The 56,384-nt window shown below is 75.2% G+C and carries 58 protein-coding genes (1 of these 58 running past the window's edge); 22 read left to right on the forward strand and 36 right to left on the reverse strand.

The window, feature by feature from the left end:
* Positions 1-97: 97 nt before the first annotated feature.
* From CS2_RS05580 to CS2_RS05590, 3 genes are all read right to left on the reverse strand, one after another.
* The gene (locus CS2_RS05580; protein WP_046527912.1) at positions 98-703 is read right to left on the reverse strand and encodes a PadR family transcriptional regulator; all 606 of its coding nucleotides are present in this window, start codon (positions 701-703) and stop codon (positions 98-100) included.
* Positions 703-1,578 (reverse strand): DUF4097 family beta strand repeat-containing protein, encoded by an 876-nt coding sequence (locus CS2_RS05585; RefSeq protein ID WP_070319229.1) that lies wholly within the window; start codon positions 1,576-1,578, stop codon positions 703-705. The genes CS2_RS05580 and CS2_RS05585 overlap by 1 nt, the downstream gene beginning before the upstream one ends.
* A gap of 88 nt (positions 1,579-1,666) precedes the next feature.
* Entirely contained in the window at positions 1,667-2,755 is a 1,089-nt protein-coding gene (locus CS2_RS05590; RefSeq protein WP_070319230.1) for a type IV pilus twitching motility protein PilT, read from the reverse strand.
* A 129-nt stretch (positions 2,756-2,884) separates the two neighbouring features.
* On the opposite strand from CS2_RS05590, the gene CS2_RS19740 reads away from it, so the two are divergent.
* Positions 2,885-2,959, forward strand: coding sequence for a 50S ribosomal protein bL37 (locus tag CS2_RS19740; protein ID WP_099052597.1), 75 nt, complete (start codon positions 2,885-2,887; stop codon positions 2,957-2,959).
* A 102-nt stretch (positions 2,960-3,061) separates the two neighbouring features.
* Here the strand turns inward: CS2_RS19740 and rsrA are convergent, their stop codons facing one another.
* Together rsrA and CS2_RS05600 are read right to left on the reverse strand one after the other, a co-directional pair.
* Positions 3,062-3,391 (reverse strand): mycothiol system anti-sigma-R factor, encoded by a 330-nt coding sequence (gene rsrA, locus CS2_RS05595; RefSeq protein ID WP_070319231.1) that lies wholly within the window; start codon positions 3,389-3,391, stop codon positions 3,062-3,064.
* Entirely contained in the window at positions 3,388-4,167 is a 780-nt protein-coding gene (locus CS2_RS05600; RefSeq protein ID WP_070319232.1) for a sigma-70 family RNA polymerase sigma factor, read from the reverse strand. The genes rsrA and CS2_RS05600 overlap by 4 nt, the downstream gene beginning before the upstream one ends.
* 152 nt (positions 4,168-4,319) lie before the next feature.
* Between CS2_RS05600 and CS2_RS05605 the strand changes: the two genes are divergently transcribed.
* The 5 genes from CS2_RS05605 (at position 4,320) to CS2_RS05625 (ending at position 9,014) form a co-directional block, all read left to right on the forward strand.
* Positions 4,320-4,871, forward strand: coding sequence for a DoxX family membrane protein (locus tag CS2_RS05605; protein ID WP_070319233.1), 552 nt, complete (start codon positions 4,320-4,322; stop codon positions 4,869-4,871).
* Positions 4,872-4,920: 49 nt separating this feature from the next.
* Entirely contained in the window at positions 4,921-6,237 is a 1,317-nt protein-coding gene (aroA, locus tag CS2_RS05610) for a 3-phosphoshikimate 1-carboxyvinyltransferase (RefSeq protein WP_070319234.1), read from the forward strand.
* The gene (rsgA, locus tag CS2_RS05615; protein ID WP_070319270.1) at positions 6,237-7,310 is read left to right on the forward strand and encodes a ribosome small subunit-dependent GTPase A; all 1,074 of its coding nucleotides are present in this window, start codon (positions 6,237-6,239) and stop codon (positions 7,308-7,310) included. Before aroA ends, rsgA begins: the two co-directional genes overlap by 1 nt.
* A gap of 115 nt (positions 7,311-7,425) precedes the next feature.
* The gene (gene hisN / locus CS2_RS05620; RefSeq protein ID WP_070319271.1) at positions 7,426-8,205 is read left to right on the forward strand and encodes a histidinol-phosphatase; all 780 of its coding nucleotides are present in this window, start codon (positions 7,426-7,428) and stop codon (positions 8,203-8,205) included.
* A 56-nt stretch (positions 8,206-8,261) separates the two neighbouring features.
* Positions 8,262-9,014: a class I SAM-dependent methyltransferase gene (locus tag CS2_RS05625; RefSeq protein ID WP_070319235.1), complete on the forward strand. Its 753-nt coding sequence runs from the start codon at positions 8,262-8,264 to the stop codon at positions 9,012-9,014.
* Positions 9,015-9,360: 346 nt separating this feature from the next.
* On the opposite strand, the gene CS2_RS05630 is transcribed toward CS2_RS05625, so the two are convergent.
* Both CS2_RS05630 and gltX read right to left on the reverse strand, forming a co-directional pair.
* A complete protein-coding gene (locus CS2_RS05630; protein WP_070319236.1) occupies positions 9,361-10,116 on the reverse strand; it encodes an HAD family hydrolase in 756 nt (251 codons plus the stop codon).
* Positions 10,113-11,624, reverse strand: a complete 1,512-nt coding sequence (gene gltX, locus CS2_RS05635) for a glutamate--tRNA ligase (RefSeq protein ID WP_156442012.1) — start codon at positions 11,622-11,624, stop codon at positions 10,113-10,115. The genes CS2_RS05630 and gltX overlap by 4 nt, the downstream gene beginning before the upstream one ends.
* Positions 11,625-11,710: 86 nt before the next feature.
* Between gltX and CS2_RS05640 the strand changes: the two genes are divergently transcribed.
* Positions 11,711-12,493: a GTP pyrophosphokinase gene (locus tag CS2_RS05640; protein WP_082739912.1), complete on the forward strand. Its 783-nt coding sequence runs from the start codon at positions 11,711-11,713 to the stop codon at positions 12,491-12,493.
* Positions 12,494-12,521: 28 nt separating this feature from the next.
* Here CS2_RS05640 and CS2_RS05645 read toward each other — a convergent pair whose 3' ends face one another.
* Together CS2_RS05645 and CS2_RS05650 are read right to left on the reverse strand one after the other, a co-directional pair.
* Complete coding sequence (locus tag CS2_RS05645) at positions 12,522-13,310, reverse strand: fumarylacetoacetate hydrolase family protein (protein WP_046527903.1); 789 nt, start codon at positions 13,308-13,310, stop codon at positions 12,522-12,524.
* A gap of 14 nt (positions 13,311-13,324) precedes the next feature.
* Positions 13,325-14,143 carry a methyltransferase domain-containing protein gene (locus tag CS2_RS05650; RefSeq protein ID WP_046527902.1) on the reverse strand — a complete coding sequence of 273 codons (819 nt, stop codon included), beginning with the start codon at positions 14,141-14,143 and terminating at the stop codon, positions 13,325-13,327.
* 144 nt (positions 14,144-14,287) lie between these two features.
* Here CS2_RS05650 and CS2_RS05655 point away from each other — a divergent pair, with 144 nt between their 5' ends.
* Positions 14,288-15,355 (forward strand): heparan-alpha-glucosaminide N-acetyltransferase domain-containing protein, encoded by a 1,068-nt coding sequence (locus CS2_RS05655; protein ID WP_070319237.1) that lies wholly within the window; start codon positions 14,288-14,290, stop codon positions 15,353-15,355.
* Positions 15,356-15,358: 3 nt separating this feature from the next.
* On the opposite strand, the gene CS2_RS05660 is transcribed toward CS2_RS05655, so the two are convergent.
* The 4 genes from CS2_RS05660 to CS2_RS05675 form a co-directional block, all read right to left on the reverse strand.
* Positions 15,359-16,168, reverse strand: a complete 810-nt coding sequence (locus CS2_RS05660) for an amino acid ABC transporter ATP-binding protein (protein ID WP_082739907.1) — start codon at positions 16,166-16,168, stop codon at positions 15,359-15,361.
* Complete coding sequence (locus CS2_RS05665; protein ID WP_046527900.1) at positions 16,165-16,833, reverse strand: amino acid ABC transporter permease; 669 nt, start codon at positions 16,831-16,833, stop codon at positions 16,165-16,167. Before CS2_RS05665 ends, CS2_RS05660 begins: the two co-directional genes overlap by 4 nt.
* Before the next feature lie 43 nt (positions 16,834-16,876).
* Positions 16,877-17,665, reverse strand: coding sequence for an amino acid ABC transporter substrate-binding protein (locus tag CS2_RS05670; protein WP_070319238.1), 789 nt, complete (start codon positions 17,663-17,665; stop codon positions 16,877-16,879).
* A 285-nt stretch (positions 17,666-17,950) separates the two neighbouring features.
* Positions 17,951-18,604, reverse strand: coding sequence for a pyridoxine/pyridoxamine 5'-phosphate oxidase (locus CS2_RS05675; RefSeq protein ID WP_070319239.1), 654 nt, complete (start codon positions 18,602-18,604; stop codon positions 17,951-17,953).
* Positions 18,605-18,655: 51 nt separating this feature from the next.
* Between CS2_RS05675 and CS2_RS05680 the strand changes: the two genes are divergently transcribed.
* Positions 18,656-19,585 carry a 3-methyladenine DNA glycosylase gene (locus tag CS2_RS05680; RefSeq protein WP_070319240.1) on the forward strand — a complete coding sequence of 310 codons (930 nt, stop codon included), beginning with the start codon at positions 18,656-18,658 and terminating at the stop codon, positions 19,583-19,585.
* Between the two features lie 299 nt (positions 19,586-19,884).
* On the opposite strand, the gene CS2_RS05685 is transcribed toward CS2_RS05680, so the two are convergent.
* The 3 genes from CS2_RS05685 to CS2_RS05695 all read right to left on the reverse strand — a co-directional run bounded on the left by CS2_RS05685 (position 19,885) and on the right by CS2_RS05695 (position 24,463).
* Entirely contained in the window at positions 19,885-22,182 is a 2,298-nt protein-coding gene (locus tag CS2_RS05685) for a beta-L-arabinofuranosidase domain-containing protein (protein WP_082739908.1), read from the reverse strand.
* A 73-nt stretch (positions 22,183-22,255) separates the two neighbouring features.
* Positions 22,256-22,687, reverse strand: a complete 432-nt coding sequence (gene rnhA, locus CS2_RS05690; RefSeq protein WP_046530382.1) for a ribonuclease HI — start codon at positions 22,685-22,687, stop codon at positions 22,256-22,258.
* Between the two features lie 69 nt (positions 22,688-22,756).
* Positions 22,757-24,463, reverse strand: coding sequence for an AMP-binding protein (locus CS2_RS05695; protein ID WP_046527896.1), 1,707 nt, complete (start codon positions 24,461-24,463; stop codon positions 22,757-22,759).
* Between the two features lie 171 nt (positions 24,464-24,634).
* Here CS2_RS05695 and mgtE point away from each other — a divergent pair, with 171 nt between their 5' ends.
* The 5 genes from mgtE to ybaK all read left to right on the forward strand — a co-directional run bounded on the left by mgtE (position 24,635) and on the right by ybaK (position 30,694).
* Positions 24,635-25,972, forward strand: coding sequence for a magnesium transporter (mgtE, locus tag CS2_RS05700; RefSeq protein WP_070319241.1), 1,338 nt, complete (start codon positions 24,635-24,637; stop codon positions 25,970-25,972).
* 20 nt (positions 25,973-25,992) lie between these two features.
* The gene (locus CS2_RS05705; protein ID WP_070319242.1) at positions 25,993-26,811 is read left to right on the forward strand and encodes an aminoglycoside 3'-phosphotransferase; all 819 of its coding nucleotides are present in this window, start codon (positions 25,993-25,995) and stop codon (positions 26,809-26,811) included.
* A 28-nt stretch (positions 26,812-26,839) separates the two neighbouring features.
* A complete protein-coding gene (locus CS2_RS05710) occupies positions 26,840-29,428 on the forward strand; it encodes a DEAD/DEAH box helicase (RefSeq protein ID WP_070319243.1) in 2,589 nt (862 codons plus the stop codon).
* A gap of 117 nt (positions 29,429-29,545) precedes the next feature.
* Positions 29,546-30,166, forward strand: a complete 621-nt coding sequence (locus CS2_RS05715) for a VIT1/CCC1 transporter family protein (RefSeq protein WP_070319244.1) — start codon at positions 29,546-29,548, stop codon at positions 30,164-30,166.
* Between the two features lie 27 nt (positions 30,167-30,193).
* Positions 30,194-30,694: a Cys-tRNA(Pro) deacylase gene (gene ybaK, locus CS2_RS05720; RefSeq protein WP_070319245.1), complete on the forward strand. Its 501-nt coding sequence runs from the start codon at positions 30,194-30,196 to the stop codon at positions 30,692-30,694.
* 26 nt (positions 30,695-30,720) lie between these two features.
* Here ybaK and CS2_RS05725 read toward each other — a convergent pair whose 3' ends face one another.
* From CS2_RS05725 to CS2_RS05760, 8 genes are all read right to left on the reverse strand, one after another.
* Positions 30,721-31,764 (reverse strand): hypothetical protein, encoded by a 1,044-nt coding sequence (locus tag CS2_RS05725; protein WP_070319246.1) that lies wholly within the window; start codon positions 31,762-31,764, stop codon positions 30,721-30,723.
* A gap of 65 nt (positions 31,765-31,829) precedes the next feature.
* On the reverse strand, positions 31,830-32,492 hold the full coding sequence (locus CS2_RS05730; protein WP_070319247.1) for an ABC transporter ATP-binding protein: 663 nt from the start codon (positions 32,490-32,492) through the stop codon (positions 31,830-31,832).
* Positions 32,483-33,523: a peptidoglycan-binding domain-containing protein gene (locus tag CS2_RS19510; protein WP_156442014.1), complete on the reverse strand. Its 1,041-nt coding sequence runs from the start codon at positions 33,521-33,523 to the stop codon at positions 32,483-32,485. Before CS2_RS19510 ends, CS2_RS05730 begins: the two co-directional genes overlap by 10 nt.
* The gene (locus CS2_RS05740; RefSeq protein WP_070319249.1) at positions 33,520-34,074 is read right to left on the reverse strand and encodes a hypothetical protein; all 555 of its coding nucleotides are present in this window, start codon (positions 34,072-34,074) and stop codon (positions 33,520-33,522) included. Before CS2_RS05740 ends, CS2_RS19510 begins: the two co-directional genes overlap by 4 nt.
* Positions 34,075-34,076: 2 nt before the next feature.
* A complete protein-coding gene (locus CS2_RS05745; protein WP_156442016.1) occupies positions 34,077-34,682 on the reverse strand; it encodes a hypothetical protein in 606 nt (201 codons plus the stop codon).
* Positions 34,683-34,743: 61 nt separating this feature from the next.
* Positions 34,744-35,019 (reverse strand): hypothetical protein, encoded by a 276-nt coding sequence (locus tag CS2_RS05750; protein WP_070319251.1) that lies wholly within the window; start codon positions 35,017-35,019, stop codon positions 34,744-34,746.
* Positions 35,020-35,220: 201 nt separating this feature from the next.
* Complete coding sequence (locus tag CS2_RS05755) at positions 35,221-35,619, reverse strand: YccF domain-containing protein (protein ID WP_070319252.1); 399 nt, start codon at positions 35,617-35,619, stop codon at positions 35,221-35,223.
* A 65-nt stretch (positions 35,620-35,684) separates the two neighbouring features.
* Positions 35,685-36,236: a YqgE/AlgH family protein gene (locus CS2_RS05760; RefSeq protein ID WP_070319253.1), complete on the reverse strand. Its 552-nt coding sequence runs from the start codon at positions 36,234-36,236 to the stop codon at positions 35,685-35,687.
* 131 nt (positions 36,237-36,367) lie between these two features.
* On the opposite strand from CS2_RS05760, the gene CS2_RS05765 reads away from it, so the two are divergent.
* The 3 genes from CS2_RS05765 to CS2_RS05775 are packed head-to-tail and all read left to right on the forward strand — an operon-like array spanning position 36,368 to position 37,877.
* Positions 36,368-37,111 (forward strand): YggS family pyridoxal phosphate-dependent enzyme, encoded by a 744-nt coding sequence (locus CS2_RS05765; RefSeq protein WP_070319254.1) that lies wholly within the window; start codon positions 36,368-36,370, stop codon positions 37,109-37,111.
* A 35-nt stretch (positions 37,112-37,146) separates the two neighbouring features.
* A complete protein-coding gene (locus CS2_RS05770; RefSeq protein WP_062102537.1) occupies positions 37,147-37,527 on the forward strand; it encodes a YidH family protein in 381 nt (126 codons plus the stop codon).
* A complete protein-coding gene (locus tag CS2_RS05775) occupies positions 37,524-37,877 on the forward strand; it encodes a DUF202 domain-containing protein (RefSeq protein WP_070319255.1) in 354 nt (117 codons plus the stop codon). The genes CS2_RS05770 and CS2_RS05775 overlap by 4 nt, the downstream gene beginning before the upstream one ends.
* A gap of 66 nt (positions 37,878-37,943) precedes the next feature.
* Here CS2_RS05775 and lplB read toward each other — a convergent pair whose 3' ends face one another.
* The 9 genes from lplB to CS2_RS05820 all read right to left on the reverse strand — a co-directional run bounded on the left by lplB (position 37,944) and on the right by CS2_RS05820 (position 48,536).
* Positions 37,944-39,023: a lipoate-protein ligase small subunit gene (gene lplB / locus CS2_RS05780; RefSeq protein WP_070319256.1), complete on the reverse strand. Its 1,080-nt coding sequence runs from the start codon at positions 39,021-39,023 to the stop codon at positions 37,944-37,946.
* Between the two features lie 30 nt (positions 39,024-39,053).
* Positions 39,054-39,965: a sensor domain-containing protein gene (locus CS2_RS05785; protein ID WP_070319257.1), complete on the reverse strand. Its 912-nt coding sequence runs from the start codon at positions 39,963-39,965 to the stop codon at positions 39,054-39,056.
* A 104-nt stretch (positions 39,966-40,069) separates the two neighbouring features.
* Positions 40,070-41,692 carry a citramalate synthase gene (gene cimA, locus CS2_RS05790; RefSeq protein WP_070319258.1) on the reverse strand — a complete coding sequence of 541 codons (1,623 nt, stop codon included), beginning with the start codon at positions 41,690-41,692 and terminating at the stop codon, positions 40,070-40,072.
* Between the two features lie 315 nt (positions 41,693-42,007).
* Positions 42,008-43,114: a branched-chain amino acid aminotransferase gene (locus CS2_RS05795; protein ID WP_046527875.1), complete on the reverse strand. Its 1,107-nt coding sequence runs from the start codon at positions 43,112-43,114 to the stop codon at positions 42,008-42,010.
* A 133-nt stretch (positions 43,115-43,247) separates the two neighbouring features.
* Entirely contained in the window at positions 43,248-44,306 is a 1,059-nt protein-coding gene (locus CS2_RS05800) for a 3-isopropylmalate dehydrogenase (RefSeq protein ID WP_070319259.1), read from the reverse strand.
* Between the two features lie 61 nt (positions 44,307-44,367).
* Entirely contained in the window at positions 44,368-44,913 is a 546-nt protein-coding gene (locus CS2_RS05805; protein ID WP_070319260.1) for an ASCH domain-containing protein, read from the reverse strand.
* Positions 44,914-45,054: 141 nt separating this feature from the next.
* The gene (gene ilvC / locus CS2_RS05810; protein WP_070319261.1) at positions 45,055-46,083 is read right to left on the reverse strand and encodes a ketol-acid reductoisomerase; all 1,029 of its coding nucleotides are present in this window, start codon (positions 46,081-46,083) and stop codon (positions 45,055-45,057) included.
* Positions 46,084-46,132: 49 nt separating this feature from the next.
* Complete coding sequence (gene ilvN / locus CS2_RS05815) at positions 46,133-46,657, reverse strand: acetolactate synthase small subunit (protein WP_046527871.1); 525 nt, start codon at positions 46,655-46,657, stop codon at positions 46,133-46,135.
* Positions 46,658-46,670: 13 nt separating this feature from the next.
* Positions 46,671-48,536, reverse strand: coding sequence for an acetolactate synthase large subunit (locus CS2_RS05820; RefSeq protein ID WP_070319262.1), 1,866 nt, complete (start codon positions 48,534-48,536; stop codon positions 46,671-46,673).
* Between the two features lie 363 nt (positions 48,537-48,899).
* Here CS2_RS05820 and CS2_RS18770 point away from each other — a divergent pair, with 363 nt between their 5' ends.
* Positions 48,900-49,565: an AMIN-like domain-containing (lipo)protein gene (locus CS2_RS18770; protein WP_070319263.1), complete on the forward strand. Its 666-nt coding sequence runs from the start codon at positions 48,900-48,902 to the stop codon at positions 49,563-49,565.
* A gap of 6 nt (positions 49,566-49,571) precedes the next feature.
* Here the strand turns inward: CS2_RS18770 and CS2_RS05830 are convergent, their stop codons facing one another.
* Complete coding sequence (locus CS2_RS05830) at positions 49,572-50,477, reverse strand: UbiA family prenyltransferase (RefSeq protein ID WP_233421082.1); 906 nt, start codon at positions 50,475-50,477, stop codon at positions 49,572-49,574.
* A 97-nt stretch (positions 50,478-50,574) separates the two neighbouring features.
* Between CS2_RS05830 and CS2_RS05835 the strand changes: the two genes are divergently transcribed.
* The 3 genes from CS2_RS05835 to CS2_RS05845 are packed head-to-tail and all read left to right on the forward strand — an operon-like array spanning position 50,575 to position 53,274.
* Positions 50,575-51,660, forward strand: coding sequence for a type III polyketide synthase (locus CS2_RS05835; RefSeq protein WP_070319265.1), 1,086 nt, complete (start codon positions 50,575-50,577; stop codon positions 51,658-51,660).
* Positions 51,654-52,178: an isoprenylcysteine carboxyl methyltransferase family protein gene (locus CS2_RS05840; RefSeq protein ID WP_062102548.1), complete on the forward strand. Its 525-nt coding sequence runs from the start codon at positions 51,654-51,656 to the stop codon at positions 52,176-52,178. The genes CS2_RS05835 and CS2_RS05840 overlap by 7 nt, the downstream gene beginning before the upstream one ends.
* Positions 52,179-52,224: 46 nt before the next feature.
* Positions 52,225-53,274, forward strand: a complete 1,050-nt coding sequence (locus tag CS2_RS05845) for an NAD(P)/FAD-dependent oxidoreductase (RefSeq protein ID WP_070319266.1) — start codon at positions 52,225-52,227, stop codon at positions 53,272-53,274.
* Between the two features lie 16 nt (positions 53,275-53,290).
* Here the strand turns inward: CS2_RS05845 and CS2_RS05850 are convergent, their stop codons facing one another.
* Both CS2_RS05850 and CS2_RS05855 read right to left on the reverse strand, forming a co-directional pair.
* Positions 53,291-53,872, reverse strand: a complete 582-nt coding sequence (locus tag CS2_RS05850; protein ID WP_070319267.1) for a pyridoxamine 5'-phosphate oxidase family protein — start codon at positions 53,870-53,872, stop codon at positions 53,291-53,293.
* Positions 53,873-53,937: 65 nt separating this feature from the next.
* On the reverse strand, positions 53,938-55,665 hold the full coding sequence (locus CS2_RS05855; protein ID WP_070319275.1) for a glycoside hydrolase family 13 protein: 1,728 nt from the start codon (positions 55,663-55,665) through the stop codon (positions 53,938-53,940).
* Positions 55,666-55,844: 179 nt separating this feature from the next.
* Here CS2_RS05855 and CS2_RS05860 point away from each other — a divergent pair, with 179 nt between their 5' ends.
* Positions 55,845-56,384: the 5' portion of a TetR/AcrR family transcriptional regulator gene (locus CS2_RS05860; protein WP_070319268.1), read on the forward strand. The gene runs 87 nt beyond the window's last position; the window shows 540 of its 627 coding nt (coding positions 1-540); its start codon is at positions 55,845-55,847; its stop codon lies off the right edge, out of view.

Genomic DNA, 56,384 nt, shown 5'->3' on the forward strand with positions numbered 1-56,384 from the left:
GCCCGCGCCTGGGCCGGCCGAGCGCACCGGCGGCGACGTCGCGCGTCGCCGCCGGTGCCGCCGCTGCCGTCGCCCTGACGGCGCGGTCCGGCGGGCCTCAGCGCAGCGTCGCGCGCATCGTGCGCAGCGCCGTGTCGAGCACGGTGCGCAACGTCTCGACGGTGAGCGCGTCCACCCCGCCCGCGGCGTCCGCGCGGCGCAGGTCCGCACGGACCTCGTCGCCGAACCGGCGGACCATCGCCTCCGCCTCGACGCGCCGTCCGTGCGACGCGGCGCGCTCACGGTCGGGCGCGCCGGGCTGCGGCACCGCCGCGTCCCGGGCGCGCTGGGCCGCCGACGCGAGGTCGGCGCGCAGCCCGCGCATGGCCGCACGGACGTCGTCGCGCACCTGCGTGGCGTGCTCCCGCACGGTCTCGGCGATCTCCGCCTCGAGGTGCGCGAGCTCGCCGCGCCGCTCGTCGAGCTCCGCGCGACCCGCGGCCGTCAGCGTGTACGTCGCCTTGCGCCCCTCGTCGGACCGCTCGACGAGCCCCTCCTCCTCGAGCCGCGCGAGCCGCGGGTAGACCGTGCCGGCGCTCGGGCGGTACGTGCCGCCGAACCGGTCCGTGAGGGCCGTGATGAGCTCGTAGCCGTGCCGCGGCCCGTCCTCGAGCAGCGCGAGCAGGTACAGGCGGAGCTGGCCGTGCGCGAAGACCTTCACCATCAGACGGCCTCGTCCTGCACCGGCGCGTCCTGGACCGGTGCGTCCTGGACCGGCGCGTCCTGCACCGGCCCGGCGCGCAGCACCGTGACGTGACCGGTGACGGTCGTGGCCGACAGGAACGTCCCGCCGTCGCCCGCGTCGACCTCGACCGTGCGCTGGCCGGGCGACGACCCCTTGTGCTCCTGCCCGTCCACGACGAGCCGGCCCGAGACCGACTGCGCGCGCGCCCGCAGCCCGGCGCCGGCCGGGATGCGCACCGTGAGGTCGCCCGAGACGGTCGTGACGGTGAGCGAGGACGTGCCGCTGCCGACGTCGAGCGAGACGGCGCCGGAGACCGAGTTGCCCTGCACGAGCGTGAGCTGACCCGACGCGGACAGCTCGCCCGAGACCGTGTTGAAGCGCAGGTCGCCGTCGAGGCCGCGCGCCACGACCTCACCCGAGACGCTGTGGGTCGAGAGCCGCCCGTGCAGGTCGTCGACGACGATCGAGCCCGAGACGGTCGACACCGAGGCGTCCTGCCGCAGCCCCGCGACGAGCCCGTCGGCGCTCACGGTGCCGACCTTGGCGAGCACGTCGCGCGGCACGGCGACGTGCACGTCCGCGCGGTCCTTGTCCTGGAAGTTGCGGAACTTCTCGACGAAGCCCTCCCAGCCGCCGAGCGTGAAGCTGTACCCGATGCGCAGCTCGCCGTCGGACAGCGTGACCTCGAGCGGCCGGCCGTCCACGCGGTGCACCTCGAGGCGCGCACCGCGCGCGTCGGGGTCGTCGTGCGCGACCACGTCGACGCGCCCGCCGACCAGCCCCACGCGCAGCGCGCGCAGGTCCTCGACCTCGATCACCTGCGGGCCGGCGACGACCCAGGACTCCGTCGACATGGTTCCTCCAACGCGATATGTCGTGTGCAAGCGACACGCTATATCGCGTTCTGGGTGCCGGCAACCCCCTGCCGCGGCACGCGTCCCGTCAGGCGACGACGCCGGCGGCGCGCAGCTCGACCGTCAGGTCGTGCGGGTTCGACGCCACCGACAGCGCCTCCTCGTACGTCACGACCACGTCGCGCACGAGCGCGAACAGGTGCTGGTCGAACGTCTGCATCTTGTAGAAGTCGCCGTCCTTGATGAGGTCGGTCAGCGGCGGGTTCTCCTGCGGCTCGACGATCGCCTCGGCCGTGCGGCCCGTGTTCACCATGACCTCGATGACCGCGCAGCGGCCCGCGCCGTCGGCGCGCCGCACGAGGCGCTGCGACACGATCCCGCGCAGCGTCTGCGCGAGCGCGATCCGCACCTGCTTCTGCTCGTGCGGCGGGAAGAAGTCGACGATGCGGTTCACGGACTCGGCCGCGTCGATCGTGTGCAGCGTCGAGAGCACGAGGTGCCCGGTCTCGGCCGCGGACAGCACCGCGCGCACGGTCTCGACGTCGCGCATCTCCCCCACGAGGATCACGTCCGGGTCCTGCCGCATCGCGGCGCGCAGCGCGACCGTGAAGTCGGCCGTGTCCTGCCGCACCTCGCGCTGCGACACGATCGCCTTCTTGTCGGAGTGCAGCACCTCGATCGGGTCCTCGATCGTGACGATGTTGACCTCGCGGTACGAGTTCACGAGGTCGACCATCGCCGCGAGCGTCGTCGTCTTGCCCGCACCCGTCGGCCCCGTCACGAGCACCAGCCCCCGGGGCTCCAGCGCGAGCTCCCCGACCACCTCCGGCAGGCCCAGCTCGCCCAGCGCCTGCGCACCGATCGCGACCCGCCGGAACACCAGCCCGAACGTGCCGCGCGCCTGGTAGGCGTTGACGCGGAAGCGCCCCACGCCCGACAGCGAGTACGCGAAATCCGCCTCCTTGGTGCGCCGGAACTCCTCCACGAGGTCGTCCGGCAGCACCTCCTCGAGCATGCGCTCGGTGTCGACCGGGCGCAGCTCCGCGGCCTGCAGCTTGCGCAGCCGGCCGTCCACCCGCACGCGCGGCGCCGAGCCGACCTTGCAGTGCAGGTCGGAGCCCCCGGTCGAGGCGAGGGCGTGCAGGAAGGGGACGACGGACTGGGGCTGCTGGCTCACCCGGGGGATATCGGGAGCGCGGCTCCCGCACTTGAGCGGCGCGCGGCGCGCGCGGTGTGTGGGACCATGGTGCGACATCCCCGGCGCGTGCCCCCGTAGGCGCGCGCCGCGACCCGAGGAGAAGCAGCGATGAGCAAGCGTGGCCGCAAGCGTCGCTCCCGCAAGGGGAACGCCGCCAACCACGGCAAGCGTCCCAACGCCTGAGCGTTCGACGCCGTGACGTCACGAGGGCCCCGGAGCATCGGCTCCGGGGCCCTCGTGCGTCCCGCCCGGCGGCCGCGGGCCGCCACGGTCACGGGTCGGTGGTCAGGAGTCCTGACCGGTCGCGGCGCGCAGCCGCAGCACCGTGATCTGCTCGCGGATGCGCACGCGCAGCTCCGCGGGCGCCTCCTCCTGGCAGCAGCGCCTCACGAGCTGCTTCATGACGAGCTCGACCTGCTCCTCCTCGAAGCAGTCGGAGCACTCGTGCAGGTGCGCCTCGACGCGGTCGCGGTCGAGCACGCCGAGCTCGGAGTCGACGTACTCCCACAGCCGGTCCACGGCCTCGTCGCACCCGCACGGCGAGCCGGGCGCCGCGCGGCGTAGGTCCGCACCCGGCCGGACGCCGTCCTCCGGGCCGTCGCCGACCGCGCTCATCGCGCACCGCCCGCGGTGAGCCCACGTCCGCGTGCGTAGTCCGACAGCAGGTCGCGCAGCTGCGCGCGGCCACGGTGCAGCCGGGACATCACCGTCCCGATCGGCGTCCCCATGATCTCGGCGATCTCCTTGTACGCGAAGCCCTCCACGTCCGCGAGGTACACCGCGATGCGGAAGTCCTCGGGGATCTGCTGCAGCGCGTCCTTGACGTCGGAGTCGGGCAGGTGGTCGAGCGCCTCGGCCTCGGCCGAGCGCAGCCCGCGCGACGTGTGCGACTCGGCGCGCGCGAGCTGCCAGTCCTCCACCTCCTCCGACCGCGACTGCTGCGGCTCGCGCTGCTTCTTGCGGTAGGAGTTGATGTACGTGTTGGTGAGGATGCGGTACAGCCACGCCTTGAGGTTCGTGCCCGGGCGGTACTGGTGGAACGCGGCGAACGCCTTGGTGAAGGTCTCCTGGACCAGGTCCTCGGCGTCCGCGGGGTTGCGCGTCATGCGCAGCGCCGCGCCGTAGAGCTGGTCCAGGTGGACCAGCGCCTCCGCCTCGAACCGGTCGCTGCGGGCGGCGTCGTCCTCGCCGACCGGGGCACGCGTCGTGCCCTCGTCGTCGAGGCCCGCAGGGCTCTCAGGGTGCTCGCTCATCGCCCACGAGCCTAGTGCTCCGACCTGGACGTCACCTGAGGAGACGGTGAGACCCCACGGTGTGACGACCGGCACGGTCCCGCCCGTCGGGACGGCGGCGACCGCGGTGGCCTCGGGGGTGGCGACTGCACAGCTCATGCCACCCCCAACAGCGACGCGCGGCGTGCGCATTCCCGTGCGGCGTCGCACGGTGCGCACGGCGCACCGTGCGTGGGCGCGCCGCCTCCCGGGTCCGGCACTAGCGTGGGAGGCACCGCGCGTCCGCGGTGGAAGTCCCGGAGGAGGAGCCCGTGCTGCTGCGCCGCATCGCCCGACCCCTGTTCGCCTCGTGGTTCGTCAGCCAGGGGGTGGACGCGCTGCGGCACCCCGCGGCGCACGCGCAGGTCGTGCGCGACGGCGTCGACGGCCTGCGCGGACGCGTGCCCGCGTCCGCGCGGCGACGCGCCCCCGGCCCCCTCGGCCGCGCGCTGGCGGGCGAGATCTCCGACAAGGAGCTCGCGACGCTCGCGCAGGCGCACGGCGCCGCGATGGTCGTCGCGGGTGCGATGCTCGCGGTCGGGCGCGCACCGCGCGCCGCCGCGCTGGCGCTCGCCGGACTGACGCTGCCGGTCGTCGCGGTCAACCTGCCGGTGGGCCGCTCCGGCACGCTGACGAAGGACGAGCGCCGCGAGCGCTCCGAGCGGTTCGTGCGCGCGCTGTCGTTCACCGGGGGTGCGGTGCTCGCGGGCATCGACCTCGAGGGGCGCCCGGGCGTCGCGTGGCGCGTGCAGCACGCGCGCACCGACCGCGCGGCGCTGAAGGCGGCGCGCGCGGCCGAGGCCGCCCGGCACACGACCGACTGAGGGTGGACGCCGCAGGGCCGCGACACCGGTCGCCGCTAGCCTGAACGGCATGACGAGCCTGCACGCCGACCCGTGGTCCGCCCCCGTCGCCGACGGGCCGATCGACGCGACCGTCGCGGTGCCGGGCTCGAAGTCGCTGAGCAACCGCTACCTCGTGCTCGCGGCGCTCGCCGACGGCCCGAGCACGCTGCGCTCGCTGCTCGTGTCGCGGGACACGCGTCTCATGGCGGACGCGCTGCGTGCGCTCGGGGTCGGCGTCGAGCTCGGTGACGACGCCGTGCACGTGACGCCCGGGGAGCTGCGCGGGGCCGTCACCGTCGACTGCGGCCTCGCGGGCACCGTCATGCGCTTCCTGCCGCCCGTCGCGGCGCTCGCCGACGGCCCGGTCCGGTTCACGGGCGACGCCGAGGCGCTCGTCCGCCCCATGGGTCCGCTGCTGCGGGCCCTGCGCGCGCTCGACGTGCGCGTCGACGACGAGGGCGAGCCCGGCCACCTGCCGTTCACGGTGCACGGCCGCGGCACGGTCCGTGGCGGCAGCGTCGACGTCGACGCGTCGGGCTCGAGCCAGTTCGTCTCGGGTCTGCTGCTCGCCGCGGCACGGTTCGACCAGGGCCTGACGCTGCGCCACACCGGGCCGACGCTGCCGAGCCTGCCGCACATCGAGATGACGGTCGACGTGATGCGCGCCGCGGGCGTCGTCGTCGACGACTCGCGCCCGGAGATCTGGCACGTCGAGCCCGGCACGGTCGCGGGGCGCGACGTGCAGGTCGAGCCCGACCTGTCGAACGCCGCGCCGTTCCTGTGCGCCGCGATGGTCGCGGGGGGCTCGGTGCGCGTGCCGGGGTGGCCCGCGCGCACGACGCAGCCCGGCGGCCTGCTGCCCGGGATCCTCACGCGCATGGGCGCGTCCGCGACGCTCGACGGCGACGTGCTGACCGTCACCGGCACGGGCGAGGTGCGCGGCGTCGACCTCGACCTGCGCGCGGCCGGCGAGCTCGCACCCACGATCGCGGCGCTCGCGGCCCTCGCGGACTCCCCCACGCGCCTGCGCGGCATCGCGCACCTGCGGGGTCACGAGACCGACCGGCTCGCGGCCCTCGCGGCCGAGATCACGCGGCTGGGCGGGCAGGCCGAGCAGACGTCCGACGGCCTGGTGATCACGCCGCGGCCGCTGCACGGCGGCACGTGGCGCACGTACGCCGACCACCGCATGGCGACCGCGGGTGCGCTCGTGGGCCTGCGCGTGCCGGGCGTCGCGGTCGAGGACGTCGCCACGACCGCCAAGACGCTGCCCGGGTTCGTCGACCTGTGGGCGGGCATGCTCGCGGGCACGACGCCGGCTGGCGCGACGGGGCCGACGGCCTGATGGCGCAGCGGCGCTACGACGAGCGGGACGTGCGGATCCGTCCCGGCCGCGGCTCGCGCCCCCGCACCAAGCAGCGCCCCGAGCACGCCGACGCGTTGTCCGCGATGGTCGTCGCGGTCGACCGCGGGCGCTACACCGTGCTCGTCGACCCCGGCGGCCCGGACGAGACGCGCGTGCTGGCGATGAAGGCACGCGAGCTGGGCCGCGAGCGCGTGGTCCCGGGCGACCGCGTCGACGTCGTCGGCGACACGACCGGCGAGGACGGCACGCTCGCGCGCATCGTGCGGATCGGCGAGCGGCGCACGGTGCTGCGGCGCACGGCCGACGACACCGACCCGGTCGAGCGCGTGATCGTCGCCAACGCCGACCGGCTCGTCGTCGTCACCGCGCTGGCCGACCCGGAGCCGCGCACGCGCATGATCGACCGCTGCGTCGCCGCCGCGGACGACGCCGGCATGGAGGTGCTGCTCGCGCTCACCAAGGCCGACCTCGCGGACCCCGCCGAGCTCACGGCGCTGTACGCGCCGATCGGCGTCGAGGTGGTCGCGACGCGGCGCGTGACCGACCCCGTCACGGGCACGACGACGATCGAGGGCCTGGACGCGTTGCGCGACGCGCTGCGGGGCGAGATCTCCGTGCTGGTGGGGCACTCGGGCGTCGGCAAGTCGACGCTCGTGAACGCGCTCGTCCCCGACGCCCGGCGCGCGACGGGCGTCGTCAACGACGTCACCGGGCGCGGGCGCCACACCTCGACGTCGGCGGTCGCGCTCGAGGTCCCGGACGCGGGCGCGCCGACCTGGGTGATCGACACCCCGGGCGTGCGGTCGTTCGGGCTCGCGCACGTGGACCCCGCGCACCTGCTGCACGCGTTCGCGGACCTCGACGAGGTGGCGCGGGAGTGCCCGCGCGGCTGCACGCACCTGGGCGACGCGCCGGACTGCGCGCTCGACGAGTGGGTGGCCGACGCCGCCGACGACGCGACGCGTGCGGCGCGGGCCGCACGGCTGGACTCCTTCCGTCGCCTGCTGGTGAGCCGCCTGGGCACCGCGGACGCCGACGACACGCGTCCCTGACGGCGGCACGCGCCCGCGCGGGCGGACCCTCCCCCACGCGGACGGCGCGCTTGGGTAGGTTGACGCGCGGACCGGCCGCGCCGTGACCGGCCCGGGGACCGACGAGGGAGCGACGATGGCGTACGACGACGACCTGCGGCTCGCGCACGTGATCGCCGACCAGGTCGACGCGCTGACGATGTCGCGGTTCAAGGCCATGGACCTGCAGGTCGAGACGAAGCCGGACCTCACCCCGGTCTCCGACGCCGACCGCGCCGCCGAGGACCTCATCCGCGCGCAGCTGTCCCGCGCGCGTCCGCGCGACGCGGTGCACGGCGAGGAACGGCACGACACGGGCCACGGCCCGCGCCGGTGGGTGGTCGACCCGATCGACGGGACCAAGAACTTCGTGCGCGGCGTGCCGGTGTGGGCGACGCTGCTGGCCCTCATGGACGGCGACGAGGTCGTCGTCGGCGTGGTGTCCGCCCCGGCGCTGGGACGGCGCTGGTGGGCCGCGCAGGGCACGGGCGCCTGGACGGGGCGGTCGCTCGCGGCGGCCACGCGCCTGCACGTGTCGAAGGTCGCGTCGCTCGAGGACGCGTCGTTCTCGTACTCGAGCCTCACCGGCTGGGAGGAGCACGGCCGCCTCCCGCAGTTCATGGACCTGCAGCGGCGCGTGTGGCGCACGCGCGCGTACGGCGACTTCTGGTCGTACGTGCTGGTCGCCGAGGGCGCGGTCGACGTCGCCGCGGAGCCCGAGCTCGAGCTGTACGACATGGCCGCGCTCGTGCCGGTCGTCACCGAGGCGGGCGGGCGGTTCACGTCGCTGCGCGGCGTCGACGGCCCGCACGGCGGCGACGCGCTGGTGACCAACGGGCTGCTGCACGACGACGCGCTGGCGGCGCTCACGCCCTGATCCCGTCGGACCCGATCCGAGGAGACCCCGACACCGTCGACCCGCGAGGAGGCGCCGTGACCGGCAGCAGGGACGACCGCCACGCCGCGCACGCGGCGTCGTTCACGCACCACGCCGACGAGTACGCGGCGGTCCGCCCGGGCTACCCGCCCGCGGCCGTCGACCTGCTGGTTCCCGCCGGGGCCCGGGACGTGCTGGACCTCGCCGCGGGCACCGGCAAGCTCACGGCGGCGCTCGTGGAGCGGGGGCTGCGGGTGGTCGCGGTCGAGCCCGCGGCGGGCATGCGCGAGCAGCTCGCGGCCGCGCTGCCCGGCGTCGAGCTGCACGACGGCAGCGCCGAGGCGATCCCGCTGCCGGACGCGTCGGTCGACGTCGTGACCGTCGCGCAGGCGTGGCACTGGTTCGACGAGCCCGCCGCGGCCGCCGAGGTCGCGCGCGTGCTGCGCCCGGGCGGGACCCTCGGGATCGTGTGGAACGACCGCGACGAGGACGTGCCGTGGGTCGGCGCGTACGGTGCGCTGCTGCACGAGGCCGCGGGCCCGCAGCTCGCGCGCGACACGCACCCCGAGCCCGGCGACGCGTTCACGGACGTCCTGCGCACCGACGTGCGCTGGGACCACGTGCTGACGCCCGACGAGCTCGTGCGCCTCGCCGGCACGCGCTCGTACGCGATCGTGCTGCCGCCCGACGAGCGCGCGGCCCTGCTCGACCGCGTGCGCACGCTCGTGACGACGCACCCCGACCTGGCCGGCCGCCCCCGCGTCCCGGTCCCCTACGTGACCCGCGTCTACACGGCCCGCCGCCGCTGATCTCGACGCGAGGCGAGCGCACACGCGAACGACGACGACGTCCCGCGCCCGGCGCCCCGCCCTGAACCCGAACACGGCGACGACCAGTGCTCACCCCACGAGCCACCCGACCGACCACTGGTCACCTCGGACGCACGACCACCCGAACAGGCACTCCGAAGTGACCAGTGGTCACCCCACGAACCATCCGACCGACCACTGGTCACCTCGGACGCACGACCACCCGAACAGGCACTCCGAAGTGACCAGTGGTCGTCGGACGTGCCGACGAACCGACCAGTGGTCGCTCCCGGGCGCGACGAGGTGACCACTGGTCGGCGGGCAGGCAGTGGCCGTCGCGCCGACGTCAGCGGTGCGACGTCAGCCCGAGGACGGCCGGCAGCTCGGCGAGGTCGTGGATCACGTGGACGCCCGCGGCGGCGACGTCGGCCTCGGTGACCGGCACGCGGCGCGGTCCGGGCCGGTCGAGCCACACACCGACGAGCCCCGCGGCGCGCGCGGCGGTGGCGTCGACGTCGAGCTCGTCGCCCACGTACGCCGTGCGGGCCGGGTCGGTGCCCAGCCGCGCGCAGCCCTCGAGGAAGACGCGCGGGTCGGGCTTGCCGACGCCGAGCGTGTCGACGCCCACGAGCACCTCGATGCGGTCCGCCAGCCCGGCGCGCGTGAGCTTGTCGGTCTGGTAGCCGACGCGCGCGTTGGTCAGCGCGCCCACGCGCACACCGGCGGCCAGCAGCACGTCGAGCGCGGGGACGGCGTCGTCGTGCGCGGCCCAGCCGTCGGCGAACGCGGCGTCGAACACCGCGTCCCACGCGTCGTAGGCCGCGTCGTCGAGCACCGGGCCGCCCACGGCCGCGTGCAGCTCGTTGGCGCGCGTCATGCGCTGCTGCCGGAACGTCTGCTCGCCGCGCGTGTACGCGCGGTAGTGACCGCCCGGGTCGGCGCGCCACAGCGCGAGAGCGGCGTCGAGGTCGGCCCCCGGCGCGTACCGGTCGAGCACGGCCGCGAGCGCGCCGCGGAACGCGTCCCGCGTCGCGACGAGCGTGTCGTCGACGTCGAGCAGGACCCCGTCGATCCCCGACGCCCCCGCCGCCTCCCGCGTCACAGGCCCGCGCGCAGGCGCGCGAGCCGCGCGAGCGTCGCGTCCTTGCCGAGGATCTCCATCGACTCGAACAGCGGCGGCGACACGCGACGTCCGGTGAGGGCGACGCGCAGCGGCGTGTAGGCGAACCGCGCCTTGATGCCGAGCCCGCCCTCCTCGGCCGGGGCCACGAGCGCGGCGGCCAGCGCGGTCTGCGTGGCCTCGGTGGTGAACCCGTCGGCGGGCAGGTCGCCCAGCACGCGCGCGGCGGCGTCGAGCACGTCGGCGGCCTCGGGGCGCAGCGCGGCGCGCGCGTCCTCGACGACCTCGACCGCGTCGTCCGCGACGAACAGGAAGCCGAGCATGCCGACGGCCTCGCCCAGCAGCGTCATGCGCTCCTGCACGAGCGGCGCGCCCGCGTCGAGCAGCGCGCGGTGCTCGGGTGCGAGGTCCGTGTACGAGTCCGCGGGGACCAGGCCGGCGGCGTGCAGGTAGGGCACGAGCCGGTCGCGGAAGTCCTCGGGCGCGAGCAGGCGCACGTGCGCGGCGTTGATCGCCTCGGCCTTCTTGAGGTCGAACCGCGCCGGGTTCGGGTTGACGTCGGCGACGTCGAACTTCTCGACCATCTCGGCGACGGAGAAGATGTCGCGGTCGGGCGCGATGGACCAGCCGAGCAGCGCGAGGTAGTTGAGCAGGCCCTCGGGCGTGAAGCCGCGCTCGCGGTGCAGGAACAGGTTCGACTCGGGGTCCCGCTTCGAGAGCTTCTTGTTGCCCTCGCCCATGACGTACGGCAGGTGGCCGAACTGCGGCAGCACGCTCGCGACGCCCAGCTCGAGCAGCGCGCGGTACAGCACGACCTGGCGCGGGGTCGACGACAGCAGGTCCTCGCCGCGCAGCACGTGCGTGATGCCCATGAGCGCGTCGTCGACCGGGTTGACCAGCGTGTACAGCGGGTGCCCGTTGCCGCGCACGATCACGTAGTCCGGCACCGAGCCGGCCTTGAACGTCACGTCGCCGCGCACGAGGTCGGTGAACGTCACGTCCTCGTCAGGCATGCGCATCCGGATCACGGCCTCGCGGCCCTCGGCGCGGTACGCGGCCTTCTGCTCGTCGGTGAGGTCGCGGTCGAAGCCGTCGTACCCGAGCTTGGGGTCCCGGCCCGCGGCGCGGTGCCGGGCCTCGACCTCCTCGGGGGTCGAGAACGACTCGTACGCGTACCCGCCCTCGAGCAGGCGGCGCACGACGTCGCGGTACAGGTCGTACCGCTGCGACTGCCGGTACGGCTCGTGCGGGCCGCCGACCTCGACTCCCTCGTCCCAGTCCATGCCGAGCCAGCGCAGCGCGTCGAGCAGCTGCTCGTACGACTCCTGCGAGTCGCGCGCCGGGTCGGTGTCCTCGATGCGGAACACGAACGTGCCGCCCACGTGGCGGGCGTACGCCCAGTTGAACAGCGCCGTCCGGATGAGGCCGACGTGGGGCGTGCCGGTCGGGGACGGGCAGAAACGGACGCGCACGGGGGTGCTGGCGGGCACGGGACACCTCGGGTCTGGCGGCGGTGGGATCGACGTCAGCCTACCGATCGCGGAACGCGACGACGTGCACGGACGTTGGGCTGGGCATGGCACCGGGTACGACCTCCACGCAGCAGACCGACGCGACGCCGGGAGGTCTCGCCCGCACCGTGCGGGACCAGGTGGTGACCCACCTCGAGCCGGGCCTCGGCACCGGCGTCATCACGACCGTGCGTGACGCGCAGCGCGAGCTCGCCCGGTTCCGCATGGGCTACGAGTTCGGCATCGAGGAGATGCTCACCAAGATCCGGATCCTGCGCTCGGAGTTCCGCCAGACGCACGACCACAACCCGATCGAGCACGTGACGTCACGCCTGAAGTCGATCGACTCGATCCTGGAGAAGACGACGCGCTACGGCTGCGCGGCCGACCCGGAGACGATCCGCGAGCGCATCCTCGACATCGCGGGCATCCGCATCACGTGCAGCTTCGTGTCCGACGCGTACTGGGTCGCGGACATGCTCGCGTCGCAGCCCGACGTCGAGGTCGTGCGGCGCAAGGACTACATCGCGGAGCCGAAGCCCAACGGCTACCGGTCGCTGCACCTCATCGTGCGGATCCCGGTGTTCCTGTCGGACCGCACCGAGCACGTGCCCGTGGAGGTGCAGATCCGCACCATCGCGATGGACTTCTGGGCGAGCGTCGAGCACAAGCTGTCGTACAAGTACCACGGCGTGCTGCCCGAGGACCTGCGCACCGAGCTGCTCGACGCCGCGGTGACGGGCGCCGAGCTCGACGCGCGCATGGGGCGGCTGCGCGCCGAGGTCCGGGACCTGGGCGCGGAAGGCGCGACGGGCACCCCGCCGGGGACCGACACGCGTCCGGCCTGACCCCGGCGGGGCCGTCGGGTCGCCGCCGTCAGGGCGTGCGGCGCAGCACCGGGTTGCGCAGCACGCCGATCTCCTCGACCTCGACCTCGACGACGTCGCGGTGGTCGATGCGGCCGACGCCCGCGGGCGTGCCGGTGAGGATGACGTCGCCCGGCAGCAGCGTGAACACCTCGGACGCGTAGGACACGAGGTACGCGACGTCGAACACCATCTGCGACGTGCGGCCGTCCTGGCGCGTCTCGCCGTTGACGCGCGCGGTCACCGCGAGGTCGTCGACCTCGAGCCCCGGCACGACCCACGGGCCGAGCGGGCACGACGAGTCGAAGCCCTTGCCGCGCGTCCACTGCGCGTCGGAGCGCTGCACGTCGCGTGCCGTGACGTCGTTGGCGACCGTGTAGCCGAAGACGTGCTGCAGCGCGCGCTCCGGCGGGACGTCCTTGGTGACCTTGCCGATGACGACCGCGAGCTCGGCCTCGTGCTCGACGTGCTCGGTCCAGTCGGGCAGCACGATCGGGTCGTCGGGGCCGATCACCGACGTGTTCGGCTTGAGGAACAGCAGCGGCTGCGTCGGCACGTCGTTGCCGTGCTCGGCCGCGTGGTCGGCGTAGTTGCGCCCGACGCCGACGATCTTGGACCGCGGGATCACGGGGGCGAGCAGCCGCACGCCGTCGTCGTCGAGGCGGACCCGCTCGCCCGTGGGCTGCACGGGCGTGTAGATCGGGTCGCCCGTGATGACGACGAGCTCCTCACGGCCGGGCTCGCCCTCGACGAGCGCGTAGCGGGGGTCGGAACCGGTGGTGAACCTGGCGATGCGCACGGGCCCACCCTAGGTCAGACGCGCGCGAGCACCTCGCCGTGCGGCACCGCGAACCAGCCGTCGAGGGACTGGCCCCACTCGCGCCACGCGTCGGCGAGCAGCTCGAGGCCGACCTCGTCGGCGAGCTTGTGCGCCATGGCCTGCACCGCGAAGTTCGACGCGACGCAGCGGTCGGCCCACAGCCCGGCCCACCAGGCACGGTCCTCGGGCGTCGCGTAGCACCAGATGCCCGCGCCGGGCGCGATGCCGGCGGGGTCGAAGCCCGCGTCGCGCACCCACGACAGCAGGCGGCGGCCCGCGTCGGCCTCGGCGCCGTTCGCCTCGGTGACCTCGTGGTAGAGGGCCTGCCACTCGTCGAGCCCGTGGTGCTCGGGGTACCAGGTCATGGCCGCGTAGTCGGCGTCGCGCACGGCGACCACGCCGCCCGGGCGCGTGACGCGGCGCATCTCGCGCAGCGCGGCGACGGGGTCGGTGAGGTGCTGGAGCACCTGGTGCGCGTGCACGACGTCGAAGGAGTCGTCCGGGAAGTCGAGCGCGTACGCGTCGCCCACCTGGAACGTGACGTTGTCGGCGCCCGCCTCCTGCGCGTGCTCGACGGCCGCCTCGAGGACCTTCGCCGAGCGGTCGACGCCGATCACCTCGCCGGGCGCGACGCGCGACGCGAGGTCCACCGTGACGGTGCCCGGGCCGCAGCCCACGTCGAGCACGCGCTGGCCCGGGGCGAGCGCGGGCAGCAGGTAGCCGGCCGAGTTCTCGGCCGTGCGCCAGCGGTGGGAGCGCAGCACGCTCTCGTGGTGGCCGTGCGTGTAGACGTCGGGAGTGCGGGTGGTCACCAGGGCACTGTAGGCGCGCCTTCCGGGCGGTAACCACAACGCGGGACCGATCGACTCACATGCTGAGAACGCCTCACCCGGTCGTGGGCGCCGTCGACGGCGCCGCTCGCGGACGCCCCGGCACCGTCCGCATAGGCTGCGCGGGTGCGACGCATCGTGGGGGTGGACACCGCCAGGGGGCTCGCGGTGCTGGGCATGGTCACGGCGCACGTGGGCCCCGACGACGCGTGGCGCACGACGCCGCCGGGCGGCTGGTCGCAGCTCGCCGACGGGCGCCCGTCGGCGCTGTTCGTGCTGCTCGCGGGCGTCGGGCTCGCGCTGCTGTCCGGCGGCGACCGGCCCGTGGACGGCACGCGCCTGGTGCAGGCGCGGCTGCGGGTCCTGGTGCGCGCGGCGCTGCTCGTGGTGCTCGGCACGGTCCTCGTGCTGCTGGAGACGCCGGTGGTCGTGATCCTCGTCGTCTACGGCGCGCTGTTCGTGGCCGGGGCCGTGGTGCTGCGCTGGCCACGGTGGGCGCTCGTCGCGGCCGCGGTCGCCGTCGCGGTCGTCGGGCCGGTGCTGCGGCTGCTGCTCGTCCGGCACGTCACGATCGTCGACGAGCGTCCGCTCGACCTGCTGACGGTGCTGCTCGGCCACTACTACCCCGCCGTCGTGTGGGTCGCGTACGTGCTGGTCGGGCTCGCCGTGGGGCGCAGCGACCTGCGGTCGGCGCGCACGCACGCGTGGCTCGCGGCGTGGGGTACGGGCCTCGTCGTCGTCGGGCACGGCGGTGCGTGGGCGGCGCGCCTCGCGCTGGGTCGCGTCACCGAGCTCACGACCGCGGAGCCGCACGCGTCGACGTTCTTCGAGGTCGCGGGCAACACCGGCGTCGGGCTGCTCGTGCTCGCCGCGTGCCTCGCGGTCGGGCTGCGGTGGCCGCGCGCGCTCGCGCCGCTGAGCGCGACCGGGGCGCTCGCGCTCACGGCCTACACCGGCCAGCTGGTCGCGATCACGCTGCTGGGCGACGACGTGGTGTGGCAGCCCACGACGGCCGGGTGGTGCGCGTTCCTGCTGGTCACCGTCGGCGCGTGCTGGCTGTGGCACGCGACGCTGGGCCGCGGGCCGCTCGAGCGCCTGCTGCACGTCGTGTCGACCCGCGCGGCCGACGTCGCACCCGACGCGCTGCCGCCGCGCCGGGACACCGCCCCGGCCGCGGCCGACACGACGCCCTGAGGGTCAGAGCGGGTCGAGGATCCGCTGCAGGAACCGGCGCGTGCGCTCCTGGCGCGGGTCGCCCAGCACGTCGCCCGGCCGCCCCTCCTCCACGACGACCCCGCCGTCCATGAACATCACGTGGTCGGCGACCTGCCGCGCGAACCGGATCTCGTGCGTCACGACGACCATCGTCCAGCCCTCGGCCGCGAGGTCGCGCATGACCGACAGCACCTCGCCGACGGTCTCGGGGTCGAGCGCCGACGTCGGCTCGTCGAACAGCAGGAGGCGCGGACGCAGCGCGAGCGCGCGGGCGATCCCCACGCGCTGCTGCTGACCGCCCGACAGCTCGTGCGGGTAGGCGCCCGCCTTGTCGGCGAGCCCCACCTTCGCGAGCAGCGCGGTCGCCTCCGCCTCGGCCCGCGCGCGCGGTCGACGCTGGGCGTAGACCGGGCCCTCGGTGACGTTCTGCAGGGCGGTGCGGTGCGGGAACAGCTGGTGCGACTGGAACACCATGCCGGACGTCGCGCGCAGGCGGCGCAGCAGCGCGGGCGAGGGACGCGCGGCCATGTCGACCTCGACGTCGTCGACCCGGACCGTGCCGGCCTCGGGCACCTCGAGCGAGTTGAGGCAGCGCAGCAGCGTCGTCTTGCCGGACCCCGAGGGGCCGATGAGCACCGTCACGCTGCCGCGCGCCACCGTGAGGTCGATGCCGCGCAGCACGTGCAGGTCCCCGAACGACTTGGTGAGCCCCCGCACCTCGACCAGGGGGCGGGCGTCGCCCGTCGTACCGGTGCCGTCCGTCACGGCGTCCTCCTCCCTCGCGCGGCTCATCGGGCCACGAACCGGTCGAGCCGGCGCTCGAGGCGGGCCTGCGCGCTCGACAGCACCAGGCAGATGAGCCAGTAGATCACCGCGGCCAGCGAGTACAGCGCCATGAACTCGTACGTCGGCGCCGCGATCTCCTGCGCCTTGCGCAGCAGCTCGGTCACCATGATCGTCGAGGCCAGCGACGTGTCCTTGACCAGCGAGATGAACGTGTTGGACAGCGGCGGGACGGCCACGCGCACGGCCTGCGGCAGCACGACGCGCCGCAGCGTCAGCGTGTGGTCCAGGCCGATGGTCGCGGCCGCCTCCCACTGGCCCTTCGGCACCGAGAGGATCGCCGCGCGGATGATCTCGGCGGCGTACCCGCCGACGTTGAGCGAGAACGCGACGACCGCCGACGGGAACGGGTCGATGACGATGCCCAGCGACGGCAGCGCGTAGAAGATGAGGAACAGCTGCACGAGCAGCGGCGTGCCGCGGATCACCGACACGTACGCGCGCGCCAGGCCCGACACGACGCGCCGCCGCGACAGCCGCGCGAGCGCGACCAGCAGCGCCAGCACGAGGCCGAGCGCGAACGAGATCAGCGTGAGCGGGATCGTGCCGCGGACCGCACCCGACAGCAGCGGCCCGATCGACGACAGCACGAGGTCCCAGGTGTCCGAGGTCACCGCGCCCGCTCCCCCTCCCGCTCGTCCGCCGGCCGGTGCGGCGTCACTGCGAGACGTCCTGGCCGAACCACTTCTCGGAGATCGTGGCGAGCGTGCCGTCGGCGCGCAGGGTCGCGAGCGCCTCGTCGATCTTCGGGGTCAGGTCCGAGCCCTTGCGCAGCGCGAACGCCTGCTCGACCGTGTCGCCGGTCTCGAACGCGATCTTCACCGACGCGTCACCCGAGGACGTGAGGTAGTCGAGCACCGCGAGGTCGTCGTTGAACGTGACGTCGATGCGCCCCTGCTTCAGCAGCGCCATGGCCTGCGTGAGGCCCTCGACGGACTCGACCTGCGCGCCGGCGTCACGCGCGACCTGCGACCAGTTCGACGTCGCCGACTGCGCGGCGGTCTTGCCGCTGACGTCCGCGAGGGACGTGATGCTCGTGTCGTCGGCGGCCACCACGGCGACGCCCGTCGACACCGTGTACGGCGCGGACAGGTCGTACTTGCCCTGGCGCTCGTCGGTCACCGTGACCTGGTTGGCGACCACGTCGTAGCGCTTGGCCTCGAGGCCCGCGAAGATCGAGTCCCACGTGGTCTCGGAGAACTCGACCGGCATGCCGAGCTCGTCGGCGACCGCCGTGATGACCTCGACGTCGTACCCCGTGAGCTCGCCGTCCGCGTCGTGGAACGTGAACGGCGAGTACGTGCCCTCGGTGCCGACGCGCAGCACGTCGCCGCCGGCGGACGCGGACGCGCCGCCGCCCGGGGCGTCGCTGGACGAGCAGGCCGCGAGCGCCCCCACGGCGAGCAGGACGGAGGCGGCGAGCAGGCGACGGGGCGTGCGGGACATGGGGGGACCTTTCGAGGGGCGGCGCCGGTGGTCGACGCCGGGGCGGGGGCCCGGGACCAGCGTGCCCCGGGGCGGGGTGCGGCGCTCGACGAACGAGCGCGGCGCGGCCGGGAGAACGGCGCGCGGGACCGGAGCGGTCCGGTCGGTGAGGAGAGCCCTCAGCGACAGCGACGACAGGGACGACACGCGGCGGTGAGCAGCTCACCGGGGGTCGTCGTCATGCGGCCGAGGCTAGCACCGCGGGCCGCGTGACCGGGGTCACCCCCGTCGGTGCGGCAGCGGGCGTCACGGCCAGACGAGGCGGTGCGTCCAGCCCGTGTCGTCGCGGCGGTAGACGAGCCGCACGTGCGCGCGGTCGGCGCTGCCCTGCCAGAACTCGACCTCGTCGGGCACCACGAGCCACGCCTGCCACGACGGCAGCACGAACCCCGGGTCGGAGTCGACCCGCGCACGGGCGGCGGTCATGGCGTCGCGCAGCTCGTCGAGCGAGCCCAGCGGCTCGCCGGGGCGCACGCCGGCCGCGGCGGCGCGCGACGCGGGCGACCGCGCGAGGTAGTCGGCCGCCGACGCCTCGGCGCCGAGGTGCCGCGCAGCACCGGTGACGCGCACCTGCCGCACGACCGCCGGCCACCAGAACCCCAGCGCGGCCCGCGGGTTGGCCGCGAGGTCGGCGGCCTTGGCGCTGCGCGCGTCGGTCGCGAACGCGAACCCGTCGGGGCCGACGTCCTTGAGGATGAGCACGCGCGCGGACGGACGGCCGTCGGCGTCGGCGGTGGCGAGGGTCGCGGCGTGCGGCTCGGGCGCGCCCGCGTCGACCGCGGCGGCGAACCAGTCCGTGAAGAGGTCGAGCGGGTCGTCGGGCGCCGCGCCCGGGTCGAACGTCAGGGGCGTGCCCGCCAGGGCGGGCAGGGACCGGAGCAGCTCGCGCACGCACGCCATCGTCCCGGGCCCGGCGACGGTCGGCAACGGCTCGCGACCTACCCTGGTGCCGTGCCCTCCCCCGCCCCTCCCGTGCCGGCCGTGCTCGACGCGGCCACGTGGTCGTCTCGCGCCGACGCGCACGCCGCGCGCGCGGACGCCGCGACGGCCGGGCACCGCGCGCGCCGCTCGCGCCACGAGAAGCACGCGGTCGAGGACTTCCTGTTCGAGTACTACCCGGCCACTCCGGGGCAGCTGCGGCGCTGGCACCCCGGGGCGGGTGCCGCGCTCGCACCGGGGGCGGACGGCCCGGCGCCGCACGCCGCGTGGCGCTGGTACCGCACGGCCGACGACGGCACGGTCGCGCTCGACGTCGACGCGTTCACCGCGGCGCGTGGGGACACCGTGCGGTTCGTCGTTGGCCTGCTCGCGGCGACAGCGGGGCGGCCGGCCGCGACCGGGTGCTTCGGGCTGCACGAGTGGGCGATGGTCTACCGCGAGCGCGCAGGCGAGCACCGGCACGCGCTGCCGCTGCGGCTCGGCGAGGCCGGCACCGACGCGGTGGTCGAGGCGCACCGGATCCGGTGCACCCACTTCGACGCGTTCCGGTTCTTCACGCCCGAGGCCGTCGGCCGCAACACGCTGACCCCGACGCGCGAGGCCCAGACCGCCCTCGAGCAGCCCGGGTGCCTGCACGCCGCGATGGACCTCTACAAGTGGGCCCTCAAGCTCGGGCCGCTCGTGCCGGGTGACCTGCTGCTCGACTGCTTCGACCTCGCGCGCGAGGTCCGCACGACCGACATGCAGGCCAGCCCGTACGACGTGACGACGTACGGGCTCGAGCCCGTCGCGATCGAGACCCCCGACGGCAAGGCCGAGTACGTGCGTCGGCAGCGCGACTACGCCGCCCGCGGCAACGCGCTGCGCGCGCGGCTCCTGGCGGCCGCCTCACCGGTCGCCCCGACGCGGTCCCGCCCGTCACCGACCACCGACCTCCCCTGACACCGCCCCTCCTCTGACGCCACCCGCCACCGCCGGGTGCGGGGTTCTGCCGTTCCAGCGTCCGCGAGACCGGCCGGACCCCGCGTTCGACGGGCGGGTCGTCGGTGGGGGTCGTGGGCGGCACCGCTGGCGGGTGCCGCGACCGAGGCACCCTTCCGTCACCGGCTGGCCGGCGGTCGAACGCGGGGTTCTGCTGCTTCTGGGCCCGCGAAACCGGCCGAACCCCGCGTTCAGGGGCCTCCGACAGCCGGGGGCGGCGTGGGCGGACGGGACGGGGCGTCCGGTCGGGTGTCGACGGGTCAGGTCGCTCCGGTCAGCAGGTGGACGGCGACGACCGGCGGCGTCGAGTTCGATGCGTCCGCCTCGAACGCGACCGCACGACCGCCCGGCGCGTCCGCGTCCCCGCCGGCGAACGGGCCGAGCACGAGGTCCACCGTGCGCGTGCCCGCGGCGGAGTCCGCGACCTCGAGCGTGCCGACCTCGGCGCCGTCGACGAGCACGCGCGCGACGCCCGGCTGCGCGAGGTACGTCACACGCAGCACCGCGCCGCGGCCCTCGGGGTCGGCCAGCCGGTAGGAGAACCGCTCGCGCGTCGCGCGCCAGTGCCGTCCGTCGTCGGTCGCGCCGGTCCACGTGCCGGTGCCGGCGTACCGGTGGTCGGTCTCGGGCTGCTGCTCGCCGCACGCGACCGCGTCGACCGTGCGGGCCGCGAGGCCGAGCTGCGCGTCGTCGGCGGCCGCGAGCGCGGCGCGGCGCGCGGGCACGTCGGCGGCGGTCGGCACGACCGGCAGGTAGAGCGTGTAGCGCGCGTCGTGCAGGGTCGCGAACGGCTCGAGCACGAGCGGGTCGTCGGCGCCGCGGTCGAGCACGAACGTGCCGTCGTCGGCGGGGCGCAGCGCGGCCGCGAGGTCGGCGTCGGAGCCGACGAGCAGCGGCGCCGCGGACAGCGGGCGCAGCGGGCCGTGTGCGACGTGGCCCATGCGCGCGTCGTCGGCGCGCAGACCCACGAGGTCGTCGGCGTCGCCGCGGACCGCGAGCGCGTGCGGGCCCCAGCGCAGCGCGACCCACGCGTCGTCGCCCGGCAGCCGCTCGGCCGCCCCGCCGGCGACCAGCCGCCACGCGAGCGTCTCGCCTCCGCGCCACGTGCGGCGCACCGTGACGTGGCCGGCGCGCTCGCCGGCGTCGCCGACGGGCTCGCCGTCGAGCGTCAGCTCCACGGCGTCGAGCGCCCACGCGGGCCGACGCACGTGCACCGCGAGGTCGGTGGGGGCGTCGACGTCCACCGTGAGCGCGACGTCGGTGACGCGTGCGGGCGTCGGGTAGGTCGACGCGAGGCGCACGCGCACGCCGCGCTCGGCCCAGTCGAGCGTCGAGGGCACGGGCAGGTTGACCAGCAGGTCGTCGCCCGCGTGCGCGTACGCGAGCTCGCCCAACCGCGCGTACGTCTCCATCGAGGTGCCGACGCAGCACCACATGCACTCGTCGCGCGTCGAGTACACGCGGTAGTGGCCCGGGCGCGCGGACGTGAAGTACACGAACCCGCCGTCGGGGTGCTGCGCGGACAGCACGTGGTTGACGAGCTGGCGCTCGGCCGCGTCGAGCAGGGTCGTGTCGCCCGTGAGCGCGTAGAGCCGCCGCACGACCTCGAGCAGGTTCGCGGTGTTGCACGACTCGGGGCCCTCGCGGTGCGTGACGTGCGCTGCCGCGTCGGGCGTGAAGTGCTCGGACACCGAGTTGCCGCCGAACACGAGCGTGCGGCGGTCGAGCACGGTCCGCACGAACGCGGCGGCGGCGTCGGCCTCGCCGATCGCGGGCCAGCCGACGACCTTGGCGATCTGCGTGTTGGCGTGCAGCCCGTCGAGCGCGTCGCGCCCCGCGCGCAGCGGTGCGAGCAGCTCCTCGTCGGCGAACCGCCGCGCGAGGGCCGCGTAGCGCGCGTCGCCCGTGAGCTCGGCGAGGTCGGCGTACGCCTCGCACATGCCGCCGAACTCGGTGCGCAGCATGCGGGCGAACGCGGCGTCGTCGAGGCGCTCGGACAGCGCGACGCCCCAGTCGGCGAGGCGCACGGCGACGGCGAGCGCGCGGACCGTGACGTCGGCGGGTGCGTGCCGGGCGGCGTCGACCAGGCCCGCGTACGTCTTGTGCACGTTGTACCAGGGCACCCACGCGCCGCCGAGGTCGAACGTGCCCGCCTCGGCGCCGCCCGACGCGACCGACTCCCACAGCGCGACCCCGCCGGGCACTCCCCCGACGTACCCGGTGCCGAGCGCGTCCTGGCAGGCCGCGAGGCCGTCGACGAGCGCGCGAGCCAGGTCCGCGGCGCGGTCGTCGCCCGTCGCGGCCCACAGCAGGGACGCCGCGGACAGCGCGTGCCCGCCGATGTGCCCGTCGAGGCCGATGGACTCCCAGCTGCCGTACGGCTCGGCGACCGGCGGCAGTCCCGCCTCGCGGCGGAACGGCGCGAGCAGCCGGTCCGGGTCGAGGCCCAGGACGTACGCGAGGTCGGTGCGCTGGGCGGCCGCGAACGGGCCGTCGGCCAGGCGGACGGCGTGCAGCGGGAACAGGGTCACGGGCGCGGTGGTGGCGGCGGTGCTCACGGCGCCCAGCCTGGCACGTGTAACGATCAACTTCCAGGCGCGCGACGGCGCACGCGAGGTCGCCCCGGAGCCGTCAGACGACGCCCGCGCGCACCTGCGCGACGCCCTGGTTCGCGAGCGCGTCGGCACGCTCGTTGCCAGGGTCGCCCGCGTGGCCCTTCACCCAGACCCAGGTGACGTGGTGCCGCGCGACCTCCTCGTCGAGGGCCTGCCACAGCTCCTTGTTCTTCACGGGCTTCTTCTCCCCCGTGAGCCAGCCGTTGCGCTTCCAGCCCGGCAGCCACTTGGTGAGCCCGTTCATCACGTACGTCGAGTCGACGTGCAGCGTCACGCGGCAGGGCCGGCGCAGCGCGCGCAGCCCCTCGATGACGGCCGTGAGCTCCATGCGGTTGTTGGTCGTCGCGGCCTCACCGCCGAAGAGCTCCTTCTCCTGGTCGCCGAAGCGCATCCAGGCGCCCCACCCCCCGACGCCGGGGTTGCCCTTGCAGGCGCCGTCGGTCCACATCTCCACCAGGGGCTGCTCGTCGTTCACGCTCACGCGCACACGGTACGGCGTCGGGCGGGCCCGCCCGTGTCAGGCGTGGGTGTGGAGGTTGTCCCGCACGACGCGGCGCAGCACCTTGCCGACCTGCGAGCGCGGCAGGTCGGGCAGCACGACGAGCCGGCGCGGCAGCGCGTACCGGGCCAGGCGCGTCTCGCACCACGCGCGCACGGCCGCGAGGTCGACGCCGGGCACGTCGCCGTCGAGCACGATCGCCGCGACGACCCGCTCGCCGAGGTCGCCCGCGGGCTCGCCGACGACCGCGACGTCGAGGATGCCGGGCATGCCGCGCAGGTGGTCCTCGACCTGCGACGGGTACACCTTGAACCCGCCGGTGACGATCATCTCCTTCATGCGGTCGACAAGGACGACCATGCCGTCGTCGTCGACGCGCACGACGTCACCGGTGCGCAGCCAGCCGTCGGGCAGCAGCTGCTCGGCCGTCTCCTCGGGGCGCTGCCAGTAGCCGGCGAACACCTGCGGGCCGGAGATGAGCAGCTCGCCCTGCTCGCCCGGCGCGACCTCGCGCGTCGGGTCCTCCTGGTCGACCACGCGGATGCGCGTCGAGGGGAACGGCAGGCCGAGCGCACCGGGCCGCCGGTCCTGCGTCAGGGGGCTCCCGAGCGCGACGGGCGAGGTCTCGGTCATGCCGTAGCCCTCGACGACGAGGCCGCCCGTGACGCGCTCCCAGCGCTCGGCGGTCTCGCGCGGCAGCGCCATGGCGCCGCTGATCGCGTACCGGAACGACGTGAGGTCGGCGCCGGACTCCTCGGCGGCGGCCGCGAGCCGGTCGAGCATGGGCGGCACCGCGGGCAGGAACGTGCCGGGCCGGCGGCGCTGCGCGGCCAGCACGCGCGCGGGGTCGAAGTTCGGGAGCACGACGAGCGTGGCCGCGATGCGCACCGAGTACGTGAGGCAGAGCGTGAGACCGAACGCGTGGAAGAACGGCAGGACGCCGTAGACGACCTCGGTGCCGTTCTCGGCCTGCGTCCACGCCTGGCCCTGGATCGTGTTGGCGAGCAGGTTGCGGTGCGTCAGCACGGCGGCCTTGGGCGTGCCGGTGGTGCCGCCGGTGTACTGCAGCAGCGCGACGTCCTCGGGGCGCGGCTCGTCGTGGCCCTCGGCCGCGATCCACGCGGGCACGGTGCGCAGCAGGCGGTGCCAGTGCGGGACGCCCGCCGGCACGGGACCGCGCATGGCGTCGCGCGTGCGGCGCGCGGCGGGCAGCGGCAGGCGCAGCGCGGCGCGCGCGGCACGCGGCAGGTCGGCGGACAGGTCGACCGCGACGACGCGCCGCAGCGCGGTGCGGTCCTGCGCCTCCAGGACGCGCGGCACGGCCTGCTCCCAGACGAGCGCGACGGTCGCGCCGGAGTCGGCGAGCTGGTGCGCGAGCTCGTCGGCGGTGTAGGTGGGGTTGTGCTCGACGACGACGGCGCCGAGGCGCAGCACGGACCAGAACGCGACGAGGTGCGACGTGCAGTTGGGCAGCACGAGCGCGACGCGGTCGCCCGCGCGGACGCCGAGGCCGTGCAGCACGCGCGCGCCGAGCTCGACGCGCTCGCCGAGCTCGCGGTAGGTGGTGGTCGCGCCGAGGAAGTCGACCGCGACGCGGTCGGGGTGCTCGCGCACGGCGCGGTCGAGCGTCGCGGTGAGCGGCTCGTCGGGGATCTCGACGTCGCGCGGGACGCCGACGGGCCACGCGGCGGGGAGGTCGACGGGTGCGGAGCGGTGCTGCGTCACGCCACGATCTTAACCTACGCAACCGTAAGTTACTGGTGCGTAGGTCCCGCCCGGGCGGCGTCCGCGCATGCCCCGTACCCTGCCAGGGGCCCGCGCCACGCGAGCCCCCGCCCGAGAGGGCCCGGGCCTGCGGGCCGACCCCACCCACCGGACGCACGGGAGGAGCGCGGCATGACCGACGACCGCACCGCCACGACGCCGGAGCACACCGACACGCCGGCGCTCCGCGACCTGCGCGCGCACCTCGAACGGCTCGACGTGCCGGACGTCGTCCACGAGCTCGGCCGCCTGGGGCCCACGCGGCGCGCCGTGGCGTTCCGGCTGCTGCGCAAGGACCGCGCCGTCGAGGTCTTCGAGGACCTCGACCCGGCGCTGCAGGTCGAGCTCGTCGACGCGCTCGCCGGCGAGGCCGCGGCGATCTTCGACGCGCTCGACCCCGACGACCGCGCCGCGCTGCTCGACGAGCTGCCCGCGGGCGTCGCCCGGCGCCTCCTCTCCGGGCTGTCGGCCGCCGAGCGCGCCGCGACGACCGCGCTGCTCGGGCACCCCGAGGAGAGCGCCGGCCGTCGCATGTCCCCCGAGGTCGTCTCGGTCCCCCTCGGCACGACCGTCGCCGACACCATCGCGCGCGTCCGCGCCGCGGGCGAGGACGCCGAGACCGTGTACGTCGTCCCCGTCGTCGCGGCCGGTCGGCGCGTCGTGGGCGTCGTGTCGCTGCGCCGCCTCGTGCTCAGCGACCCCTCCGCGCTCGTCGACGACGTCATGACGTCCCCCGCCACGACCGTGCGCGTGACCGACCCGGCCGAGCGCGCCGCGAACGTCGTGCGCGACGGCGGGTTCGTCGGCGTGCCCGTGGTCGACGCCGAGGACCGCCTCGTGGGCGTCCTCACGGTCGACGACGCGATGCGCGTGCTCGAGGCCGAGGACGACGAGGACTCGGCGCGCACCGGCGGGTCCGAGCCGCTGCGCCGCCCCTACCTGTCGGTGTCGGTGCTGGGGCTGGTGCGCTCGCGCGTGGTGTGGCTGCTGCTGCTCATCGTGGCCGCCACGCTCACGGTCGGCGTGCAGTCGTTCTACGAGGCCGAGCTGTCGCAGGTCGTCGCGCTCGCGCTGTTCGTGCCGCTGCTCATCGGCACGGGCGGCAACGCCGGCTCGCAGGCCGCGACGACGGTCGTGCGCGCGAGCGCGGTCGGCGACGTCCGCCCGTCCGACACGCTGCGCGTCGTGGGCCGCGAGATGCTCACCGGCCTGCTGCTGGGCGTCACGCTCGCGACCGTCGGCGTGGGGCCCGCGATCCTCGTCGCGGGACCGCAGATCGGGCTCGTGCTCGCGCTGACCGTGGTCGCGGTGTGCACGCTCGCGACGACCGTCGGGTCGAGCGTGCCGCTGCTCGCCAAGCGCGTCGGCATCGACCCCGCGATCGTGTCGGCACCGTTCATCTCGACGTTCGTCGACACCACGGGGCTCGTCGTGTACTTCACGATCGCGAAGGCCGTGCTCGGCATCTGACGGGTGGCACGATCGACGTCGTGCCCCCTGCCGACGACACGACCCCGCGCGCCCTCGCCGGCGCACCCACCGGCCCCGTCGCCGTGCCCGCGGCCGTCGAGCGGGTCGCGGGCGGCGCCCGGCTCGAGCCGGTCTGGGAGAACCAGCTCGGCGGCCTGACGTTCCGCGTCGGCGCCGAGCGCTACGTCAAGTGGGCGCCCGCGGGCGTCGCCGGGCTGGACCTGGCCGCCGAGGCGGCGCGGCTCGCGTGGGCGGCGCGGTGGACGAGCGTGCCGCAGGTGCTCGAGCAGGGCGCCGACGACGAGGGCGCGTGGCTCGTCACGGCGGCGCTGCGGGGACGGTCCGCCGTCGAGGCGCCGTGGGCCGACCGGCCCGCCGTGGCGGCCGCGGCGATCGGCGAGGGCCTGCGCGCGCTGCACGACGCGCTGCCCGTGGGCGACTGCCCGTTCTCCTGGTCGACCGCCGAGCGCGTCGCCCGGGCCCTCGAGCACCTCGACGCGGGCGACTCCCCGGCCGGGTGGTCGCCCGAGCACCGCGACCTCACCGTCGCCGAGGCGCGGGCCCGGCTGCGCGACGTCCCCGACGTCGACCTGCTCGTGGTGTGCCACGGCGACGCGTGCGCACCGAACACGCTGATCGGCGACGACGGCCGGTGGGCTGCGCACGTCGACCTCGGCCGCCTGGGCGTCGCCGACCGCTGGGCGGACCTCGCGGTCGCCGCGTGGAGCACCGAGTGGAACTACGGCCCCGGGTACGCCGGCACGGTGTACGACGCGTACGGGCTCGCGCCCAACCCCGACCGGGTCGCGTTCCACCGGCTGCTGTGGGACGCGACCTGACGTCTGCCGGCCGTGCGAGGATCGCGGGATGCCCGAGACGCTCGCCGACCGCCTGCCCACCGGGGACGCCGCGCAGGACCCCGACGCGCTCTACGAGGCGTTCACCACGTGGGCCGGCGAGCAGGGCCTGACGCTGTACCCGCACCAGGAGGAGGCGCTGCTCGAGCTGGTCACGGGCAGCCACGTGATCCTGTCGACGCCCACGGGGTCGGGCAAGTCGCTCGCGGGCGTCGCGGCGCACGCCGTGGCCCTGGCCCAGGGGCGGCGCTCGTACTACACCGCACCGATCAAGGCGCTGGTCAGCGAGAAGTTCTTCGCGCTGGTCGAGATCTTCGGGTCCGCGAACGTCGGCATGATGACCGGCGACTCGGCGGTCAACGCGAGCGCGCCCATCGTGTGCTGCACGGCCGAGATCCTCGCCAACCAGGCGCTGCGCGACGGCCCCGACGCCGACGTCGGCCTGGTCGTCATGGACGAGTTCCACTACTACGCCGACCCGCAGCGCGGCTGGGCGTGGCAGGTGCCGCTGCTCGAGCTGACGCGCACGCAGTTCCTGCTGATGTCGGCGACGCTCGGCGACGTGTCGTTCTTCGTCGACGACCTCGCGCGCCGCACCGGGCGCGACGTGTCCGTCGTCGCGAACGCCGAGCGGCCCGTGCCGCTCACGTTCTCGTACTCGGTCGAGCCGCTGCACGAGCTGCTCGACGAGCTCGTGCGCACGCAGCGCGCACCCGTGTACGTCGTGCACTTCACGCAGAAGGAGGCCGTCGAGCGCGCGCAGTCGCTGCTCTCGACGCCGCTCGCGAACCGCGAGAAGCGCGACGCGATCGCCGCCGAGCTGGGCGGGTTCCGGTTCGGCCCCGGGTTCGGCACGACCCTGTCCCGGCTGCTGCGGCACGGCGTCGGCGTGCACCACGCGGGCATGCTGCCCAAGTACCGGCGCGTCGTGGAGCGGCTCACGCAGAAGGGCCTGCTGCCCGTGGTGTGCGGCACCGACACGCTCGGCGTCGGCATCAACGTGCCGATCCGCACGGTCGTGCTCACGAGCCTGGTCAAGTACGACGGCGTGCGCATGCGGCACCTGTCGGCGCGCGAGTTCCACCAGATCGCGGGCCGCGCCGGGCGCGCCGGGTACGACACGGTCGGCGAGGTCGTCGTGCAGGCGCCCGAGCACGTCATCGAGAACCGCAAGGCGCTGGCCAAGGCGGGCGACGACCCGCGGAAGCAGAAGAAGATCGTCCGCAAGCAGGCGCCGGCCGGGCACGTGAACTGGACCGACAAGACGTTCGAGCGCCTGCGCGACGCCCCGCCCGAGCCGCTGACGTCGTCGTTCGCGGTGTCGCACGCCATGGTGCTGCACGTGCTGCAGCGCGGGCGCGACGGCCTCGGGGACCCGGTCGCCGTCATGACGCACCTGCTGACCGACAACCACGAGCCCGAGGGCGCGCGGGCGCGCCACGTGCGCCGCGCGGTCGACGTGTACCGGTCGTTGCGCGCGGCGGGCGTCGTCGAGCGCCCGTGGGTCGACGACCCGACCGCGCCGCACGGCCGCCGCCGCACGGTGCGGCTCGTGGCCGACCTCGCGCCGACGTTCGCGCTCGACCAGGCGCTGTCGCCGTTCGCGTACGCCGCGCTCGACCTGCTCGACCCGGAGGACCCCGGGTACGCGCACGACGTCGTGTCCGTCATCGAGGCGACGCTCGACGACCCGCGTCAGGTGCTCGCGGCGCAGGAGAACAAGGCCCGCGGCGAGGCCGTCGCGGCCATGAAGGCCGAGGGCCTCGACTACGACGAGCGCATGGCGCTGCTCGAGGACGTGACGTACCCGCGTCCGCTCGCCGAGCTGCTCGAGGCCGCGTTCACGACGTACCGGCGCACCAACCCGTGGGTCGCGGACCTCGCCCTGTCCCCCAAGTCGGTGGTCCGCGAGATGCACGAGCGCGCCGCGACGTTCGCCGAGTACGTGCAGCTGTACTCGCTCGACCGCACCGAGGGCGTGCTGCTGCGCTACCTCGCCGACGCGTACCGCGCGCTGCGTCGCACGGTCCCCGAGGACCGCCGCACCGAGGAGCTCGAGGAGCTGATCGCGTGGCTCGGCGACCTCGTGCGCCGCACCGACTCGTCGCTGCTCGACGAGTGGGAGCGCCTCGCGAACCCCGAGCTCGAGGACGACGCGGCCGTCGAGGACGCCGACGACGCACCCCCGCCGCCCGTCACGACCGACCCGCGCGTGTTCCGCGCGCTCGTGCGCGGCGCGCTGTTCCGCCGCGTCGAGCTCGCGGCGCGCGAGGCGTGGGGTGCGCTCGCGGCGCTGGGCGACCGGGACGCCGAGGGCGACGCGTGGGACGCCGACCGCTGGGCCGACGCGGTCGAGCCGTACTTCGACGACCACGACGAGATCGGCACGGGCCCAGCGGCGCGCGGGCCGGCGCTGTTCCAGGTGACGCCGGGCTCGCACGACCCGCACGGCCCGGCCGCGGGCACGTGGTTCGTGCGGCAGGTGCTCGACGACCCGGCGGGCGACCACGACTGGCGGATCGACGCCCTGGTCGACCTGGCGGCGTCCGACGAGGCCGGCGAGGTGCGGCTGACCGTGCTCGAGGTCGGGCCGCTCTGAGGCCCGACGCCGTGACCTGCGAGAACCCCGACGAAGGGTTGGCTGACCTACGTTTGCGCAGGTCAGGCCAGCCTTTCCTGCGGTGACAACCGCGCGCGACCGACCTACCGTGGAGCTATGACCACGACCTCCGAGCGCGTCCCCACCCGGGTCCCGGGCCTCACCGGGCTGCTGCACGGCTCGCGCGGCCCCGCCGCGCCGGCCGCCTCGAACGCGGGCCTGAACTGGCTGCGCGCGGGCGTCCTGGGGGCGAACGACGGCATCGTGTCGGTCGCCGCCACGGTCGTCGGCGTCGCGGGTGCCGCGGCGTCCACGTCGACCATCGCACTGGCCGGCGGCGCCGCGCTCGTCGCGGGTGCGCTGTCGATGGCGTCGGGCGAGTACGTGTCGGTGAGCTCGCAGCGCGACGCCGAGCGCGTCGCCGCCGCGCAGGGCACCCCGGTCAACGGCGTCGACGAGGACTTCACCAACCCGTGGCACGCGGCGCTCGCGTCGATGCTCGCGTTCACGGTCGGCGCGCTCATCCCCCTGCTCATGGTGCTGGCGCCGTGGTCGGTGGCCGCGCGCGTGCCCGTCACGTTCGGCGCGGTCGTGCTCGCGCTGGTCCTCACGGGGTGGGCGTCCTCGCGGTTCACGGGCGCGTCGCCCGCGCGCTCGGTGCTGCGCAACGTCGTGGGCGGCTCGCTCGCGATGGCGGTGACGTACGGCGTCGGCGCGCTGGTGGGCGTCGCGCTCTGACCGCCCCGCGGCGTCTACCCTGACGCCGTGGCCAGGAAGGACGCCCGCGCGCACGCCGGGACCCCCGCGCTCGTCGCGCTCGCCGCGGCGGGCGTGCCCCACGTCGCGCGCACCTACGAGCACGACCCCGCGAGCGACCTCGGGTACGGCCTCGAGGCCGCGCACCTGCTGGGGGTGCGGCCCGAGCAGGTCTTCAAGACCCTCGTCGCCGACGTCGACGGCGCCCTGACCGTCGCGGTCGTGCCCGTCACGGGGCGGCTGGACCTCAAGGCGCTCGCGACCGCCGTGGCCGGCAAGCGCGCCACCATGGCCGACCCGCACGCGGCCGAGCGCGCGACCGGCTACGTGGTGGGCGGCATCTCGCCGCTGGGCCAGCGCACGCGCCTGCGCACCGTCGTCGACGAGACCGTGTGGCTCTTCGACACCGTGCTCGTCTCGGGCGGTCGCCGCGGGCTGGACGTCGAGCTCGCGCCCGACGACCTCGTGCGGCTCACCGACGCGGTCGTCGCGGACGTCGCGCGCGACTGACCGCGGGCGCCGACGACGGGCACGGCTCAGCGGTCCTTGAGGGCCTGCAACGTGGGCGGCCGCCACAGCGCCACCAGGACGACCACGGCCACGGCGCCGCCCGCCGCCGCAAGCGCGTGCAGCGCGGCCGTGACGACCGCGACGCCGACCGGCAGCCCCAGCCCCGCGCCCGTCGCCCCCGCGCAGAGCCCGCCCCAGGCGCCGCCTGCGACGACCGGGACCACACCCTCCGTCGCCCGCAGCACGACGCCGCCGGACCACGGCATGCCGAGCGTCGCGTACAGCGCGGAACGCTGCCGCCGCGTCCACGCGACCACCGCGAGCAGGACGCCCGCGACGGCACCCGCCGCGAGGCCCGCGAGCCGCGTGGGTCGCCGGGCGAACTCGAGGGCCGCGTCCGGCCCGAACGCCCCGCCGTCGAGCGGTCGCTGGACCTCAACGGCACCGGCGGTGCCGTCGCCGAGCAGCGCGGGCAGCGCGGCGGCCACGTCGTCGCGCGCGGCGGCCGACGTCTGCACCACGCACTCGTCGGCCGCACCGGAGGGGGCCGAGGGCACGACGACCGCCGACGAGGCCGCGTCACCGAAGCGGGACAGGTCGGCGACCCCGCCCACGGCGAGGCCGCGCTCGGGGACATCCCACACCGTCGGGCCAGTGCTGTGCGGGACCAGCCGCACCGGCGTGCCCGCACGCCAGCCCCACCGGTCGGCGACGACCTGCGAGACGAGGACCTCGTCCGGCCCCAGCGTGGGTGCCCCGACCATCCGCTCGAGCCCCGGGGTCGCGAGCAGCACGGTCTGCGTGTGCTCGGGACGACCGACCACCCGCACCTGCCGCACGCTCACCGCGCTGGACGCAAGCACGCCGTCGAGCGCGGTGACGGCGGCACAGGCGTCCGCCGCGAGGCTGCCGTCACGCACCGAGGCACGCAGGAGGTCACCTCCCGCGGCGAGGTACGCGCGCTCGTCCGCGACGATCCGGTGGACCACCGCGAGGTCGGCGACCCCCGCACTCGTGACGAGCAGCGTGACGACGACCGTCAGCGCCCCGTGCAGGAAGGGCGCGGCCACGACGTTACGCCATCCCTCGGCGACCCCGCGTCGCAGCACGGCTGCCGGCCGCGCCCCCCGCGCCCTCACGCGACCACGCGCCCGGAGTCGAGCCGGACCGCGCGGTCGCAGCGTCGGGCGACCTCCGGGTCGTGCGTCACGACGACCAGACCGGCCCCGCGTCCGGTGACCGGGTGCGCGCGGACAGCACCGAGCAGGGAGTCGAGGACGGACGCGGTCGTCGCGCTGTCGAGCTGACCGGTGGGCTCGTCGGCGAGCACGAACGCTCGGTCGGCGACGAGCGCACGCGCCGTGACCACGCGCTGCACCTCGCCACCCGACAGCACACGCGCGCGCGAGCCCGCCCGGTCCGCGAGGCCGACGAGCGCGAGCGCGGCGTGCGCGCGGTCGAGCGCGTCGCACCAGGCCACGCCTGCGAGCGCCGCGGAGATCGCGACGTTCTCGACCGCGGTGCGCTCGGGCAGCACGTTCGTGGTCTGCAGGATCCAGGACGACGCGGCCGCGAGCGGGACGCCGGTGTCGGCGCCGTCGTCCGTCAGCACGGCGACGGTCCCCGCGTCCGGCGCCAGGAGCCCGCCGAGCACGGACAGCAGAGTGGACTTGCCGGACCCCGACGGCCCGACGATCGCAACGGTCTCACCGGTGCGCACCTCGAGATCGGCGCCATCGAGCACCGGCGCGTCGCTGCCGTCGAAGCGGACCGTGACGCCCCGTGCGCTCAGCCGCACGGCGCCAGCCCGTCGACCGCCCCCGGGTCGACGAGCACCGCCGTGACGCCGGCGGCGGGGTCGAGCTGGACGGTCGACGCGCCGCCGCCCACGACCGTGACGGCGACGGGCGCGGACCGCTCGTCCGGGTAGACGCATACGGCCCCGCCGTCACCGGTCACCACCGCCGACGCGGGGACCGACAGCACGGGCACGGCCGCGGACGCCTGCACGCGTCCCGTGCCCGCCGTGGCCGGCGCGAGCGCGGTCACGAGCGCAGCGACCGCGGCTGGGTCCGTGACGGCACCCGAGCCCACGGCGTACGGCACGGTGACCGGTCCGACGAGCAGCTCGGCCTCGGCGCCGAGCTCGGGGCCCAGCCCGCCCTGCGGCTCCGCGACCGCGACGGCGGACGCGACGGCCGGGCCGGTGAGCAGCGGTCCGCCCGGCCCCACCTGGGCGCCCACGGGCGCCTCGACCGACTCCACGCGCAGCGGCTCGGGGCCGACCCACACGACCCAGGCGGGGTCGAACGTGGTGACGCCTCGCGGCGCACCTGACTCGCGCGCGAACGCGGTCACCGCGCGCGCCGTGCTCGCGCCGAACCTGCCGTCCGGGGTCGCCGTCAGGTGCCCGGTCGCGACGAGCAGGTCCTGCAGGCGACGCACGTCCTCGCCCTGGTCACCGGGGCCGAGGCTGCGCCACAGCGGGGCCGCCGCGACCATCGCGCGCAGCGGGCGGTCGTCGATCCGCACGACCTCGGCGCCGTCGTCGAGCACCGCACCGACGGGAGCGGTCGCGGTGACCGTCCCCGACGTCGGGGACGCGGCGACGAGCCCGGCGGCCCGGCGCACCTCGAGGGACACCGTGGCCGTCGGGCGCCGTTCGGCGGACGTCACCGGGGCGACCACGGGTGCGACCCGCGCGCCCGCCTGGGTCGGGTCCGGCACCGCGGCGGCCGCGGCCCATGCGCCGAGCGCAGCCGCGGGCACGACGAGGATCGCGGCAACCACGACCCACGCACGCCCTGTGCCGGGGACGCGTCGGCTCACAGCTCCGCCTTCCCCTCACGGACGAGCCACGACGCGACGGTGACGCCCGAGCCCGTGACGTGGCTGACGAGGTCGGTCGTGGCCGCCTCCGCCAGCACGCCGATCCGCTGCCGGACCGCACGCCCGGACGGGTCACACGCGACGGACGTGCTCGGCGCGAGACCTTCGGCCTGCAACGCGAGCTCGAGGTCGGCGTCATCGTCGCAGACGATCACGATCCAGTACGTCCCCGGGTCGAGGGCGAGGCCGCGAGCCGTGCCCCCCGCACCGCCGGCACCGCCGTCGGGCACCGTGTCGCAGGAGGCGTACACCATGTCGACCGGCAGCGGCTGCCTGCCCTCGGTGCACATCGCCGCCAACCCGGAGCCGCCGACGTCCATCGCATGGTCCGGGGCCGCCCCATCCACGGGCACGGCAACCAGCGTGCCGGACGCCGCGCCGTCTGCGGGCGGTGCCGGCGGCGTACTGGCACCCCGGTCCGTCGGCCCGGGCGAGCACCCCACCAGCGCGAGCGCGGCGAGCATCGCCACGACGGAGCGTCGCGCGGTCATGCTCATCCGTCCCACGTGGCGTACCCGACGTCGTCCAGGCAGTCCTGGTCCGGCTGGGCCTGCGCGTGGTCGCTGGCCAGCACGACGAGCTCACGGAACGACGCCTTCTCGGGCACGTCGGCGGCGTAGGCGTCGAGGCACTGCACCAAGGGGGCGCGCAACGCGCTCGCCCGCCGCTCCTCGTACGCCAGCCCGTCCGGCGTGGACGTCTGCCAGAACTCGTCGACATATCTCGCGTAGCGCTCGTAGCAGTCGTCCTGCACTGTCACGCCCTGGTCCTCAGGCAGCGCGCCGGAGCCCACGGCGTAGGTGACGAGGTCGCGACCGTTCCAGCGGGTGACGTCCTGCTCCACGACCTCCATACCTGCCTCCTGCATGCAACCGAGCGCGCGGTCGACCGCGGCCCGGTACTGCGCGAAGGTCACCTCGTCACCCGAGAGCACCTCGACCTGTGTCGCGTCGACGCCGGCCGACCGTGCGCTCGCGAGCGCACCGGCGAGGGCCTTCGCACTGGTCTCGTCGTACGACGACTCCTCCGACCCGTCGGCACAACCGACGCACAGAGCGGCCGCCAGCACGACGACCGCCCACACCGCCCTCTGGCGCACGACGCCCCCTTCCATCACACGTTCCCCGGGGGGCCAACCCTCGGCCAGCCCCCCGGAGACGTCACTCGCCGGAGTGGTCGCTCGCCACCAGGTTGGACACGGTCGGCGTCTGCGCCACGTCGCCCCCGTAGGTCCGGCTGGTCCAGATCGTGCTCGTCGTGCCACTCACCGAGAAGCCCGCCCGGGCGCCGACCTTGCTGCACTGGCCGTTGGCGTCCGTAGTCCGGGCGTAACCGTTCTTCCCGTACTGCTTGAACGACGTGTAGGGGCATCCGGCCGCGTCGGCCCCGGATGCGAAGAGCGGGAACGCCAGCGCCGTGGCGAGGACTGCAGCCATCGCCGAGGCACCGGTGCGTGTCGAACGTCGAACCACGCGAAAACCCCCTGTCAGTCGACCACCCGATTGAATGAGAGCGCTCCTATACGCCTCACCTGCGTCTTTGCTCGAGCGATACGGCAGAGATAATTGCGGAGAGCTCCCCTCCGGTCAACAGGCTGTCGCGTCCGCGTTCTCCTCGTCCGCGGACGTCACGCGCGACTAGCGCCCGTACGCCGCGAACGCGCGGTCCGTCGGCACGATCTGCTTGCCGAGCGGCACGAGCGACACCGGGATCAGCTTGAGGTTCGCGATGCCCATGGGGATGCCGATGATCGACACGAACAACGGGATGGCCGTGGCGACGTGCCCGAGCGCGAGCCAGATCCCCGCGACGAAGAACCAGATCACGTTGCCGATGGTCGACAGCGCGCCCGCGGTCGGCTTGTCGACGATCGTGCGCCCGAACGGCCACAGCACGTAGCTCGCGATGCGGAACGACGCGATGCCGAACGGGATCGTCACGACCAGCACGCAGCAGATGATCCCGGCGACGACGTAGCCGAGCGCGAGCCAGGCACCCGCGAACACGAGCCAGATCACGTTGAGCAGGGTCTTCATGGCACCACCGTGCCACGACGGGACGCAGGTCCGGCATCCGGGATCCCCCGGGTCGCACCCCGGTCTCAGTTCATCGACACGTCGTCCGGCGCCGTCGACAGGAGCGCGAGGTCGCCGGGCTGGCGTCGCAGCACGCGGCGCCACAGCCCGCGCGGGTCGGTGCTGAACGCGTCACCGGGCTCGTGGTCGACGACGAACCAGCCGCCCGCCTCGACCTCGGCGTCGAGCTGCCCGGCGGCCCACCCCGCGTAGCCCACGAACAGCCGCAGACCCCGGACGCCGCCCGCCACGAGCTCGGGCGGTGCGTCGAGGTCGACGACCCCCAGCCGCGTCTCGAGCGCCTGCACGCCCGGCGGCACGTCGTCGCGGTCGACGTCGGCGAGCGCGAGCACCGAGTCGCGCGCGACCGGCCCGCCGTTGAACAGGCGGCCCGGTGCGCTCAGATGCGGCTGCCAGCGCGGCAGCACGGCCGACGCGTCCACGTCGAGCGGCCGGTCCAGCACGACCCCGAGCGCACCGTCCGCGGTGTGCTCGAGCACGAGCACGACGCTGCGCCGGAAGCTGCCGTCCCGCAGCCCCGGCGTCGCGACCAGCAGCCGGCCCGTGCACGCCTCCACCCCGCCAGCATGGTGCGGGCCGCGGGCCGACGCCACACGGCGGCGCCTGGAGGGACTCGACCCCGGGCACCGGCGTCCACCGGGCGGAGCCGTGCCGACCCGGGCGCGCCCGACGGGTACGGTCGGGCGTCGTGGAGGTCCAGGACGTCGCGGCGCGCCTCGCTCGCGTGCACGAGCGGGTGCGGTCGGCGTGCTCGGCCGCCGGGCGCGACCCGCACGAGGTCCGCGTGCTGCTCGCGGCGAAGACCATGGACGCGCCGGCGGTGCGCGCCGCCCTGCTGGCCGACGCCGCGGCCCGCGCGGCCGGGTCGGGCACGGCCCCGGTGCTGCTCGGCGAGAACCGCGTGCAGGAGCTCGTCGCGACCGCGCCGCACCTCACCGACCTCGCCCCGACCTGGCACGTGATCGGACCGCTGCAGTCCAACAAGGTCAACGCGGCGCTGCGCTGGGCCGACGCGGTGCAGTCCGTCGCAGACGACGCGCTCGCGCTCCGGCTGTCCCAGCGCGTGCGGGAACGCACGGCACCGCTCGACGTGTGGGTGCAGGTCAACGTCTCCGGCGAACCCAGCAAGCACGGCACCTCCCCCGCCGAGGCGCCCGACCTCGCGGTGCGCGTCGCCGCGCTGCCGGGGCTGCGGCTCGCCGGCGTCATGACGGTCGGTGCGCGCAGCGACGACGAGAGCGTGGTCCGCGCCGGCTACGCGCGGCTGCGCGCGGTCCGCGACGCCGTGGTCGCGTCGGGTGCGCCGGGGACCGCCGACGCGGACGGACTGTCGATGGGCATGAGCGGCGACCTCGAGGCCGCCGTCGCCGAGGGCGCGACGGTCGTGCGGGTCGGGACCGCCGTGTTCGGGGCCCGGCCCGCGCCGCGGTGACGCCGCCGGGTCGCGCACGTTGCGAGGATGGGGCCATGTCCCCCGACGGCCCCGTCCCCGACCGCCGCTTCCCCCGGTGGGTCTACCGCGTCGGCACCGAGCCCGACGCCCGGTTCTCGCTGGCCAACGAACGCACGTTCCTCGCGTGGGCCCGCACCGGGCTCGCGCTCCTCGCGGCGGGCGTCGCGCTCGAGGCGCTCGACCTGCCGATCGCACCCGGCCCGCGCCTGACGGCGTCGGTGCTGCTCGTCGGGCTCGGGACGGTCGCGCCGACCCTCGCCTGGTGGGGGTGGGCCCGCGCCGAGCGGGCGATGCGGCGCGGTGACCCGCTGCCCGCCCCGCTGGGGTTCGGCGTGCTCGTGGCGGGCATGGGCGTGGCCGGGCTGCTGGTGCTGCTCGGGCTGCTGCTCGCATGACCGGGCCGGCCCGGCCGACGCTCGCGCCCGAACGGACCGCGCTGGCCTGGCGCCGGACCGCGCTCGGTCTCGTCGCCGGGTCAGTCGCAGCCGGTCGGCTGCTGTCCGTGGTCTGGGGCGTGGCGGCGTGGGGCGTCGCGGCGGCGGGCACCGTCCTGGCGGTCGTCGTGCTGGTCGCCGCCCGGCGCCGACGTACCGGCGGAGGTCGCGGCCCCGGGGCTGCCCCGCACGCGACCGCGTCGGACGCCCTGGAGCGCGCCCCGGGAGGCCGCCTCGTCACGGCGTGCGCCGCGGCGCTCGTGCTGCTCGGGCTCGCCGCCCTGGCCGTCGTCCTCACCGGGGCGGTCTGAACCGCACGCCCTGAGCGGCACGGCCCCGTCCCGCGCCGGGGCGCGCGGCCGCCCCGGCGCGTCCGGTCAGGGGACGCGCGCGGTCCAGACCGGGTCGGAGAACTTCGTCTCCACCAGGTGCAGGGCGCGCTCGAGCTCGGCCGGGCGCAGCTCGTCGTCGACCGTGCGGTAGCGACCGCGGAAGTGCGCGACGAACGCGTCGATGACCTGCTCGCGCGGCAGCCGGGTCTGCGAGCGCACCGGGTCGACCCGCTTGTTCGCCGAGCGCGTGCCCTTGTCGGACAGCTTCTCGCGCCCGATGCGCAGCACCTGGAGCATCTTGTCGGCGTCGATGTCGTAGGCCATCGTCACGTGGTGCAGCACGGCGCCGCCCGCGAGCCGCTTCTGCGCCGACCCGGCGATCTTCCCCGCGGGTGACGCGATGTCGTTGAGGCCCGACGTGGTGGCCTGCACGCCGACGTCGGCGAGCGCGCCCAGCACCCACGCGTTGAGGAACGCGTACGAGTCCTCGAACGACATGCCGTCGACCAGCGAGCCCGGCACCACCAGCGAGAACGTGATGCAGTTGCCGGCCTCCATGAACATCGCGCCGCCGCCCGAGACGCGGCGCACGACCGTCACGCCCAGGTCCCGCGCCGCGTCGAGGTCGACCTCGTTGCGCAGCGACTGGAACGAGCCGATGACGACCGCCGGGTCCTCCCACTCCCAGAAGCGCAGCGTGGGGCCGCGACGCCCCGCGTCGAGCTCCTCGGTGAGCACCTGGTCGAGGGCCGCGTGCACCGCCGGCGGCATCGGCCCCGGGTGCAGCACCGCGAACTCGTGGTCCGACCACGCGGTCGACAACCCGAGCGCGCGACGCACCGCGACCGCGACCGCGCGCGTGTCGAACCCGACCATCGCGACCGGCGCCACGATCCGGCCCTGCTCCTGCGCGAGGCGCAGCGCGTCGTCGAGCACCTGGACGAGCTGCGCGACGTGCGCGTCGCGCGGCACGCCCACGAGGGCGCCGGCGAGCACGCCGAGCGCGTCGTCGGGCTCGAGGAAGAAGTCTCCGGACAGGACGACGTCCCGCAGCCGGCCGTCGTCGTCGACCTCGAGGTCGATCACCACGAGCTTGCCGTCGGGCACCTTGTACTCACCGTGCACACCCCCACCCTAGGCGCGCCGCGGCCCTGCTCAGGTCAGCGCACGGACCGCCGCGAGCGCGCGCGACTCGACGACCGCGCTCAGCTCCGCGGACGAGCCCAGCACCGCGTGGGCGGCCTGTGCGTCGGCGGCGGTCGGGGCGCTCGCCGTCCAGGTGACCACGGCGTTGCCGACCAGCACGTGGCCCGTGACCTGCGGCACCGCGACCCCCTCGGTCACGGCCGTGACGTCCTGCACGATCGCCGGGAACACGCCCTGCCCCTCGAGCGCGGGCTCGGCCGTCCAGGTCGTGCCGGCCGCACCGGGCACCACCCGCGTGTACCGGGCGCACGCGTCGACGGTCGTGACCAGCGCGCGGAACGCGTCGCTCGCCGCGGCCGCGTCCGGGAGCACCACGACGTCCTGCTCGAACGTCATCTCGTCGTTGCCCCACGACTGCGCGTCGTGGTGCACCGGCGGCGACGTCACGACCGTGACGGCCGGCAGGCACTCGGGCGGCTCGACGACCGCGCCCTCGGGCAGGCCCCACGTGCTGGTGCCGGGCTCGAGACCGCGCCCCACACCCGCGGCGGCGGCCGGGAGGGCCTGCTCGAGGTCGGCGCGCGTGACGAGCAGCGACGCCGCCGTCGTCGCGTCGAAGCGCGCGTCGGCGCCCGGCGGGCTCACCGCCGTCGACGTCGGGCCGGGCGTCGGGGCGTCCGGCGACGCGTCGTCCGTGGCGGACGGCGTCGCCACGACGACCGTCGCCGTGGGGACGGGTGTCGCGTCCACGGCCCAGGGACGCGTGGCCAGCACGACGACGCCGACCAGCACGAGCACCACGACCGCGACCCACCCCGCGCGTCGCCACCCGCGGCCAGGGCGGGCACCGCCGCCCGGCCGCGCGTCCGCGCGCCACCTCGCCTCGTCGCCGGAGGGCGGGGGCGGGGCCGAGCCGGACACGGGGGCTCCTTCCGTTACGGGCCGCGGGGGCCACCCCCGAGGCTAGGGCGTGCGTCCGTCCCCGGCGCGACGACCCGCGGGCGCACCCCGCACCCGCGGCGGCGTCAGCGCGGCAGGACGCCCCGGTGGCGCAGACCCCAGATCGCGGAGTCGGTGAGCGCCTCCCACGAGGCCTCGATGAGGTTGGGCCCCACGCCGACCGTGCTCCACGACGTCTCGCCGTCCGTCGTCTCGATGAGCACGCGCGTGACGGCGTCGGTGCCCTGCATCTGGTCGAGGATGCGGACCTTGAAGTCGATGAGCTCGAAGCCCTCGAGCTCCGGGTAGACGCGCAGCAGCGCGTGCCGCAGCGCGTGGTCCAGCGCGTTGACGGGACCGTTGCCCTCGCCGGTGCTGACGATCCGCTCGCCGCCCGCGTGCAGCTTGACGGTCGCCTCGGCCGTCGCGGGCGTGCCGCGACCGCCGTTGCGCTCGACGATCGTGCGCCACGACTCGACGCGGAAGTACCCCGGGCGCGCGCCCTCGAGCTCCTCCACGAGCAGCAGCTCGAACGACGCGTCGGCGGCCTCGAACGTGTAGCCGTGCGCCTCGGCGTCCTTCACGCGGTCGGTGACGCGCGAGAGGACCGCGGGCTGCTCGGCCAGGTCGATGCCGAGCTGGCGCCCCTTGAGCTCGATCGACGCGCGGCCCGCCATGTCGGACACGAGCATGCGCATGTCGTTGCCGACCAGCGCGGGGTCGGTGTGCTGGTAGAGGTCGGGGTCGACCTTGATCGCCGACGCGTGCAGCCCGGCCTTGTGCGCGAACGCGCTGGCGCCCACGTAGGGCTGACGCGCGAACGGCGAGATGTTGGTGAGCTCGCTGATGGCGTGCGCGATGCGCGTGAGCTCGGGCAGGCCGCCGGGCGAGTCGTCGGTGCGCGCGAGCACGCGGCGTCCGAGCTTGAGCTCGAGGTTCGCGACGACCGACAGCAGGTCGGCGTTGCCCGTGCGCTCGCCGTAGCCGTTGACGGTGCCCTGCACGTGCGCGCAGCCCGCGTCCACGGCCGCGAGCGTGTTGGCGACCGCGCAGCCCGAGTCGTTGTGCGCGTGCATGCCCAGCACCGCGTCGGGGCCGACGGCGGCCCGCACGGCGGCGACGACCTCGCGCACCTGGTCGGGCAGCATCCCGCCGTTGGTGTCGCACAGCGCGACGACCTCGGCGCCGGCCTCGAACGCCGCCCGCGTCGCACGCACGGCGAAGTCGGCGTCGTACCCGTAGCCGTCGAAGAAGTGCTCGGCGTCGACGAACACGCGCCGCCCCTCGCGCACGAGGAACGCGACCGTGTCCGCGATCATCGCGAGACCCTCGTCGGGGGTCGTGCGCAGCGCGCGCTCGACGTGCCGCACGTCGGACTTCGCGACGAGCGTGACGACCGGGGCCTCGGAGTCGAGCAGCGCCCGCACCTGCGGGTCGTCGACCGCGCGCACGCCCGCCTTGCGGGTCGCGCCGAACGCCGCGAGCTCGGCGTGCCGCAGGTCGAGCTCCTTGGCGGCGCGCTTGAAGAACTCGGTGTCCTTCGGCACCGCGCCCGGCCAGCCGCCCTCGATGAACCCGACGCCCAGCTCGTCCAGCAGCGGGGCGATCGCGAGCTTGTCGGCGACCGACAGGTTGATGCCCTCCTGCTGCGCACCGTCGCGCAGCGTCGTGTCGTAGACGTGGAAGGTGGGCGACGCGGGGGCGTTCACGGGGTGCTCCTTCGGCGGTGCGGGAGTGCGTCGGCGGGTGCGCGACCGGCGGGGGTGGTGCCGGTGCCTCGTCGACGTGTCCGCCCGGCGGGGGGTGGTGCCGGGCTGACGTCTGGACCAACAAAAAGACCCCCCGAGGACGGGAGGTCTGCGCGTCGGCGGGTGGGCCGACGCGCTACGCGATGATGAGCGTGAAGCGGGTCACAGGGTGATCGTCGCACACGCCGCCCGCGTGCGGCAGGCGGTCCATCATGCGGAACAGCCGTCCGGTGCGGGCCGTGCGGCGAGGCGTCCCCCGCCGCACGGCGCCGCCGGTCAGACGAGCCGGTGCATCCAGCCGTGCCGGTCGGCAGCGCGGCCGTACTGCACGTCGGTGAGCTCGGCGCGGATCCGCATGGTCACCGGCCCGGCCTCGCCGTCGCCGACCACGAGGTCGAAGTCGTCGCTCGCGAGCCGCCCGATCGGCGTCATCACCGCGGCGGTGCCGCAGGCGAACACCTCGGTGACGCTGCCGTCGGCGAGGTCGCGGCGCAGCTCGTCGAGCAGCACGGGCCGCTCGGACACCTCGTGCCCCGCGTCGGAGAGCAGCTGCAGGATCGACGAGCGCGTGACGCCCTCGAGGATCGTGCCCGACACCGGCGGGGTCACGACCGAGCCGTCGGCCCGCACGACGACGACGTTCATGCCGCCGAGCTCCTCGAGCTGCGTGCCCGTGCGGTCGTCGAGGAAGCAGACCTGCTCGAAGCCCTTGGCGTACGCCTCCTGCTGCGGGAGCAGGCTCGCGGCGTAGTTGCCGCCGCACTTGGCCGCCCCCGTGCCGCCCGCGCCGGCGCGGTGGTACTGCTGCGACACCCAGATCGACACGGGCTTGACGCCGCCCGCGAAGTACGGGCCGACGGGCGACGCGATCACGAGGAACTCGGCCTCGAGCGACGGCCGCACGCCGAGGAACCGCTCGGACGCGTACATGAACGGCCGCAGGTACAGGCTCGTCTCCTCGCCCGACGGCACCCACTCGCGGTCGACCTCGACCAGCGCGCGGATCGCGCCGAGGAAGTCCGCCTCGGACAGCTCGGGCAGCGCGAGCCGCTGCGCCGAGCGCGCGAACCGTGCCGCGTTGGCCTCCGGGCGGAACGACCACACGCTGCCGTCGGGGTGCCGGTACGCCTTGAGGCCCTCGAAGATCTCCTGCGCGTAGTGCAGGACGGCGGTCGCGGGGTCGAGCTGCAGCGGGCCGTACGGCTCGACGCGGCGGTCGGCCCACCCGTCCGCGTGGGTCCACGAGACACGAGCCATGTGGTCGGTGAACACCGTGCCGAAGCGCGGCGACGCGAGCGCCGCCGCGCGCTCGGCGTCCGGGACGGGGTGGTCGGTGCGGTGCAGCGCGAACGCGGCGGACGAGGGGGTCGTGAGGGTGCTCATCGGGGGGCCTTTCACCAGGGTCGACGTCGACGGTACCGGTGCGGACGGCCGGGTGGACAGGGTGCAGGCGCGCGCCTGCGGACCGACGGACGCTCGTCGTGCGCGGCGTCGTCGGCGAGCCCCGGGCAGGGCGTCAGCCGGCGACGCGGGCGGCGAGGTCCTTGCCCACCTCGGCCGTCGACCGTACTCGGCCGGCGCGCTCGGCGATGTCGGCGGCCACCGCGGCCTCGACGGCGCGCGCGGCGTCGGGCAGGCCGACGTGGTCGAGCAGCAGCGCGACCGACAGCACCGTCGCGGTGGGGTCGGCCTTGCCCTGCCCGGCGATGTCGGGGGCCGAGCCGTGCACGGGCTCGAACATGCTCGGCGCGGTGCGGTCGGGGTTGATGTTGGCCGACGCGGCGAGGCCGATGCCGCCCGTGATGGCGGCGGCCAGGTCGGTGAGGATGTCGCCGAACAGGTTGTCGGTCACGATGACGTCGAACCGCGCGGGGTCGGTGACGAGGAAGATCGTCGCCGCGTCGACGTGCAGGTAGTCCACCGTGACGTCGGGGAACTCGGCGTTGACGGCCTCGACCGTGCGACGCCACAGGTGGCCCGCGTGCACCAGCACGTTGTGCTTGTGCACGAGCGTGAGCTTCTTGCGGGGGCGAGCCGCGGCGCGCGCGAACGCGTCGCGCACGACGCGCTCGACGCCGAACGCGGTGTTGACGCTCACCTCGTTCGCGACCTCGGCGGGCGTGCCGACGCGGATCGCGCCGCCGTTGCCGACGTAGGGACCCTCGGTGCCCTCGCGCACGACGACGAAGTCGACGTCGCCGGGGGCGGCGAGCGGGCTCGCGACGCCCGGGAAGAGCGTGCTGGGGCGCAGGTTGACGTAGTGGTCGAGCGCGAAGCGCAGCTTGAGCAGCAGCCCGCGCTCGAGGACGCCCGACGGCACGCTCGGGTCGCCGATCGCACCGAGCAGGATCGCGTCGTGCGTGCGGATCGCGGCGAGGTCCTCGTCCGTGAGGGTCTCGCCCGTGGCGTGCCAGCGCCGGGCGCCGAGGTCGAAGTCGGTCGTGCGGACCGTGGTGCCGGTGCCGTGCAGGGCCTGCTCGAGCACGAGGAGCCCCTGCTCGACGACCTCCGTCCCGATGCCGTCGCCGGCCACGACGGCCAGGTTCAGGGACGTGGGAGGGGTCGTGTCAGCCATGCCGCCACAGTAACCAGCGGTCCACGCCTCGGACGTCTCGTCTCATCAGGCGGACGCTGGCTCAGTCGACCGCCGGCGCCGACCCCGTCGTCGGGTACACGAGCTCGAACCGCTCCGTGACGACGTCCATCGTCGGCGAGAACACCGCGTCCCCGAGCACGCGTCGCCACACGGCCTCGTGCTCACGCCGCCACGCCGCGACCGACCGGTCGCCCTCGCCCTCCGCCGCCGCGTGCTCGTCACCCACCGCGTCGAACGGTACGACGTCGACCGCCGTCGTGCGCAGCAGCGCCCGCGGGTCGCCGCGCGAGTCCAGCACGATCGACACGTCCCCGACCCGCGGCAGCGGCGCGTCGGCCGCCGTGAGCTCCGCGAGCGCCGTCGACGTCGCCGTCTTGCGGCCCTCGAGCACCAGGCCGAGCAGCGCGTCCGCCGCGACCGGGTCGTCGCCGAACGACCACGCCGGCGGGGCGACCGCACCGTCGACCGTCTCCCCCATCACCGGGTCGAGCTTGCCCCACCCCAGGTGCCCGCGCGCCGCGTCCCAGAAGTCCGCGATCCGCGTGTCCTGCGTGCCGTCCGGGGCCTGCGGCAGCTGCTCGGTCATCGTGCACCCTTCCCTCGAGGTCACGGGCGGCGCGCCCGCGCAGCGATCCTCGCGCGCCGCGCGGCGACCTGCACCCCCACCAGGTGCGAGAGGGCGATCCAGCCGGTGCTGGATCGCCCTCTCGCAGTGGGCGGTGGTGGGTCAGCGCGCCGCGCTGCCCTCCGTGTAGTCGGAGTCCGAGGGCTTCACCCACGCGAACAGCTGGCGCAGCTCGCGGCCGACCGGCTCGATCGGGTGGTTCTGACCCTTCTCGCGCAGCGCCTGGAACTCGGGCGCGCCCGCGTCCTGGTCCGTGATGAAGCGCTCCGCGAACGCGCCGTTCTGGATGTCCGCGAGCACGGCCTGCATGTTCGCCTTGACCTCGGGCGTGATGACGCGCGGGCCCGAGACGTAGTCGCCGTACTCGGCCGTGTCCGACACCGACCAGCGCTGCTTGGTGATCCCGCCCTCGAAGATGAGGTCGACGATGAGCTTGAGCTCGTGCAGCACCTCGAAGTACGCGACCTCGGGCTGGTAGCCCGCCTCGGTCAGGGTCTCGAAGCCGTACTGGATGAGCTGCGACACGCCACCGCACAGGACGGCCTGCTCGCCGAACAGGTCGGTCTCGGTCTCCTCGGTGAACGTCGTCTTGATGCCCGCCGCGCGCAGGCCGCCGATGGCCTTCGCGTACGACAGCGCGAGCGCCCACGCCGAGCCCGACGCGTCCTGCTCGACCGCGACGATGACCGGCACGCCGCGCCCGTCGACGTACTCGCGGCGGACGAGGTGGCCCGGGCCCTTGGGCGCGACCATGAGCACGTCGTGGTCGGCCGCCGGCTTGATGTAGCCGTAGCGGATGTTGAAGCCGTGACCGAAGACGAGCGCGGCGCCGTCCTTGAGGTTCGGCTCGATCTCCTCGCGGTAGACGATGCGCTGCACCTGGTCGGGCGCGAGGATCACGACGACGTCGGCACCGGCGACCGCGTCGGCGACCGAGGCGACCTTGAGGCCCTCGTTCTCGGCCTTGGCCCACGACGCCGAGCCCTCGCGCAGGCCGACGGTCACGTCGACGCCGGAGTCGCGCAGGTTGAGCGAGTGCGCGTGCCCCTGGCTGCCGTAGCCGATGACGGCGACCTTCTTGGACTGGATGACCGACAGGTCGGCGTCGTCGTCGTAGAACAGCTCAGCCACGGTGGATCTCCTCGGTGGTGTGTCTTGGCAGGGTGGGTTCTGGACGGGGTCAGGCGGACCGGCTCACGCGCTCGAGCGCGCGGTCGGTGATGGACCGCGAGCCGCGGCCGATGGCGACCGTGCCGGACTGCACGATCTCACGGATGCCGAACGGCTCGAGGGCCGCCAGCAGGGCGTCGAGCTTGCCCGGGCCGCCGGTCGCCTCGATGACGACCGTGTCGGGCACGACGTCGACGACGTGCGCCCGGAACAGCTGCACGACCTCGAGCACGTGCGTGCGCTGCGACACGTCGGCCTTGACCTTGACGAGCAGCAGCTCGCGCTGGACCGACGCCGCGTCCTCGAGCTCGACGATCTTGATGACGTTGACCAGCTTGTTGAGCTGCTTGGTCACCTGCTCCAGCGGCAGCGCGTCGACGTCGACGACGACCGTGATGCGGCTGATCTCGGCGTGCTCGGTCGGGCCGACGGCCAGCGAGTGGATGTTGAAGGACCGGCGCGCGAACAGCCCCGCGACGCGCGTGAGCACGCCGGGCTTGTTCTCGACGAGGACGGACAGGGTGTGGCGGGTCATCGCGGTTCCTTCCTCAGTCCTCGCGGTCCCACGCGGGGCTGATGCCCCGCGCGTACTGGATGGCGTCGTTGCTGACGCCGGCGGCGACCATCGGCCACACCATCGAGTCGCGCGAGACCGTGAAGTCGACCACGACGGGGCGGTCGTCGATCTCCATCGCGCGCTTGATCGTCGCGTCGACGTCGGCCTTGGTCTCGCACCGCAGGCCCACCGCGCCGTACGCGTCGGCGAGCTTGACGAAGTCCGGGACTCGCGCCGTGCCGTGGCCCGTGTGCAGGTCGGTGTTGGAGTAGCGCGACTCGTAGAACAGGGTCTGCCACTGGCGGACCATGCCCAACGAGCTGTTGTTGACCACCGCGACCTTGATGGGGATCTCGTTGATCGTGCAGGTCGCGAGCTCCTGGTTGGTCATCTGGAAGCAGCCGTCGCCGTCGATCGCCCAGACCGTGCGCGACGGGTCGCCGACCTTCGCGCCCATCGCGGCGGGCACCGCGAAGCCCATGGTGCCCAGGCCGCCGGAGTTGACCCACGAGCCGGGCCGCTCGTAGCGGATGAACTGCGCGGCCCACATCTGGTGCTGCCCGACGCCCGACACGAAGATCGACTCCGGGCCGGAGATCTCGCCGATGCGGGTGATGACGTGCTGCGGCGCGAGCAGGCCGTCCGTCGGCTCGTCGTACCCGAGGGGGAACGTCGCGCGCCAGTCGTCGAGCTGCTTCCACCACGCCTCGAGGTCCGGCCTGCCGTGCTGGGCGTGCTCGCGCTCGAGCTCGGGCAGCAGGTCGGCGATCACCTCGCGCAGGTCGCCCACGATCGGGACGTCGGCGCGCTTGTTCTTGCCGATCTCGGCGGGGTCGATGTCGGCGTGCACGACGGTCGCGCCGGGCGCGAACGACGCCAGCAGGCCCGTCACGCGGTCGTCGAACCGCGCACCGAGCGCGACCACGAGGTCGGCCTTCTGCAGCGCGGCCACCGCGGCGACCGTGCCGTGCATGCCGGGCATGCCGAGGTGCTGCGGGTGGGAGTCGGGCAGCGCGCCGCGGGCCATGAGCGTCGTGACGACGGGGGCGCCCGACGCGTCGGTCAGACGGCGCAGCAGGTCGGACGCGCCCGCGCGGATCACGCCGCCGCCCACGTACAGCACCGGCCGGCGTGAGGTCGCGAGCAGCCGCGCGGCCTCGCGGATCTGCTTGGCGTGCGGCTTGGTCACCGGGTGGTACCCGGGCAGGTTGACGTCCTGCGGCCACGAGAACGTGGTCTGCGCCTGCATCGCCGACTTCGCGATGTCGACGAGCACGGGACCGGGGCGACCCGACGACGCGACGTGGAACGCCTCGGCGATCGTGCGCGGGATGTCGTCGGGGTCGGTCACCAGGTAGTTGTGCTTGGTGATCGGGAGCGTGATGCCGACGATGTCGGCCTCCTGGAACGCGTCCGTGCCGATCATCGACGCACCGACCTGGCCGGTGATCGCGACCATCGGCACCGAGTCCATGTTGGCGTCGGCGATCGCGGTGACGAGGTTGGTCGCGCCCGGGCCGGACGTCGCCATGGTGACGCCGACCTTGCCCGAGGAGTACGCGTAGCCGGCGGCCGCGTGCCCGCCCCCCTGCTCGTGGCGCACGAGCACGTGCCGCACGCGCGAGGAGTCCATGAGCGGGTCGTACGTCGGCAAGATCGCACCGCCCGGGATCCCGAACACGACCTCGACGCCGGCCTCCTCGAGGGACCGGACGATCGACTGCGCGCCCGTGACCTTCTCGGGGCCGATGCGCCGATCGGCCGCCGGCGCGTCACCCTGCCGGGGCGTCGCCTCGGCGGCCGGGCGCACGGGGCGCACGGCAGCGCGCGGTGGTGCGGGATGGGGACCCTGAGCCATCGTCGTCTCCTGCGGGTCGAGTGCGGGTGTGGTCGTCCGGTGCGGGGTGCGCCGGGCGGCTGCCGGGCACGAAAAAGCCCCTCGACCCGGGCACCGGGATGGACGAGGGGCGAGCGCGCGCGACGAGCGACCTGTGCGGTGGCGTCAGCCGGCGCGCTCAGGAAGTACTACGAGGATCATCTGCACGTCGGCGACCCTACGCCTGTCCCGTGCGGGTGTCACATCCCTCACCTCTCGTCTCACATCGTGGTTCACACGTCCATGGCGTGGAACGTCGACCCGGACCGCCGCGCCTCGGCGGGTCACGCGCCCGGCCTGGTGCCCCCGCCCCCTAGCGTGGACGCACGCGACAGGGAGGCCACCATGACGACCACGACCGCCCGCCGGCTGCTCGCCGCGGCGACCACGCTCGGCCTGGGCGCCGCCCTCGCGGCGTGCGCCGACGACCCCGCGCCGACGTCGACCGCCACGACGACCGTCTCCGCCACGCCCACCCCCACGGGCACGTCGTCCCCGCCGCCGACGCCGACCGGCACGGCACCGACCGGCGCCGCCACGCCCGGCGCCGCCGAGCCGACGGACGGGCTCGACGGCTTCGCCGCGCCCGGCACCGAGCTCACGTCCGAAGGGGACGCCTCGCTCTACGTCGTCACCGGGGTGCGCACCGGCGAGCACGAGGGGTACGACCGCGTCGTCTACCAGCTCGAGGGCGGCACCGGCACGCCCGGCTACCGCGTGCGGTACGTCGAGCGCGCGGTCGAGGACCCGAGCGGCGCCGTCCGCCAGGTCGACGGCGACGCGATCCTCCAGGTCACGCTCCTGGGCACCACCTACCCGACGCAGGACGGGCTGCAGGAGTTCTCGCAGGACCTGCGGCCGGACGACGGCGACGTCGAGCACGTCGTGCGCCCCCTGACGTTCGAGGGCATGACCGACTCGTTCGTCGGCGTCGACGACGGGCCCCGCGCGTTCCGGGTCCTGGTGCTCGCCGACCCCGTGCGCGTGGTCGTCGACGTCGAGGACCGCTGACGCGCGTCAGACCACGGCGCGCGACGTCCCCGACAGGCCGAGCACCACGACGCACAGCACGGCCACGACCATCGCGAGCGTGAACGGCGCGCGGCTGCGCCCGCGGCGCAGGCCGACCAGCCCGGCGACCACGCCCACCAGGACCGCCACGACCCCGACCGTCGCGGCAGCGGCGCGCGGCGGCCCCGGCGGCCCGAGCACGGCCACCACGACCGCCACCGCGAGGACCGCCGGCGCCAGCACGCTCGCCGCGCGCCGACCCAGCCGGTGCGGCAGGCCCCGCACGCCCGTCGCGGCGTCGTCCTCGAGGTCGGGCAGGACGTTCGCGAGGTGCGCGCCCACGCCGAGCAGCGCACCGACCGCGAGCAGCCACCCCGCCGGCCGGCCCGGCCCGGGCAGCGCGAGCACGACGAACCCCGGGAGCAGCGCGAACGCGAGCGCGTACGGCAGCCAGGACGCCGCCGTCGCCTTGAGCCCGAGGTTGTACGCCCAGCCCGCCGCGACCGCGACGAGGTGCGCGCCCGCGGCGAGCACGCCCGTCGGCAGCGACGCCAGCACCGACACGACGACCGCGGCGGCCGCCGCCCCGCGCAGCAGCCGGGCCGTCACGGCCCCCGCGACCACCGGCTTGTCCGCTCGCGCCACGGCCCGGTCGCGCGCGGCGTCGAGCCAGTCGTTCGACCAGCCGATCGACAGCTGTCCCGCGAGCACGACGACGAGCACCAGCAGCACGGTGCGCGGGGGCGCCGCGAGCCCGGCCGCGAGCGCCGTCGCCAGGCCCGTCACGACGACCGTCGGGCCGGCGTGCGACGCCCGGACCATGCCCGCGAGCGTCCTGCCGGGCGCGACCCGCGGGGCCGGGTCGCGAGGCGCCGCACGGCCGGGGCCCGTGGTCGTCGACGGCTCGCGCACGACGCGACGCTAACCCGCGACGCCGCCGTGCGCGCGGCCTGCACGCGACCTGCGCCCACGGCGCGCGGGCACCCCGACCGCGTGCCACGATGCCGGGATGTCGCACCTGCTGGCCGTCGCCCCCGCGCTGCCGGGGCCGCCGCGCTCGCAGCAGGAGATCCTCGACGTCGTCGCGCCGCTGGTCGCCGCGGGCGACGCACGCACCGAGGCGCTCGCACGACGCCTGCACGCCGGCTGCGGCGTGCGCACGCGGCACCTCGCCCTCCCCCTCGAGCGGTACGGCGAGGTCCGCGACTTCGGGCAGGCCAACGACCTGTACCTCGAGCTGGCCACCGAGCTCGCCGCGCGCGCCGCGGCCGACGCGCTGGACCGGGCCGGGCTGTCCGCGCAGGACGTCGACCTCGTGTTCCTCACGTCCGTCACGGGCGTCGGCGCCCCGTCGGTGGACGCGCTGCTCGTCGACCGGCTCGGCCTGCGGCGCGACGTCACGCGCGTGCCGTCCTTCGGCCTCGGGTGCGCGGGCGGCGCGGCCGCGCTCGCCCGCACGCACGACCACCTCACGGGTCACCCGCACGACGTCGCGCTCGTCGTCAGCGTCGAGCTGTGCTCCCTCACGCTGCAGCCCGACGACCCCAGCCCCGCGAACCTCGTCGCGAGCGGCCTGTTCGGCGACGGCGCCGCCGCGGCCGTGCTCGTCGGCGACGACCACCCCGCCGCGGCGGGCACCACCGGCCCCCGCGTCGTCGCGGTCGGCAGCCGCCTCTACCCGGGCACCGCCGACCACCTCGGCTGGCGGGTCGGCGCCTCGGGGTTCCGGATCGTGCTGTCCGCGGGGCTGCCCGACGTCGTGCGCGCGGGCGTCGCGGCCGACGTCGAGGGTCTGCTCGCCGCGCACGGCCGCAAGCCGGGCGACGTCACGCGGTGGGTCGTGCACGCGGGCGGCCCGCGCATCCTCGACGCCGTGCAGGACGCGCTCGGCCTGCCCGCCGACGCGCTCGACGCGAGCCGCGCGTCGCTCGCCGACGTCGGCAACCTGTCGTCCGCGTCGGTGCTGCACGTGCTCGACCGCACGCTGCGTGCGGGGACGCCCGCGGGCTCCCCCGGCGTGCTGCTCGCCTTCGGGCCCGGCGTGGGCCTGGAGATGGTGCTGCTCGAGTGGTCCACGGGAGGACACGGGTGCTGACCCTCTACCTGGTGGTCGTCGGCCTCACGGCCGTCGAGCGCGTCGCCGAGCTCGTCGTGTCGACGCGCAACGCCCGCTGGTCGTTCGCGCGCGGCGGTGTCGAGAGCGGCCGCGGGCACTTCCCCGCGATGGTCGCGCTGCACACCGCGCTGCTCGTCGCGTGCGTCGTCGAGGTGCTCGTCGCCGACCGGCCGTTCCTGCCGTGGCTGGGGTGGCCCGCGCTCGCGCTCGTCGTCGCGAGCCAGGGGCTGCGGTGGTGGTGCATCGCGACGCTCGGGCCGCGGTGGAACACGCGCGTGATCGTCGTGCCCGACCTGCCGCTCGTGGACCGGGGGCCGTACCGCTGGCTGCGCCACCCGAACTACGTCGCGGTGGTCGTCGAGGGGATCGCGCTGCCGCTCGTGCACACGGCCTGGGTCACGGCTCTCGTGTTCACGCTGCTCAACGCGGTGCTGCTGGCGCGGTACCGGATCCCCGCGGAGGAGCGCGCGCTGCGCGCGGCGACCGTGGGCGCGTGAGCGCGGGGCGACGCGCGGCGCGGCCGTCGCGCGGCGGGCCGGTGCCGTGACGGACACCGACGTGCTCGTGGTGGGCGGCGGCCCCGTGGGCCTGGCCGCCGCGGTCGAGGCGCGCCGCCGCGGGCTCGACGTGGTCGTGCTCGAGGCCCGCGACGGCACGGTCGACAAGGCCTGCGGCGAGGGGCTGATGCCGGGTGCGCTGCGCCTGCTGCGCGCGTGGGACCTCGACCCCGCGGGGCACGTGCTCGCGGGGATCAGCTACCGCACGGCGAGCGGTCACGTCGACCACGCGTTCCGCGGCACCCCCGGGCGCGGCGTACGGCGCACGGTCCTGCACGACGCGCTGCGCGCCCTCGCGGCCGACGTCGGCGTCGTCGTCGTCCCGCGCCGCGCGCACGACGTGCGGATCACGCCCGCGGGTGTCGACGTCGACGGCCTGACGGCTCGCCACCTGCTCGCGTGCGACGGCCTGCACTCGACCGTGCGCCGCCGGCTGGGGCTCGAGCCCGCGTCCGAGCCGCCGACGGAGCGCGCCCGCGAGCGCGTCGCGGGCCGACGCCGCTACGGCCTGCGGCGGCACTACCGCGTCGCCCCGTGGAGCGACCTCGTCGAGGTGCACTGGGCACCGCACGCCGAGGCGTACGTGACGCCCGTGGCCGACGACCTCGTGGGCGTCGCGGTGCTCGGCCCGCGCGGCACCGACCTCGACGCGACGCTCGCCGCGCTGCCCGAGCTCGCGGACCGGCTCGCCGGCGCGGCCCCCGCGAGCACCGTGCGCGGCGCCGGGCCCCTGCGGCAGCGCGCGACGCGTCGCGCGCTCGGGCCCGTGCGGCTCGTGGGCGACGCGTCGGGCTACGTCGACGCGCTCACGGGCGAGGGGCTGCGGGTCGGGTTCGCGCAGGCCCGCGCGGCCGTCGCGACGCTCGACGACCCGGCGGCGTACGAGCGCGCGTGGCGTGCGGCGACGCGCGAGTACCGCGTGCTGACGACGGGGCTCGTCGCGTGGGCGAGGTCGCCGCTGCGGCCCGTCCTCGTGCCCGCGGCGCGGCACCTGCCGGCGCTGTTCGGCGGGGTCGTCGAGCGCCTGGCCCGGTGACCGCGGCGCGGCGGTCTCACGCGTCCGGCGGCTCGGGGTCCATGTCGAACCCGGGCAGACCGTCGACGCTCGTGCGGTTCCAGAGCCGCCGGTACGCCGCGCGCCCCTCCGCCCCCTTGCGCTCCATGAACGGGGGCAGCAGGTCACGCTCGCCGACGTGCGACATCAGCGGGACCCCGTACCCGCAGGAGTCCGAGACGCGCTCGACGTCGACGACGATCACGGCCCGGGCGCCACGCGACTCGTCCAGGCCGCCCTCGAACCGTCCGAGCAGCTCGTCGAAGCCCTCGTCGTAGAGCGTCACGAACCGGCCGCGGCCGTGCAGGCGCACGATGTCGGGCGGCCCCTCGAACGCGCAGAACATCAGCGTGATCCGCCCGTCGTCGCGCAGGTGCGCGATGGTCTCCGAGCCCGACGCCGTCAGGTCGACGTACGCGACCGTGCGCTCGTCGAGCACCGCGAACGTCCCGCCGACCCCCTTGGGCGACACGTTGACGTGACCGCCCGGCCCGCTGGGGGCCGTCGCGACGAAGAACACGTGCTGCGCCAGCAGCCACGTGCGCATGCGCTCACCGATGTGCTCGTGCACCTTGCCCATGCGCGCATGGTGGCACCGACCGCCCGAGCGCGGCGTCGTGCGTCCGCCCTGCGGCTCGCACCGCCCTACGCGGCGCGGCGCACCCAAGCCTCCCAGGGGCGCAGCGTGACGCGCCCCGCGACCACCGCCGAGGGCTCGGCGAGGTTGCCCAGCACGAGCGACGCGTCGTGCCACCCCTCCCCCAGCTCGACCGTGCGCTCGTCCCCGGTGAAGTTGCCCACGACGAGCAGCCGCGAACCGTCGAGCGAGCGCTCGAACGCGTAGACGTGCGGGTCGTCCGGCAGCAGCATCGTGAAGTCGCCCAAACGCACCACGGGGTCCTCGTGGCGCAGCGCGACCAGCCGCCGGTAGTGGTGGAAGACCGAGCGCGGGTCGGCGCGCTCGGCCTCGGCGTTGACCTCGACGTGGTTCGGGTTCACGGGCAGCCACGGCGTGCCGGTCGTGAAGCCCGCGTGCGCGGTCGCGTCCCACTGCACGGGCGTGCGGGCGTTGTCGCGGCTCATGGCCGCGAGCCCCGCCAGCAGCCGCTCGTCGGGCACGTGCCCGAGCGCGCGCTGCTCGGCGGCCCACCGCACCGACTCGATGTCGCGGTACTCGTCGAACGACGTCAGGTGCGCGTTCGTCATGCCGAGCTCCTCGCCCTGGTAGACGTACGGCGTCCCGCGGTGCAGGTGCAGCACGGTCGCGAGCATGGTCGCCGAGTCGCGGCGGTGCGCGCCGTCGTCGCCGAACCGCGACACGACGCGCGGCTGGTCGTGGTTGTCCCAGTAGAGCGAGTTCCACCCGCGCTCGGCCAGGCCGGCTTGCCACCGCCCCAGCACGGCCTTGAGGTCGCGCAGGTCGAGCGGCACGGGGTCGAACTTGCCGCCCGGTCCGTGGTCGAGGCCGACGTGCTCGAACGTGAACACCATGTCGAGCTCGCGCCGCGCGGGGTCGGTGAGCAGCACCGCGTCGTCGACCGTCGCACCGGGCGTCTCGCCCACCAGCAGCAGGCCGTCGCGGCGCCCCTCGAACACCTCGCGGTGCATCTCCTGCAGGTACTCGTGCAGGCGCGGGCCGTTCGTGTACTGCGCCGTGCCGTCCCCCAGCGCACCGTGGGTCACCGGGCCGTCCGCGAGGCCGCCGTCGGCGTCCACGACCTTGGAGACGAGGTTGATGACGTCCATGCGGAAGCCGTCGACCCCGCGGTCGAGCCACCAGCGCATCATCGCGTAGACCGCCTCGCGGACCTCGGGGTTCTCCCAGTTGAGGTCGGGCTGCTTGCGGCTGAACAGGTGCAGGTAGTACTCGCCCGTCGCCTCGTCGAGCTCCCACGCGGGCCCGGAGAAGAACGACGCCCAGTTGGTCGGCTCGGCGCCGGGGGTGCCCGGTTCCATGCCGTCGCGGGCCGGCCGCCACCAGTACCAGTCGCGCTTCGGCGAGTCGACCGACGCGCGCGACTCGACGAACCACGGGTGCTCGTCGCTCGTGTGGTTGACCACGAGGTCCATGACGACCTTGATGCCGCGCGCGTGCAGCGCCGCGACCACCTCGTCGAGGTCGTCGAGCGTGCCGAACAGCGGGTCGACGTCCTGGTAGTCGCTGATGTCGTACCCGTTGTCGTCCTGCGGGCTGCGGTACAGCGGCGAGAACCACACGACGTCGACGCCGAGCTCGGCGAGGTGGTCGACGCGCCGCAGCACGCCCCGCAGGTCGCCGACCCCGTCGCCGTCGGAGTCCTGGAAGGACCGCGGGTAGATCTGGTAGACGACCGCACCGGTCCACCAGGGGGCGTCGTCGACGGTGAAGGTCATGCGCGGCAGCTCCTCGCCCGAGGCGTCGTGGGGACGGTCCGACGCTCGCACGGCGCCGCGCGCGACGCACGTCGTCCGCCGCGGCGCCCGGGGCACCCCGGCGCCGCGCTGGGCCGTCCGGGCGATCCCGGGACCTCGGTCCCCCGCCGCGTTGACACATCGTCAATAGCGTCCTCCTCATGAGCACCGAGCAGCGACGGGTCGTCAAGGCCCCCGACGTCCGACGCGACGAGATCGTCCGCGCCGCACGTGAGCTGTTCGCCGATCAGGGCGTCCGCAGCACGACGTTCCAGCACGTCGCCGACCGCGTCGGCGTCACCCGCGGGCTCGTCTACCACTACGTCGGCGACATGGAGACGCTCGTCGGCCTCGTCATCGACGCCTGCATCGACGACTTCGTCGCCGACCTGCGCGCGTGGGACGCGGCCCGGCGCCCCGGCGACGTCGACGGCGCGGTCGTCGAGTGCGTCGCGCTGTTCCGCCGCCACGTCCCGACCCGCCGCCGGGGCGACGGCAGCAGCCCCCGCACCGCGACGCCCCTGCCGCGGTTCGACGACGCCGCACTCTCGGTGCAGTTCCTCGACCGGGCGGTCGAGGCGCTCGTCGACACCCTCGAGGTCACGACGATCCCCGCCTACGCGGCCCGGCACACGATCGAGATCGCGCACGTGCGCGCCACGTTCGTGGTGCTCGTGCACGGCCTCATCGCACTGGTCCGA

The sequence above is a fragment of the Cellulomonas iranensis NBRC 101100 = JCM 18110 genome, assembly GCF_001552375.1.
Lineage (GTDB): Bacteria > Actinomycetota > Actinomycetes > Actinomycetales > Cellulomonadaceae > Cellulomonas > Cellulomonas iranensis.

Coding starts and splice junctions, on each gene's coding strand:
- CS2_RS05755 (WP_070319252.1), bottom strand. CDS start 35,619: ATGAAGACCCTGCTCAACGTGATCTGGCTCGTGTTCGCGGGTGCCTGG.
- CS2_RS05670 (WP_070319238.1), bottom strand. CDS start 17,665: ATGTCCCGCACGCCCCGTCGCCTGCTCGCCGCCTCCGTCCTGCTCGCC.
- CS2_RS05710 (WP_070319243.1), top strand. CDS start 26,840: ATGCCCGAGACGCTCGCCGACCGCCTGCCCACCGGGGACGCCGCGCAG.
- CS2_RS05715 (WP_070319244.1), top strand. CDS start 29,546: ATGACCACGACCTCCGAGCGCGTCCCCACCCGGGTCCCGGGCCTCACC.
- CS2_RS05800 (WP_070319259.1), bottom strand. CDS start 44,306: ATGGCTGACACGACCCCTCCCACGTCCCTGAACCTGGCCGTCGTGGCC.
- aroA (WP_070319234.1), top strand. CDS start 4,921: ATGACGAGCCTGCACGCCGACCCGTGGTCCGCCCCCGTCGCCGACGGG.
- CS2_RS05740 (WP_070319249.1), bottom strand. CDS start 34,074: ATGACCGCGCGACGCTCCGTCGTGGCGATGCTCGCCGCGCTCGCGCTG.
- CS2_RS05600 (WP_070319232.1), bottom strand. CDS start 4,167: ATGAGCTGTGCAGTCGCCACCCCCGAGGCCACCGCGGTCGCCGCCGTC.
- CS2_RS05580 (WP_046527912.1), bottom strand. CDS start 703: ATGGTGAAGGTCTTCGCGCACGGCCAGCTCCGCCTGTACCTGCTCGCG.
- CS2_RS05820 (WP_070319262.1), bottom strand. CDS start 48,536: ATGGCTCAGGGTCCCCATCCCGCACCACCGCGCGCTGCCGTGCGCCCC.
- CS2_RS05750 (WP_070319251.1), bottom strand. CDS start 35,019: ATGGCTGCAGTCCTCGCCACGGCGCTGGCGTTCCCGCTCTTCGCATCC.
- rsrA (WP_070319231.1), bottom strand. CDS start 3,391: ATGAGCGCGGTCGGCGACGGCCCGGAGGACGGCGTCCGGCCGGGTGCG.
- mgtE (WP_070319241.1), top strand. CDS start 24,635: ATGACCGACGACCGCACCGCCACGACGCCGGAGCACACCGACACGCCG.
- rsgA (WP_070319270.1), top strand. CDS start 6,237: ATGGCGCAGCGGCGCTACGACGAGCGGGACGTGCGGATCCGTCCCGGC.
- CS2_RS05835 (WP_070319265.1), top strand. CDS start 50,575: ATGTCGCACCTGCTGGCCGTCGCCCCCGCGCTGCCGGGGCCGCCGCGC.
- CS2_RS05585 (WP_070319229.1), bottom strand. CDS start 1,578: ATGTCGACGGAGTCCTGGGTCGTCGCCGGCCCGCAGGTGATCGAGGTC.
- CS2_RS05775 (WP_070319255.1), top strand. CDS start 37,524: ATGACCGGGCCGGCCCGGCCGACGCTCGCGCCCGAACGGACCGCGCTG.
- CS2_RS05770 (WP_062102537.1), top strand. CDS start 37,147: ATGTCCCCCGACGGCCCCGTCCCCGACCGCCGCTTCCCCCGGTGGGTC.
- ilvN (WP_046527871.1), bottom strand. CDS start 46,657: ATGACCCGCCACACCCTGTCCGTCCTCGTCGAGAACAAGCCCGGCGTG.
- CS2_RS18770 (WP_070319263.1), top strand. CDS start 48,900: ATGACGACCACGACCGCCCGCCGGCTGCTCGCCGCGGCGACCACGCTC.
- CS2_RS05795 (WP_046527875.1), bottom strand. CDS start 43,114: ATGAGCACCCTCACGACCCCCTCGTCCGCCGCGTTCGCGCTGCACCGC.
- rnhA (WP_046530382.1), bottom strand. CDS start 22,687: ATGTGGACCGACGGCGCCTGCAAGGGCAACCCCGGCGTCGGGGGGTGG.
- CS2_RS05805 (WP_070319260.1), bottom strand. CDS start 44,913: ATGACCGAGCAGCTGCCGCAGGCCCCGGACGGCACGCAGGACACGCGG.
- CS2_RS05640 (WP_082739912.1), top strand. CDS start 11,711: ATGGCACCGGGTACGACCTCCACGCAGCAGACCGACGCGACGCCGGGA.
- CS2_RS05855 (WP_070319275.1), bottom strand. CDS start 55,665: ATGACCTTCACCGTCGACGACGCCCCCTGGTGGACCGGTGCGGTCGTC.
- CS2_RS05660 (WP_082739907.1), bottom strand. CDS start 16,168: ATGAGCCGCGCGAGGGAGGAGGACGCCGTGACGGACGGCACCGGTACG.
- CS2_RS05675 (WP_070319239.1), bottom strand. CDS start 18,604: ATGGCGTGCGTGCGCGAGCTGCTCCGGTCCCTGCCCGCCCTGGCGGGC.
- hisN (WP_070319271.1), top strand. CDS start 7,426: ATGGCGTACGACGACGACCTGCGGCTCGCGCACGTGATCGCCGACCAG.
- CS2_RS05850 (WP_070319267.1), bottom strand. CDS start 53,872: ATGGGCAAGGTGCACGAGCACATCGGTGAGCGCATGCGCACGTGGCTG.